Consider the following 56471-nt stretch of genomic DNA (forward strand, 5'->3'; position numbering starts at 1 on the left):
GGCGGCGCGGCCGCCCTGGCTGTTCGGGCCGCTGGTGGCGGGGCTGCGTCGGCTGGTGCACGAACGCGAGATCAACGATTTCCTGGCCCGCCACGGCGAGCTCGGCTGGTGCGAGTTCATCGACCGGGTGTTCGAGCATCTCGACGTCGGCTACACGCTGTCGACCAGGGATCGCGAGCAGATTCCCGAGACCGGGCGGGTGGTGGTGGTCGCCAATCACCCGCTCGGTGCCCTGGATGGCCTGGCGTTGCTACGCATGGTGGCCGAGGTACGCCCCGACGTCAGCATCCTGGCCAACGACCTGCTGCTGCAGCTGGCGCCGCTGTCGGACGTGATCGTGCCGGTGGACAACCTCTCGCGGCGGGGGCTGCGCCGTAGCCTCACGCGCCTGACCGAGGCCCTGGAGGCGGAGCGGGCGGTGATCGTCTTTCCCGCCGGGGAGGTCTCTCGGGCCGGGCCCCGCGGCGTGCGCGACGGCAAGTGGCATTCGGGCTTCCTGCACGCCGCGCGTCGCACCAACGCGCCGCTGCTGCCGGTCCATGTGCGCGGGCGCAACTCCTCGCGCTTCTATGCCCTGACGTCGCTGCGCAGCGATCTGGGTACGCTGCTGCTGCCCGACGAGATGTTCCGCCAGCGCGGCCGCCATATCGCCCTGCGGGTGGGCGGGCCGATTCCGCTGGCGCAGTTCGATCGCGATGACCTGACCACGCCGGTCAAGCTCAAGCTGCTGCGCAAGCATGTCTATCGGCTGGGGCGCGGCAAGCGCGGCGTGTTCGTCGGCGAGACCGGTATCGCCCGCCCCGAGCCGCGCCAGCGCCTGCGCGAAGAGCTGCGCGACGCCGAGACGCTCGGCGAGACCGCCGACGGCAAGCGCATCCTGCTGGTCGACAGCCGGCCGGATTCGTCGGTCATGCGCGAGATCGGTCGCCTGCGCGAGGTGGCCTTTCGTCGGGTAGGGGAGGGCACCGGCCGCAAGCGCGACCTGGACGCGTACGACGACTACTACCGTCATCTGGTGCTATGGGACGATCGCGACCTGGAGATCGCCGGCGCCTATCGACTCGGCGAGGTAGGGCGGATCCTCGATCGCCACGGCATCGAGGGGCTCTACGGCGCGACCATCTTTCATCTGGAGCAGGCGCCCTGGGAGGACTGGCGCCACGGCCTGGAGCTGGGGCGCAGCTTCGTTCAGCCGCGCTACTGGGGGCGGCGCAGCCTGGACTACCTGTGGGTCGGCCTCGGGGCCTACCTGCGTCGGCATCCCGAGGTGCGTTGGCTGTTCGGACCGGTGACCCTGCCCAATCACCTGCCGACCCTGGCCAAGGAGCTGCTGGTCAGCTACTACCGCCACTACTACGGCGATGGCGATAGCCAGGTGCGGCCCCGCGCCCCCTGGCGGCTCTCCCGGGCCGGGGAGCAGGAGGCGGAGCGGCTGTTTCGCGGCGACGATGCGAAGGCGGACTTCCAGCGCCTGCGTCACGGGCTGCAGGCGCTGGGGGCCAGCGTGCCGGCCCTCTACAAGCAGTACGCGGAGGTCACCGAACCCGGCGGCACGCGTTTCATGGCCTTCGGCGTGGATACGGCCTTCGGTTACTGCACCGACGGCCTGGTGGCGGTGGACCTGGCGCGCCTCAAGCCGGAGAAGCGGGCGCGCTATATCGGCGCGGCGGACGAGGGCGCGCGGGCCGTCTCCGGCGAGGCGGCCTCAGGCCGCGTCGGGGTCGAGGGTCTCGAGTCGTCCCTTGAGGCGGGACGTGAGGACTGAGAGGTCGCGTTCGGTGTCCCGGGGCCAGCCCAGCGTCAGCACCACGCCGTCGGCAGCGTAGTCGGCGGCGTCCACGGGGATGTCGCGCTCGGCGCACCAGGCCCGGGCCTGGGCCTCGCCGGCAAAGTCGATCTTCAGGCGCAGCGGGTCGCGCTCGGTGACCTCGCGGGTCGGCAGGGTCTCCAGCGCCTCGCTCACGGCCTGGCCGTAGGCGCGTGCCAGGCCGCCGGTGCCGAGCTTGGTGCCGCCGAAGTAGCGGGTCACCACGCAGCCGGTCTGGCCGATGCCGGCGCCTTCCAGCACCTGATACATCGGTCGCCCGGCAGTGCCGCCGGGCTCGCCGTCGTCGGAGAAGCCGATGGCGTTCTGCTCGCCGGGCGGGCCGGCGATGAAGGCGCTGCAGTGGTGGCTGGCATTGGGATGCGTGCGCCGAGCCTCGGCCAGCAGTGCCTCGAAGGCGGCGGCATCCGGGGCATGGCAGACCCAGGCGATGAAGCGGCTCTTCTCGACCTCGAGTTCGGTCTCGCGCCACTCGCCGGCAGGCAGGTCGGGAACGGGATAGCGCATCAGGCGGCCAGGTCCGTCTGGCGCACCACGCCCATCACCAGTCCCAGCACCTGGATGTCGCTGTTCTTGAGGTAGATGGGCGGCATGGCCTCGTTGGCCGGCTGAAGACGCACGCCGGACTTCTCGATGTAGAGCTTCTTCAGGGTGACCTCCTGATCGTTGATCATCACTACCGCGGTCTCGCCGTTCTCGGCGCTCTCGCGACGTTCGATGATGATCACATCCCCGTCGAAGATGTTGCAATCGATCATCGAGTCGCCGCGCACGCGCAGCGCATAGGTGTTGCGCTTGACCATGCGCTTCGGCACCTCGACGCTGCCGGCATCGATGCAGGCGTCGATGGGCACGCCGGCGGCGACGCTGCCCAGCAGGGGCACTTCGACCAGGTCGCGGTCATCGAGCGGCATCCAGGCCTCGGCGATGGGCAGGTTGGGCTGGCGGAGCAGGTACTGTGGGGCGAGTGACATGCGCGGCATCTCCCGTCGGCAGTGACTGTTGATACATACAGTACTTGGCCAGCATAGCAGGCGATCGGCATCTGGCAAGGGCGGCGTTTCCAGCCGGGGTCTGATGCAGGTCAGCCCCGGCGCTTCCGGGCCGGGCCCCGGCTGGCGATGAAAACCCTTTCCGTGTAGAGTGCCGAGCCATGTTATCCGCGCCTGGAGAGTGCCTTGAGCCTGCGTCTGCAAGCCCGGCGGCTGGCCTGTGAGCGAGACGACCGCTGGCTGTTCCGCGATCTCGATCTGGAGGTCCGGGCCGGCGAGATCCTGCGCGTCGAAGGCCCCAACGGCAGCGGCAAGACCACCCTGCTCAAGATCCTCTCCGGCCAGCTGATGGACCACGAAGGCGAGGTGCTGTGGAACGACGCCGCGCTGCGTCGGGTGCGGCGCGACTTCCTCGCCAGCCTGCTGTACCTGGGGCACGCCCCGGGGGTGAAGGCGACGCTGACGCCGCTGGAGAATCTGGCCTGGTATCAGGCGCTGGCCGGCGAGCACGGCGACGAGCCGACGCGCCTGGCGGCGCTCGAGCGGGTCGGGCTGGTCGGCTTCGAGGATCTGCCCGCCGCCCAGCTCTCCGCCGGGCAGCAGCGCCGCGTGGCCCTGGCACGGCTGGAGCTGACGCCGCGACCGCTGTGGGTGCTCGACGAGCCCTTCACGGCCATCGACCGGGACGGCGTGGCCGCCCTCGAGGCACGCCTCGAGGCCCATACCGCCCGCGGCGGTGCCGTGCTGGTCACCACCCATCACGAACTGCGTGCCTCGGCCGGCCTGCGCCGCCTGTCGCTGGGCGAGGGAGGCGACGATGTCGAACGCTGAGTCGCGGCCGGCCCCGCCGCTCGGGGCCGGGGAGCCGGCGGGCGGGCTCGCGGTCGCATGGCGGGCGACCCTGCACCGCGATCTGGTGCTGCGGCTGCGCCGCCCCGGCGAGGTGCTGAATCCGCTGGCGTTCTTCGCCCTGGTGATCACCCTGTTTCCGATCGGCATCTCGCCGGAGCCGGTGCTGCTGGCGACCATCGCCCCGGGCCTGCTGTGGGTGGCGGCGCTGCTGGCGGCGCTGCTGTCCCTGGACGGCGTGTTTCGCGACGACGCCGAGGATGGCAGCCTGGAGCAGCTGCTGCTGTCGCCCCAGCCGTTGCCGGTGCTGGCGCTGGCCAAGGTGGCGGCGCACTGGCTGCTGACCGGCCTGCCGCTGGCGCTGATGGCACCGCTGCTGGGCGTGATGCTGTCACTGCCGGCGGGCAGCTACGGCGTGCTGGCGCTGTCGCTGGCGCTGGGCAGCGCCAGCCTGAGCCTGATCGGCGCCATCGGCGCCGCGCTCACCGTGGGCGTGGCTCGCGGCGGGGTGCTGCTCTCGCTGCTGGTGCTGCCGCTCTACATTCCGGTGCTGATCTTCGGCGCCGGCGCCGTTCAGGCGGCGATCCAGGGCGGGGTCGTGGCGGCTCATCTGGCCATTCTCGGTGCGCTGCTGGCGGCGGCGCTGATCTTCGCGCCCTTCGCCATCGCGGCGGCGCTGCGCATCGCGCTCAACGGTTGAGGAATCGACGGTAATGTGGGCCTTCCTTCACAAGCTCGGCTCCCCCAAGGGGTTCTACGCCATCACCGCGCGATGGCTCACGCCGCTGTGGCTGGCGGCGGTGGCGCTGATCCTGATCGGCGGGCTCTGGGGGCTGGCCTTCGCGCCGGCCGACTACCAGCAGGGCAACAGCTTCCGCATCATCTACGTCCACGTGCCGGCGGCCTTCCTCGCCCAGTCGATCTTCGTCGCCATCGCCGCGGCCGGGCTGATCTTCATGGTCTGGAAGATCAAGCTGGCCGACATGGCGGCGGCGATGATGGCCCCGCTGGGCGCCGGCATGACCTTCGTGGCGCTGTTCTCCGGCGCCGTGTGGGGCGTGCCCACCTGGGGCACCTGGTGGCAGTGGGACGCCCGGCTGACCTCGATGCTGATCCTGCTGTTCCTCTATATCGGGGTGATCGCCCTGCGCGGCGCCTTCGTCAGCCGCGACGGCGGCGCCCGGGCGGCCTCGGTGCTGGCCATGGTGGGCGTGATCAACATCCCGATCATCAAGTTCTCGGTGGACTGGTGGTACACCCTGCACCAGCCGGCCAGCTTCTCGATCATCGAGAAGCCGGCCATGCCCGTCGAGATGTGGCTGCCGCTGCTGCTGATGGTGCTCGGCTTCTACGGCTTCTTCATCGCCGTGACCCTGACGCGCACCCGCAGCGAGATCCTGCGCCGCGAGTCGTCCAAGCGCTGGGTGCGCGCGCTGGTCGAGGAGGGGCGCTGATGGCCTTCGATTCGCTGTCCGAGTTCCTCGCCATGGGCGGCCACGCGCCCTATGTCTGGAGCGCCTATGGCGCCACCGCCGCGCTGCTGCTGGCCGTGGGCTGGCACGCCCGGGCCGAGCGCCGCCGGGTGCGGCGCGACCTCGAGCGCCGGGTCCGCCGCGAGCGACGCCAGGCCGAGGCCGCCGACGCTTCCACCGACGAGAGGCCTGCCCGATGAGAGCCAAACGCAAGCAGAAACTCTATGCGGTCCTGGGGCTGGTGACGCTGGCCGCCATCGCCGTGGGTCTGACGCTCTACGCCCTGCGCAGCAACATCAACCTGTTCTTCAGCCCGGTGCAGATCGCCGAGGGCCAGGCCCCGCTGGAGCGCGCGATCCGCGCCGGCGGCATGGTCAAGGCCGGCAGCGTGGCCCGGGACCCGGAGAGCCTGGCCGTCTCCTTCACGGTCACCGACTACGTCGAGGACCTCGAGGTGCGCTATCGCGGCATCCTGCCGGACCTGTTCCGCGAGGGGCAGGGCGTGGTGGTGCTCGGCCAGCTGCAGCCCGAGGGCTGGCTGCGGGCCGACAAGGTGCTGGCCAAGCACGACGAGAACTACATGCCGCCCGAGGTGGCCCAGGCCCTGGAAGAGGCCGGCTATGCGCCGGAGGACTACCAGGACAAGGCCGCCGAGGTGGCCAAGCGGCTCGAGGCCGAGGACTGACCCGGAGACGCCATGCTGACCCCGCTGATTCCCGAGATCGGTCACTTCGCGCTGATCATCGCGCTGGCGATGGCCGCCCTGCAGGCCATCGTGCCGCTGGCCGGGGCGGCGACCCGCCGCCCGCTGTGGATGGCCTATGCCCGGCCCATGGCCACCGGGCAGTTCCTGTTCCTGATCGTCGCCTACGCCTGCCTGACCGCGAGCTTCCTGCTCGACGACTTCAGCGTGTCCACCGTGGCCGACAACTCCAACTCGCTGCTGCCCTGGTACTACAAGGCCAGCGCGGTGTGGGGCAATCACGAGGGCTCGGTGCTGCTGTGGAGCCTGATCCTCGGCGCCTGGACCTTCGCCGTCAGCCGCTTTTCCCGCGAGCTGCCCCGCGACATGCTGGCCCGGGTACTGGGCGTGATGGGGCTGGTCTCCACCGGGTTCCTGACCTTCGTGCTGGTTACCTCCAATCCCTTCGCTCGGCTGCTGCCCAACCCGCCCGCCGATGGCGCCGATCTGAATCCGCTGCTGCAGGACATCGGCCTGATCATCCATCCACCGATGCTCTACATGGGCTACGTGGGGTTCTCGGTGGTGTTCGCCTTCGCCATCGCGGCGCTGCTCGGCGGCCGCCTGGACGCGGCCTGGACCCGCTGGGCGCGTCCCTGGACCAACGTGGCCTGGGCCTTTCTCTCGGTGGGCATCGCCCTGGGCAGCTGGTGGGCCTACTACGAGCTGGGCTGGGGCGGCTGGTGGTTCTGGGATCCGGTGGAGAACGCCTCGCTGCTGCCGTGGCTGGCCGGCACCGCGCTGATCCACTCGCTGGCGGTCACCGAGAAGCGCGGCGCCTTCAAGAGCTGGACGGTGCTGCTGGCGATCTCCACCTTCTCGCTGTCGCTGCTGGGCACCTTCCTGGTGCGCTCCGGGGTGCTGACCTCGGTGCATGCCTTCGCCAACGATCCTTCCCGGGGGCTGTTCATCCTGGTGCTGCTGGGCCTCACCGTGGGTGCCTCGCTGCTGCTGTTCGCACTGCGCGCCCCGCGGGTCAGCCAGCGCGCCGGCTTCACCTGGCTGTCCCGGGATGCCCTGCTGCTGGTCAACAACATCCTGCTGGTGGTGATGACGGTCACCGTGCTGCTCGGCACCGTCTATCCGCTGCTGCTCGATGCCCTGAACCTGGGCAAGATCAGCGTCGGCCCGCCCTACTTCAATGCGCTGTTCGTGCCGCTGACGGTGATCCTGTGCCTGTTCATGGGGCTCGGCCCGCTGGCCAACTGGAAGCGCACCCGGCCCCGTGAACTGTTCCGTCGGGTGTGGCTCTCCGGTGCCGTGGCGCTGGTCATTGGCCTGCTGGCGCCGCTGGCCTACGGCGGCGAGTGGAACCTCGCGGTCACGCTGGGGCTGGTGGCGGCGCTGTGGGTGGTGCTGCCGCTGGTGCGGGACCTGTGGACGAAGAGCCGCCACAGCGACGGGCGTCTGGCCGGGCTCAAGCGGCTGTCGCTGGCCCACTGGGGCATGGTGCTGGGCCACCTGGGCCTGGCGGTGACCATCGTCGGCGTGACCGTGGTCTCGAACTACGCCGTGGAGCGCAACGTGCGCATGGCGGTGGGCGACAGCGTCGAGGTGGCCGGCTACACCTTCGCCATGACCGACCTCGGCCATCGCCGCGGTCCCAACTTCGTCGCCGACGTCGCGCGCCTCGAGGTGAGCCGCGGCGACAGCCGCCGTCGCTTCACGATGGCGCCGGAGAAGCGCATCTATCTGGCCCGTGGCATGCCGATGACCGACGTGGCACTGCGCCCGGGGCTGCTGCGCGACCTCTACGTGGCCATGGGCGAGGACCTGGGCGACGGCAGCTGGGCGCTGCGCATCCAGTACAAGCCCTTCGTGCGCTGGCTGTGGCTGGGCGCGCTGCTGATGGCGCTGGGTGGCGTGCTGGCGGTGGTCGACCGCCGCTACCGGCGCGCCGCCACCGCGCCCGACCCCGAACGCCACGCCCGGGAGGTGAGCGCATGAAGCGTCGTCTGTTGCTGCTGCTGCCGCTGGCCGGTTTCCTGGTGCTGGCGGTGTTTCTCTACCGCGGGCTGTCGATCGATCCCGCCTCGCGCGACTCGGCGCTGATGGCCAGGCCCTTCCCGGCCTTCCGCCTCACGACCCTGGAGGACCCCGGGCGGACCCTCGACGAATCGCTCTTGAAGGGCCAGGTCACCCTGGTCAACGTCTGGGGCGAGTGGTGCCCGACCTGCAAGCAGGAGATGCCACAGCTGCTCGAGCTCGCCGACCGCGGCGTGCGCCTGGTCGGCGTCGACTACAAGGACACCCGGGAGAAGGGCCGCGAGTTCCTGGCCGAGTTCGGCAACCCCTTCGAGGTCAACCTGTTCGACCCCGAGGGCAGCCTGGGCTTCGACCTCGGCGTCTACGGCGCCCCCGAGACCTTCCTGGTCGATGCCGAAGGCGTGATCCGCTACCACCACACCGGGTACATCACGCCTCAGGACGTCGAGCGGGTGATCCTGCCGGAGGTGGCGAAATGGCAAGACTGATCCGTGCGCTGCTGATGCTGGCGCTGCTGGCACCGGCCCTGGCACAGGCCGCCATCGAGGTGCGCGAGTTCGACGACCCGGTGATGCGCGACCGTTTCGAGTCGCTGACCGCGACCCTGCGCTGCCCGAAGTGCCAGAACCAGGCGATCGGCGACTCGGACTCGCCGATCGCCGGCGACATGCGCAAGCGCGTCTACCAGCAGCTGCAGGCGGGGCGCTCCGACAAGGAGATCCTCGACTTCATGGTGAGCCGCTTCGGCGACTACGTGCTGTACAACCCGCGCCTGGAGGGCCGCACCCTGCTGCTGTGGGGCTTGCCCGCGGGCCTGATACTGGGCGGCGGGCTGCTGGTGGCATGGCTGGTGCGGGCCCGCCGGCGCGCCTCGGCCAGGACGCTCAGCGACGAGGAACGTGCCCGGCTGGACGCGCTGCTCGAACGGGAGGATGACCGATGATCGCGCTGTGGATCGCCTTCGCCCTGCTGCTGGTGCCGGCGCTGTGGCTGCTGGTGCTGCCGCTGCGCCGCGCCGGGCCGGTGGCGCGTGCCCTGGCCGATGATGAGGCCGGCGATCGCACCGCCCGCCAGAACGTCGCCGTCTACCGGCGGCGCCTGGCTTCGCTGGAGGCCGCCCGCGACCGCGGCGAGATCGATGCGGCGCGCTTCGACGAGGATCGCCTCGAGCTCGAGCGCAGCCTGCTCGACGACACCGCGGCCTCGACCCGCTCGCCGCTGAAGCCCGCCCGCGCCGGGCGCTGGCTGGTCCCCGTGACGATGGTCGCCCTGGTGGTGGCCAGCGCCAGCTGGTACCGCTGGGAGGGCGCCGAGGGCGACCTGGCGCTGTATCGTCTCCAGCAGCAGGTGATGGACGACCCCGAGGCCTCTTTGTCCCGGCTGATCGAGCGACTGGAGGCCGAGGCCGCACGTCAGCCCGACAACCCCAACGTCTGGCGCTCGCTGTTTCCGCTGTATCGCGACAGCGGCCGCCTGGAGCGCGCCGACCACGCCCTGACCCGGCTGCTCGCGCTCGAGGAGCGAAGCCCCTGGCTGTTGGCCGAGCTGGCCCAGTTGCGGTATTTTGCCGCCGGCCGCGAGCTGACCCCGAACGTGCAGGCGCTGGTCGACGAGGCCCTGACCGCCGATCCGACCCAGCCCACGGTGCTCGGGATGCTCGGCATCGAGGCCTTCGAGAGCGCCGACTACGAGACCGCCATCGACCGCTGGCGCCGGGCCATCGCCGGCATGAACGACGCCGAGTCCGCCGAGGCGCTGCGCCAGGGCATCCGCACCGCCCAGCGCCGCCTGGGCCAGACGCCCGAGGCCGTCGAGGGCCCGGGCCTGCGCGTGCGCGTGAGCCTGGCGTCCGAACTGGCCGGCCGCCTGGGCGCCGACACCGCCGTGTTCGTGGTGGCCCGGGACGCCGCCGGCGAGCTGCCGCCGCTGGCGGTGGCGCGCACCACGCTGGGCGCGCTGCCGGCGACCCTGACCCTCGACGACGGCGATGCCATGGCGCCCATGGCGCGGCTGTCCCAGGTCGACGAGGCGAGGCTGGTGGCGCGGGTCTCGGCCAGCGGCCAGGCCGATCCACAACCCGGCGACCTCTTCGGCCGCCACGCGGCGGTGGCGGTCGGCGAGCACGACGGCGACCCGGTAGAACTGATCATCGACAGGATCGTGGAATAACGCATGCGACTGAAGTCGATACGCCTGGTGGGCTTCAAGTCGTTCGTCGACCCCATCACCGTGCCCTTCGACGGCAACATGACCGCCGTCGTCGGGCCCAACGGCTGTGGCAAGTCCAACATCATCGACGCCGTGCGCTGGGTCATGGGGGAATCCTCCGCCAAGACCCTGCGCGGCGAGTCGATGACCGACGTCATCTTCAACGGCTCCACCGGTCGCAAGCCGGTGGGCCAGGCCTCCATCGAGCTGCTGTTCGACAATCGCGACGGCACCATGGGCGGCCCCTACGCCCAGTACGCGGAGATCTCGGTCAAGCGCCAGGTCACCCGAGAGGGGCAGTCCACCTACTTCTTCAACGGCCAGAAATGCCGCCGCCGGGACATCTCCGACCTGTTCCTCGGCACCGGCCTGGGGCCGCGCTCCTACGCCATCATCGGCCAGGGCATGATCTCGCGGCTGATCGAGTCGCGCCCCGAGGAGCTGCGCGCCACCCTCGAGGAAGCCGCCGGCATCTCCAAGTACAAGGAGCGCCGCCGCGAGACCGAGAACCGCATGCGCCGCACCCAGGAGAACCTGGAGCGCCTGGAGGACATCCGCGAGGAGCTCGACAAGCAGCTCGAACGCCTCAAGCGCCAGGCCGACGCGGCGCGCCGCTATCAGACCCTCAAGCAGGAGGAGTACCGGCTCAAGGGCGAGCTGGCGCTGCTGCGCGGCCGCGCCCTGCGCGCCAGCCAGGGCGAGGAGGAGCGCCGCGTGCGCGAGCTCGAGACCTCGGTGGAGCGCGAGGTGCTGGGTCTGCGCCAGTGCGAGACGCGCCTCGAGGAGGCCCGCGCCGAGCATGACCGCCTGGCCTCCGAGCTCGAGGGCTACCAGAACCGCTTCCACGAGACGACCACCGCCATCGCGCGGCTCGAGCAGGACCTGGAGCACACCCGCTCCCGGGACCAGCAGCTGGCCCAGGACCTCGAGGCCGCCCGCCGCGAGCTCGCCGACCTCGACCGCCTCGGCGAGGACGACGGCGAGCGCCTGATGCGCCTCGACGAGCGCCTGGAGACCCTGGGCCCCGAGCAGGAGGAGGTCGCCGAACGCCTGGCCGAGCTGGAGGCCGCCCTCGAGGAGGCCGAGCCCCTGGCCGAACAGGCCGACGCCGACTGGGAGGCCTTCGGCGAGACCTGGCAGGCCGACAGCCGGGAGGCCGAGCGCGCCCAGGACCGCCTGCGCGAGCAGGAGGCGACGCTGGAGCGCCTCGAGGGCGACGCCCGCAAGCGCCGCCAGCAGCGCGAGGAGCTGCCCGATATCGCCGGCCTTGAGGCCCAGCGCGCCGAGGTCGCCGAGCGCCTGGCCGAGCTCGAGGAACGCCTGGCCGGGCGCGAGGAGCAGCGCGAGCGGTGGCAGGCCGAGCGCGACACGGCCCGGGAGGCGGTGCGCGAGGCCGAGGTCGCCCGCGAGACCGACCGCCAGCGGCGCAGCACCCTGCAGGGCGAGCTGGCCTCGCTCGAGGCGCTGATCCAGGCCGCGCTGGCCGATCACGACGAGACCCTCGACGCGCACTTGCGCGGCCACGGGCTCGGCGAGGCCCCGCGCCTCGGCGAACGCCTCGAGGTCGAAAGCGGCTGGGAGGACGTCGTGTCCTGGGTGCTGGCGCCCTGGCTGCGCGCCCGGCTCGCCCCGCTGTCCGAGGGTGGCAGCGTGCTGTCCCCCGAGCTGGCCCCGGAGCTGGGGCTGCTCGAGGACGCCGAACGCGAGGCCCCGGCCGGCAGCCTGGCCGCGCGGGTCAGCGGTGCCGGGGCCGCGGCCCGCTGGCTCGCCGGGGTGCGCTGCGTGGACAGCCGCGAGCGGGCCTGGGCCGAGCGCGATGGCCTGGCCCCCGGCGAGAGCCTGATTACCGCCTGCGGGCTGTGGGTCGGTGACGGCTGGGCGCGCCACCGCGGCCGTGACGAGGGCCCGGATGCGCTGCTGGTCAGCCGCCGCCGCGAGGCCGAGGTGCGCGAGGCGCTCGCCGCCGTGGAAGAACGCCTCGAGGCCCAGGAAACACGCCTGGCCGAGGCCGGCGAGCGCGTGGAAAAGGCCGAGGAGAGCCTCGAGGCGGTGCGCCTCGAGGAGCGCGACCTCGAGCAGCAGCGTCAGCAGCTGGCGGTGCAGGACAGCGGCCTCGCCAGTCGGCTCGAGCATCTCCAGGGGCGGGCCGGCGAACTCGCCGAGGAGCTGGAGGGGCTGGCCGAGTCCGCCGAGGAGACGCGGCTGGCCATCGAGGAGACCCGCGAGCACTGGCAGGCGGCCATGGAGCGCCTGGAGCGCGGCGCCGAGACCCGCGAGCGTCTGGAGCGCGCCCGCCATGAGGCCCGTGAGCGATTGACCCAGCTGCGCAGCCAGCGCCAGCCGCTGGCCGAACAGTCCCAGCGGCTGGCGCTGGAGCACCAGCGACTGACCACCGAGCGCGCCGGCCTGGCCGAGCAGCAGGGGCGTGCCGGCGAGGCCCGACAGCGCCTGGAGCTGCGCTGTGCCGAACTCGAGGAGGCCCGCGAGGGGCTCCACGAGCCCGACGAAGAGCGTCGCGAGCGCCTCGAGGAGCTGCTGCATCGCCGCGAGCGCGAGGAGCGCGAGCTCAACGCGGCGCGCTCACGGGCCGCCGAGCTGGTGGAGCGGCTGCGCGAGGACGAGCAGGCCCGCCAGGGCCATGAGCGCCAGCTCGAAGGCATCCGCGAGCGGCTGCAGGAAGCGCGCATGCAGGTCCAGGCGCTGGCGCTCAAGGCCGACACCCAGGACGAGCAGCTCAAGGAGCTGGGCCACGACGCCGACAGCCTGGCCGAGGGGCTCGACCCCAACGCCACCGAATCGGCCTGGCAGACCCGCCTCGAAGAGGTCGGCGAGCGCATCCGCCGGCTGGGCGCCATCAACCTGGCGGCCATCGAGGAGTACGACCAGCAGGCCGAGCGGCGCGACTACCTGGAGGCGCAGCATCGCGAACTCAGCGAGGCGCTGGAGACCCTCGACCGGGCGATCCGTCGCATCGACCAGGAAACCCGCACCCGCTTCCGCGACACCTTCGAGCGGGTCAACGCCGGCCTGCAGACGCTTTTCCCCAAGGTCTTCGGTGGCGGGACCGCATGGTTGACGCTGACCGGCGACGATTTGCTGGAGACCGGGGTGGCCATCATGGCGCGCCCCCCCGGCAAGAAGAACAGCACCATTCATCTGCTCTCCGGGGGAGAAAAGGCGCTGACCGCGTTGTCCATGGTATTCGCGATCTTCCAGCTCAACCCGGCACCTTTCTGCATGCTCGACGAGGTCGATGCCCCGCTCGATGATGCCAATGTCGGGCGCTATGCCAAGCTGGTGAAGGAGATGTCGGACTCGGTGCAGTTCATCTACATCACCCACAACAAGATCGCGATGGAAGCCTCCGAACGATTGATGGGGGTGACCATGCAGGAACCCGGGGTGTCACGTCTGGTGGCGGTGGGGGTCGATGAGGCAGCGGCCCTGGCCGAGGCGTGATGGACTTGAACGCCATGGGCAAACGGGTTAACAAGGAACAAAAGCGAGATAGCACCACATGGTGACGAAGGGATTCTTGAAGGGCGATTGCACAGGACCGATGCAAGTGCGGCCACAAAAAGGCCAGCTTGACAATCAAAATTATTGGTCCTTTTTTGGGCAATCGCGCTATGCTGTTCACGGAAACCATCAGGCATGGCGCCTTAGCAAAAAGGCATGACGACCCATGGAACTTAGAGAGTGGCTGATCATACTGGGACTGGCACTGGTGACGCTGATCGTCATCGATGGCGTGCGTCGCCTGCAGCGCCAGCGCAGCGTGCCGCGCCTTGACCAGGCCGGACACGACGCCCCGAGCCCCGCGGGGGTCGATGAACAAGACCCCGACGAGGCGGCCCGCGAGGCGGAACTCAACTGGGAATTGCCCAACGGAGGGGCGCGCGTCGTCAGGCCTGCGGAAGAGCAGGGCGTGAAGGCCAAGCCCAAGCTCGAGCGACAGGACCACCCCGGCCCGTCCCGGGTGTTGTCGGAATTCCGCCGTCAGCAGGGCGAGGCGCCTCAGACCGGGTCGACGGAGGCGGTGTCCGCTTCGCGCCGGCCCGAGCCGGCCGAACGGGCCGCGCCGGCGGCGAGTGCCGAGGCCGAGCGTCTCGAGCCCTCCCAGGAGGACGCCGGTCGGCAGCCGCCGGCCACCGAGCCGCTGGTCGCCGATCCGGCCGATCACGACGGCTACGACGAGGAGCACTACCGTCTGGTCGACCTGGAAGGCATGGGCGATTCGCTGAAGAACGGCTCCAGGCGTGTCGGTTCCTCGGTCCAGCGCTTCGGTGCCTCGCTGCAGAAGGGCATCGCCGAGCGTCGCGACCAGAAGAAGGCGCGTCGCGAGCAGGAGAAGGCGGAAAAGGCCGAGAAAGCCGAAAAGGCCGAGCAGGCGCGTCGCGAACAGGCCGCTCGCCAGCAGCAGGAAGCCGATGAGGCGGCCCGCCGCCAGCGCGAGGCGGAGGCCCTGGAGGCCGAGCGTCGCCAGGCCGCGGCCGACGACAACGACCCGCTGTTCGCCCCCCGCCACGAAGCGGCCGAGCCGCAACGGGCCGAGCGTGTCGCCGAGGAGACGCCCCGGGACGACGTGGTGCGCTCGCATCCGGTGCTCGAGAAGGCGCTGCGTCACGGCGTTCAGGACGAGCATGCCCGCGACGCCCTCGGCGGGGCCGAGGAGCTGATCGTGATCAGCGTGATGGCCCGCGACGAGGCAGGCTTCGCCGGCAGCACCCTGCTCGAGCTGATGATGGCCTGCGGCCTGCGCTACGGCCGCGACATGAACATCTTCCACCGCTTCGAGACCGAGGACCCGGGCAGCGCGCTGCAGTTCTCGATGGTCAACGTGGTCAAGCCGGGCACCTTCCCCCTCGAGGCCATGGACGAGTTCTCCACGCCGGGCGTCACCCTGCTGATGCCGCTGCCGAGCGCCACCGATACCTCGGCGGCCTTCGAGGCCATGGTCGAGACCGCCATGGTCATCGTCCGCCACCTCGGCGGCGAGCTGAAGGACGAGAACCTGAGCGTGATGACCGCCCAGACCGTCGAGTTCGCCCGTCAGCGGGTGCAGGAGTTCGAGCGGCGCCATCGCCTGCATCGTCAGGTCAACTGACGCTCGCCTGCCATACGGCGTCCAGACGCCCCCCGACGGTATCCCGTCGGGGGGCGTTGCTTTGGTAAGCTAGCGCCACCCGGCCTCGCGCGACGAGGCCCTCGCTATCGATCGAGAACCAGACATTCCCATGACCCAGCCCGACCCCGCGATTCAGGACGAGGCGGCGCGTCTGCGCGCCGAGCTCGAGGACGCCAACTACCGCTACTACGTGCTCGACGAGCCGCGCATGACCGACGCCGACTACGATCGTCGGCTGCGTCGCCTGCAGGAGATCGAGGCCGAGCATCCCGCGCTGGTGACGCCCGACTCGCCGACCCAACGGGTCGGTGCCGCGCCCGCGGAAGGCTTTCCCGAGATCCAGCACGCGGTGCCGATGCTGTCGCTGGACAACGCCTTCGACGAGGACGAGCTTTCGGCCTTCGCCAAGCGGGTCGCCGATCGCCTGGAGACCGACCCCGACAGTCTGGCCTTCTGCTGCGAGCCCAAGCTCGACGGCGCCGCCGTGTCGCTGGTCTACGAGAACGGCGAGCTTTCCGCCGGCGTGACCCGGGGCGACGGCCGCACCGGCGAGGGCATCACCTCCAACCTGCGGACCCTGAAGTCGATCCCGCTGAAGCTGCGCGGCGAGGGCGGGCCCGAGCTGCTCGAGGTGCGCGGCGAGGTCACCATGCGCCACGCCGAGTTCGAGGCCATGAACGAGAAGGCGCGGGCCGAGGACACCAAGGTGTTCGCCAACCCGCGCAACGCCGCCGCCGGCAGCCTGCGCCAGCTCGATCCGCGCGTCACCGCCACCCGCCCGCTGGAGTTCAGCGCCTATCAGGTGGCGCGCATCGAGCCGGACGCCGGCGATGCCAGCCACAGCCAGCTGATGGCACGCCTCGCCGGGCTCGGTTTCCGCACCAGCGCCGAGCTCGAGGTGGTGGAAGGCGCGGCGGGCATCGTCGACTACTGCCGCCGCCTCGGCGAGAAGCGTGACGGCCTCGGTTACGACATCGACGGTGCGGTGATCAAGGTCGACGACCTGCGCCTGCAGCGCGAGCTGGGCTTCGTGGCCCGGGCGCCGCGCTGGGCGATCGCCTTCAAGTTTCCCGCCCAGGAGCAGATCACGCGGCTCAACGACGTCGAGTTCCAGGTCGGCCGCACCGGTGCCATCACCCCGGTGGCGCGCCTCGAGCCGGTCTCGGTGGCCGGCGTCACGGTGTCCAACGCGACCCTGCACAACGCCGACGAGATCGCGCGCCTCGGGGTGATGATCGGCGACACCGTGGCCGTGCGCCGGGCCGGCGACGTCATTCCCCAGGTGGTGCGCGTCCAGCTCGACGAGCGCCCCGAGGACGCCCGCGAGATCGTCTTCCCCGAGCGCTGCCCGGTGTGCGACTCGCAGATCGAGCGCCTCGAGGACGAGGCCGTGGCACGCTGCTCGGGCGGGCTCTACTGCGCCGCCCAGCGCAAGGAGGCGCTCAAGCACTTCGCCAGCCGCCGGGCGTTGGACATCGAAGGCCTCGGCGAGAAGCTGATCGACGGGCTGGTCGAGCGCGACTGGGTGAAGACGCCGGCGGACCTGTTCGCCCTCGAGGCCGAGCGCCTCGCCACGCTGCCGCGCATGGGCGAGAAATCCGCGAACAATCTGGTCGCGGCGCTGGAGAAGGCCAAGGCGACCACGCTTTCGCGCTTCATCTACGCGCTCGGCATCCGCGAGGTGGGCGAGGCCACCGCCGCCAACCTGGCGCGCCACTTCGGCACCCTCGAGGCGCTGATGGCGGCCGGGCGCGAGGCGCTCGAAGCGGTCGACGACGTTGGCCCCATCGTCGCCGCCCATGTGCACACCTTCTTCCAGCAGCCGCACAACCGCGAGACGATCCAGGCGCTGCTGGACGCCGGGCTGCGCTGGGAAGAGGCCGAGGTCGAGGCCGGCCCCACGCCGCTGGAGGGCCAGACCTGGGTGCTCACCGGCACCATGGAGGCCATGACCCGCGACCAGGGCAAGGCGCGACTGCAGGCGCTGGGGGCCAAGGTCTCCGGCAGCGTGTCGAAGAAGACCGCCTGCCTGGTGGCCGGCGAGGCCGCCGGCAGCAAGCTGACCAAGGCCGAGCAGCTCGGCGTCGAGGTGATCGACGAGGCGACCTTCATCGAGCGCCTGTCGAGCTGGGAAAGCGGCCAGACACCACAGGACATGCAGGAGAACGACGCATGAGCGGAGACCGTTTCGTCGAAGTGCCCTATCGCATGCTGCCGGGGGAGACCCTAGACGGCCTGCTGGAAGCCTTCGTCACGCGCCAGGGCTACGACACCACCGACACCGGCGAGGGCATGAGCGGCTGGGTCGTCGAGCTGCGCCGCCAGCTGGAGCGCGGCGAGCTGATCATCGCCCACGACCTGCGCACCGAGACCACCGAGGTGATGACCCTGGCCCAGTGGCGGGCCTTCGGGCGGGATCTGGCCGACGACGAAGAGGAAGGTTGATCCCGCGAGTCGAGTGCTCGAAACGCAAACGGCGCCCCGAAGGGCGCCGTTTGCGTCGCTGGCAGGCTCGCCTCAGGCGAACAGCAGCGGCACGACCACGCTGGAGATCAGCAGGATCAGGGCGCCGCCCAGCCGCGAGGAGATCTGCGCGAAGGGCATCAGCGACATGCGGCGCGCCGCGGACAGCACCGCCACGTCGCCGGTGCCGCCCATGTTGGCCATGCACAGGCCGGCGGTGATCGCCGACTCGATGGGGTAGAAGCCCACCAGCTTGCCGACCAGGCCGGCGCCGAAGGCCGCCCCGGCGACCACGGCGAACACGATCAGCACGTAGGTCAGCGAAATGGCGTCGATCACCTGGCCGAGGTCGGTGTAGGCGATGCCGATGCCGAACAGCAGGGCGAAGGTCCAATTGCGGGCGACGAACTGGAACCACTGGGCGGCGGACTCGGTGACCGATGCCGGCAGCACGTCGAGCACCTTGAGGGCCGCGACCAGCACGATCATCAGCGCGTAGGGGTGCAGCGGGACGAGGGTGCCGAGGATCTGGCCGGCGGTGAACAGCATCAGGGCGGCGACGACGCCCACGCCCAGCTTGCCCAGGTCCAGGGTATGTTCGGGCTCCTCGACGTCGACGCCGGGCATCATCTGGCCGTCGCCGGTCAGCCCCGGGAAGCGCTTGCCCAGGCCGTTGAGCAGGCCGGCGATGATGATCGCGAAGACGTTGCCCAGCGCCAGGGCCGGCACCAGGATCGAGATGTAGTAGCTGGCCGGCTGGCCCAGCAGCTGCTCGTAGATCTGGCTCATCGGCACCGCGCCGGCGCCCATGCCACCGCCGAGGATCGGCATGGCGATGACGACCACCGCGTCCTGGGCGGAGAAGCCGAGCAGCGCGCCCATGGCCACGGCGAACAGCGAGGCGCCGAGCACCGCGCAGCACAGCGGCAGCGCGTAGCGCGAGCCGACCTTGATCAGCACCTTGGCGTCCATGCCGAGGATGCTGCCGGTGATCAGCGCGGCGATGTAGAAGTTGAGGAAGCCGCCGCCCTTCATGAAGTCGGTGACGTTGTCGACCACCGGGGCGGGCAGCCACTCCAGATAGACCATGGCGGCGGCGCCGAAGATCGCCAGGATGGCGCCGCCGCCGAGGTAGGTCTTGACCACCGGCAGGCGGTCGCCGATGAAGCCCATCAGCTCGCCGAGCAGCATCATCACCAGCAGGGCGCCGATCATGCCGGTGGGCAGGGTGTCGGTGGCGATCGCTACCACCATCACCGCCAGGGCGAGGGCGAAGAACGGCAGCGGCATGCCGAAGATACGCTGGGCGAGCCAGGCGCGGGGGGCCGCGGACGGCGTCGCGACGGTATCCGTCAGAGATCGACTCATGGGAGCGCTCCTTGGGGATCGGCCTCGCGCGAGTCGCGCGGGACATCGTTGTTCGAAACTCGCCCTGGCGGCTTGGCCGCCAGGGCGCAGGGCTGGCGACGAGCATAGGCCCGCCATCTCTGGCGCCAAGATTGCGCAAGTTGTTAAAGCGTTCTGAAACTATTGAAAATATCGGCGTTCTTGACGGCACACCGTCACCATGTGGGGAATGCCACCAAGGTCGAATTCCGGCCGACAATCCCCTACGATCGCACCCACCGGAGTCTCCCCATGTCCCGTCCTCGCCTGCGTCTGAACACCTGGATCTCGCTGCTGGTCGCGGTGATGGTGGTGCTCTCGCTGGGTCTGGCGCTGTGGCTGTTCACCGCCCAGCTGCGCGCGACCCTGGAGGAGGATCAGGCCACGCGGGTCACCGATCTGGCGCAGACGCTCGCCGCCGATCCGGAGGTGCAGGCGGCCCTCCAGGGACGCATCGAGGCGCCCGTCGACGATGGCGCCCTCCAGGCACGCATCGACGGCCTGAGGCGCGCGCTCGGCGTCGACTTCATCGTGGTGATGGATGCCGGTGCGATCCGCCTGACCCATCCGGACCCCGAGCGCATCGGCCGGCACTTCCAGGGCGGCGACGAGGGCCGTGCGCTGGCCGGCGAGACCTATCACTCCCGGGCCGAGGGCACTCTGGGGACCAGCATCCGCGGCTTCGCCCCGGTGACGGCCGGCGACGGCGAGGTGGTCGGCGCGGTCTCGGTGGGCGTCACCCTGTCATCGCTGGCCCCGCTGCTGGCCGACAACCGGCGTGACGTGATGCTCGGCGTGCTGGTGCTGATGATCGTCGGCGGGCTGGGCGCCCGGGGGCTGGCCCAGGCCATCAAGCGGGTGCTGCTGGGCCTCGAGCCGCACCAGATCGCGCGGCTGGTCGAGGAGCGCCAGGCGATGCTGGCCTCGGTCCACGAGGGCATCCTGGCGGTGGATCGCCAGGCGCGTGTCACCCTGGTCAATCCGGCTGCCCGCCGGATGCTGGCCGAGGCCGGGCTGGGGGAGCCGGCGGTGGGAACGGCGGTGGCCGACTGTCTGCCGCACAGCGGCCTCCCCGAGCTGCTGAGCGGCGGCGAAGGCGGTGAGGGGGGGCGCGAGCTCGATCGCGAGATCGATCTCAACCTCGACGGCCGGGTGGTGCTCGCCAATAGGCGGCCGATCCGCCATCGCGGGCGGACGATCGGTGCCATCGCCACCTTCCGCGACAAGAGCGAGGTCAACGCCCTGGCCGAGCAGCTCACCGGGGTCAGCCGCTACGCCGAGGCGCTGCGCGCCGCCACTCACGAGTTCAAGAACCAGCGCCACGTCATGTCGGGCTTGGCGCAGATGGGCGATCTCGATAGCCTGCGCGGCTACCTGGACGAGCTGGCCGACCATCGCCTGGCGCCGGGCATGGCCGTGGTGGAAGGCGTGGCCGATCCGGTGCTGGCCGGCTTCCTGCTCGGCAAGCGCAGCGAGGCCCGGGAGCGCGGGGTGGAATTCGAGGTGCGTCTCGAGACGCCGATGCCCGAGCTCGGCGAGGCGACGCTGGTCCATGTCCTGGTCACGGTGCTCGGCAACCTGCTGGAGAACGCCTTCGATGCGGTCGAGGGATGCGACGAGCGGCGGGTGATGTTGACCGTGGAGGCGGACGCGGCGCTGCTGCTGCTGCAGGTGCAGGACACCGGCGGGGGCATCGACCCGAGCATCCGCGAGCGGCTGTTCGAGGCCGGCGTGTCCACCAAGGGCGAGCGGCGCGGCCTGGGGCTCGCCGCGGTGCGCGAGCGGGTCGACGCCTGCGGCGGCCGCGTGGCGGTCTACAGCGAGGCGGGCAGGGGCACCCTGTTCGAGGTCGAGCTGCCCCGCGCGCCGGATACCGACGATGACGTTTGAGAACCCTGCCCGAGGGCGACGAGGAGAAACATGATGCGCGTACTGATCGTCGAGGATGACCCCATGGTCATGCGCCTCAACGTCGAGTATCTCAATCGGCTGGACGACATGCGGCTGGTCGCCCAGTGCGAAAGCGTGCCGGCGGCGCTGGAGGTGCTCGAGCGCGAAGACGTCGACCTGGTGCTGCTCGACGTCTATCTGCGCAACCGCAGCGGGCTGGAGGTGGCGCGCTACCTCCAGCGCAGCGGTCGTGACGTGGGCGTGGTGCTGATCACCGCCGCCTCGGAGCTCGACACGGTGCGCGAGGCGTGGCGGCTGGGCGTCAGCGACTACCTGGTCAAGCCGTTCGCCTTCGAGCGCTTCCGCGACGCCGTGCTGGCCTGCCGCCGGGCCCGCGACGCCCTGGACGAGCTGCCGGGCGACGTGGCCCAGCGCGACATCGACCGGCTGTTCCAGCCCACCGCGCCGGCCAGCCCGCGCCGCCCGGGCGATCTGCCCAAGGGCCTGACCCTGCCGACCCTGGCCCGGGTGGCCGCGGCGATCCTGGCCCTGGACGACGAGGCCTTCGGCACCGAGGCGCTGCTGCCCGCCACCGCCATGTCGCGGGTCTCGGTGCGCAAGTACCTGAAGTATCTGGCCGAGGTCGAGCTGCTCGACGAGTCCTTCCACTACGGCCAGGTGGGCCGCCCCTCCTTTACCTATCGCTGCCTCGACCGGGGCGCGCTGCAGGCGCTGGCCGCCTCGGCCTGACGGCTCAGGCCGAGGTCCCGCTCAGGAAGACCTCCGTGCAGCGGCGCGCGCGGGCCTCGCACTGCGCCGCGTCCCATTCCATCGGCCGGCCGAGCAGGGCGTCGAAGTGCCACTCGCCGAGCAGCATGCCCATGAACAGGCCGGCCGCCTCGCGCGGGTCCTCGAGGGTCAGCCGGCCGCGCGCGGCCTGGTCGGCGAGATAGTCGGCCAGCGCCGCGCGGGTGCGGTCGGGGCCGCGGGTCAGGAACAGCTCGCCGAGCTCGGGCACCCGTTCGGCCTCGAAGGCCAGCCCCCGCACCAGGCGGATCACGCCCGGCTGCAGCACCAGCGCCAGCATGCGTCGTCCGAGCTCGAACAGCACCTCTTCCGGGGCCTGACGGTCGCGCTGACCGGCCTCCAGCACCTCCCAGGCGGTGGCGATGTGGCGCTCCATGGCCGCGGTGAACAGTCCCTCCTTGTTGCCGAACTGCTTGTACAGCGTGGCCAGCGAGCCGCCGGCCCGCGCCACCACCTCGTTGACGCTGGCCGCCGCATAGCCCTGCTCGAGGAAAACGTCGCGGGCGGCGTCGAGCAGCCGTTCGCGGCGGGCCACGCCGCGTGGCGTGAGGGGGGGGTCGGCGCTGTCGGGAGCGTGGCGGGACATCGTGACTCCTGGGACGAGTGGCGGAGAGACGGGCGCATTGTATCGCAGCCGTGATGCGCGGCGCTGGTGGTCATGTAGTGTAGCATTCATTACACTTGTGATTTGCCCACCGATCAGGAGACGTCATGGCAGCCGAGGACAAGCCGGTCGCGAACGCCGGCGAGACAGTCAGCGAGGGCGGCAGCGAGGGCGGTGGCGCGCGCCGCTCGCGGGGGCGGGTCGTGGCCGGGCTGGTGACGCTCGTCGCGCTGGCGGCGCTGATCTGGTGGGCGATCGGCTGGTGGCAGGTCGGGCGCTTCGTCGAGGAGACCGACAACGCCTACGTGCGCACCGACAGCGTGGCGGTGCGTGCCGAGCTCTCGGCGCGGGTCGCCGAGGTGCTGGTGGACGACAACCAGCACGTCGAGCGGGGCGAGCTGCTGGTGCGCCTGGACGACGAGAGCTATCGGGATCGGGTGCAGCAGGCCGAGGCCCAGCAGGCCGTGGCGGTGGCCTCGCTGACCCAGGCGCGCCGTCGGGTGGCACTGCAGCAGGCCGCCATCGACCAGGCCCGGGCGCAGCGCGACGCGGCCCAGGCCGACGTCGACCAAGCGCGTCAGCACCTCGAGCGCTCCTCGTCGCTGGCGGCCAGCCAGTACGGCTCCCGCCAGCAGCGCGAGGACGACCAGGCCGCGCTGCGCGTCGCCCGGGCCAATCTCGCCGAGAGCGAAGCGGCGCTGGTGTCGGCGCGTCGCCAGCTGGCGGTGGCGGAATCCGAGGTCGGCCAGGCCGAGGCCAACCGCGACGCCGCGGCCGCGGATCTCGCCTATGCCCGCCATCAGCTCGACAAGACCCGCCTGCGCGCGCCCCGTGCCGGCGTGGTCGGCAACCTCACCGTGGAGGCCGGCACCCTGGCGCAGCCATCGCTGACGCTGATGCAGCTGGTGCCGATCGAGTCGGCCTACGTGATCGCCAACTTCAAGGAGACCCAGCTCGAGCGGATGCGCGTCGGCCAGCCGGTCGAGGTGAGCCTCGACGCCTATCCCGACGTGACCTTCGAGGGCGTGGTCGATAGCCTGGCGCCGGCCACCGGCACCGAGTTCAGCCTGCTGCCCCAGGACAACGCCACCGGCAACTTCAACAAGATCGTTCAGCGGGTGCCGGTGAAGATTCGCGTCACCGGCCCCGAGGACGCGCTGCCGCGGCTGCGCGCCGGCCTCTCGGCGGTGCCCGGCGTCGATACCCGCGACCTCGATCCCGATCCTGCCCGGGGGGCTGAACGCGAGCCGCGCGTCGCCGATGCCAGCGAGGTGGCCGAGGCCGGGAGCGGCTCGTGAGCGAGGTGGCGGCCGGCGCCGAAGCGCGCCCCGATGACATGCCGCCCTGGCCGCAGCGGATCGGCTTCATCGCTGCGGTGTTCGGCATGTTCATGGCGATCCTCGACATCCAGATCGTCGCCAGCTCGCTCAACGAGATCCAGTCGGGGCTCTCGGCCAGCGAGGACCAGATCTCCTGGGTGCAGACGTCCTACCTGATCGCCGAGATCGTGATGATCCCGCTGTCGGGCCTGCTGATGCGCATTCTCTCGACCCGGGTCGCCTTCACGCTCTCCTGCGCCGGCTTCACCCTGGCGAGCCTCGGCTGCGCGCTGGCCGGCTCCATCGAGCAGCTGATCGTGCTGCGCGCCATCCAGGGCTTCGCCGGCGGGGCGATGATCCCGATCACCCAGGCGGTGAGCTTCTCGATCTTCCCGCGCCGGGTGATGGGCAGCGTGCAGGCGGTGATCGGCATGGTGGTGACCATGGCGCCCTCGGTCGGACCCACGGTGGGCGGCTTCGTCACCGAGTCGCTGAGCTGGCACTGGCTGTTTTTGGCCAACGTGGTGCCCGGCGTGCTGGTGTGCTGGGCGGCCTGGACCTTCCTCGACATCGACCGCGCCAACCACGCCCTGGCCAAGCGCCTGGACCTGATCGGCCTGGTGCTGATCGCGGTGTTTCTGGGCTCGCTGGAGTTCGTGCTCGAGGAGGGGCCGGGCGACGACTGGTGGGCCAGCGACCTGATCCTGGCCATGTCGCTGATCTGCGCCGCGGCCGGGGTGTGGTTCTTCGCCCGCACGCTGCGCCACGACCATCCGATCGTCGACCTGCGTGCCTTCGCCAACCGCAACTTCGCCATCGGCGCCGGCATGGGCTTCATCCTCGGCATCGCGCTCTACGGGCTGGTCTATCTGATGCCGCTGTTCTTCGGCTACGTGCGCCACTTCTCGAGCCTGCAGATCGGCCAGGTGATGTTCGTCACCGGGCTGACGATGTTCCTGTGCGCGCCGGTGGCCGGCCAGCTCTCCAACCACCTCGACCTGCGCGGGCTGCTGTTCCTCGGCCTGCTGCTGGTCGGCATCGGCACCATGATGAACGCCAACCTGACCGTGGAGTCGGGCTTCTGGCAGTTCTTCCTGCCCCAGGTGGTGCGCGGCATGGGGCTGATCCTGTGCATCATCCCGGCCTCTCGCATCGCGCTCGGCACCCTGCCGCCCGCCGAAGTGGGCAACGCCAGCGGGCTGTTCAACGTGATGCGCAACCTCGGCGGCGCCATCGGGCTGGCGCTGATCGACACCGTACGCGACGTGCGTGAGGACTTTCACTGGAACCAGCTGATCCCGGCCATCGACACCGGTCGCGAGGTGGTGGTCGCCGAGATCGCCCGCTACGAGGCGATGCTCGCCGGTTCGGTGCCCGACGCCCACCAGGCGGCCCTCGGCATGCTGTCGCGGCGGGTGATGGAGCAGGCCCAGGTGCTGGCCTTCAACGACATCTTCCTGTGGATGGGGGCGATCTACCTGCTCAGCGTGCCGCTGGTGTTCCTGCTGCGGCGGATCGAGGCGTGAGGGAGAGAGCGGAAAATTCTGGCCCGCCAAGCCTCGATGCTGATGGGCTCACAGGCGGTGTTCTAATAAATCGCACACGACCCGTCTTTCATTAGTTCATAAGTCTTCTCAATACTCGGATGGGCAATCTGGCATAGCACACAAATACAACCCACTCCGTAAAAGGACGACTTATGCCACTCTCCCGACTGCTGGACTGGCGCCTGCACGCGCTGGTTATCGTGATCGCTCTCGTCTCCGAATTCGTCGGCATCCAGAAGGTCCCGCTGGGGCCGGGAACGCTGCTGCTGCTTCCGCTTTTCTATGCCTTCATCCTCGGCGTGCTGTTCAACCACAACGTGACGCGAACGGCTCGCCGTTTCATTCCGGAACGGATCAGTGAGGCTGCGGGACCGCTGATCCTGCTGTCGATCATGCCGTTCATTGCCCGTTTCGGGTCAACCATAGGCCCGGCCATCGAGGACCTCGTCCAGGCCGGCCCCGCTCTGATCCTTCAGGAGTTCGGCAACCTCGGCACCATGCTGATCGCCATGCCGCTGGCCGTGGTGGTGCTCAAGATGGGGCGCGAGGCCATCGGCGCGACCTACTCCATCGCCCGTGAGCCCAACATTGCGGTCATCTCCGACAAGTATGGCCTGAAGGGTCCCGAGGGTATCGGCGTCATGGGGATCTACGTGGTGGGCACCATGTTCGGCACCCTGTGGTTTGCGCTGATGGCGGGCTACCTGACCTCATTGGATATCTTTGACCCGCGTGCACTGGCCATGGCCTGTGGGGTTGGCAGTGGCAGCATGGTGGCGGCCTGTTCCGCGGCGATTGCTGGCACCCTGCCGGAGCTGAAAGATGAGCTGCTGGCCTTCTCCGGTGCCAGCAACCTGATGACCTATGCCACCGGTCTTTACCTGTCATTGTTCATCGCTCTTCCGGCAGCCGAGAAGCTCTACTCGCTGCTGAAGGGGCAGCGGGAGGCGAAGCCCGCCGGCGCCCAGGTGGCACCTTCCCTCAACTCTGAAGAAATGAGCCAAGAAGAGCGTCCGGAGAGCAATCTTCCGAAGACGGCCCTGGCCATGGCCGCGGCCTGTGCTGTCGCCTGGGTAGCCAATACCGTCAACGGTGCGGGTCTGATCGCGGCGCTCCCCGGCATGCTGATTCTCTATGGCATGACGATGACTGGCCTGATCATCACCCGGTTCTCGCCTTTCTACCTGCCAGGTGTCGCTTGGGTTTCGCTGGTCAGCATCGTGATGACGCTGCCTTTCTTCCCGGGTAATGCCTGGCTGACCGAACAGCTCAGCGCGGTCAATTTTCTGGCCATCGTGACGCCGGTGCTGGCATATGCGGGGCTGGCATTGACCAAACGTGAGCTGGCGATGTTCCGGGAAGCCGGCTGGAAGCTCGTCGTCATCGCGCTTCTGGTATTCACCGGCACCTTCCTCTCTTCCGCCTTGATTGCCGACCTCTTCCTGTGAGACGAACGCTCATGACCCAGAATACTTCCTCGATTCCCGACGCCGACACACTGCGCGCCTGGCGCCACGATCTTCACCGGCATCCCGAGACGGCCTTCGATGAGCATCGCACCAGCCGCCGTATCGCGGAGATCCTCTCGCAGGCGGGCCTCGACTTCGTCGAAGGGCTGGGCGGCGGCACCGGCATCGTCGCCACGCTCGAGGGCAGGCGTGGGCCGGGACGCAGCATCGGGCTGCGTGCCGACATCGATGCCCTGGATGTCTGCGAAGCCAGCGGTGTGGCTCATGCTTCCCAGACGCCCGGCAAGATGCATGCCTGCGGTCACGACGGCCATACCACCATGCTGCTCGGTGCGGCCTGTCAGCTGGCGCGAGATCCCGACTTCGCCGGACGCGTCCACTTCATCTTCCAGCCGGCGGAGGAAAGCGAAGGCGGCGGCCGGGTGATGGTCGAGGAAGGCCTGTTCGAGCGTTTTCCCATGGAGGCCGTCTATGGCCTCCACAACTGGCCGGGGCTCGCGCTGGGAGAGGCCGCGGTTCACGACACCGCGGTCATGGCGGCGTTCGACGTCTTTACCCTGACCCTCGAGGGCAAGGGATGCCATGCCGCCATGCCGCATCTGGGTACCGATGTCATCCTCGCTGCCTGTCAGCTGGTGAATCAGCTCCAGGGGCTGGTCAGTCGTGAGACACCGGCCCACCAGACCGCGGTGCTGAGCGTCACGCAGTTCCACGCCGGGGATGCCTTCAATGTCATCCCCGAGTCCGTCGAGCTGCGGGGTACGCTACGCTGCTTCGACGAACCGCTGCGCCAGCATCTCCAGCGGCGCTTCCACGAGGCCGTCGACGCGCTGGCCGGCTTCCATGGCCTGAGCGTCACGTTCGACTATCAGCCCCGATATCCGGCGACCATCAACGCCCCTGAGCATGCCGGCCATTGCGCCGCGGCTCTCGACGAAGTGCCGGACATCACCCATGTGCATCGCGACCTGCCTCCGAGCATGGCCTCGGAGGACTTCGCCTTCATGCTCGGCGCCTGTCCCGGCGCCTACATCTGGCTCGGCAACGGGGAAGACAGCGCCGCGCTGCACAACCCGCACTACGACTTCGACGATCGATTGACGCCCATCGGCATGAGCTATTGGGTGCGGCTGGTCAAGCGACTGCTGGATCAGCTGCCTGCCGCCTGATCGTTCGGCTCTCACGATTCGGTCGCCGTCGCCGGCGGTGACCTCAGTGTCATGACTTTCACCGTTTATGCCCGGAGTCTTGCCGGGCACGGGGACGTCATGCCTGTGCTCCTCCAAATGCCTTACAACAAGAGGGACTACACCTTGGATACCACTATTACTGTCATCGGGCTCGGCAACATGGGCCGAGGCATGGCCCTGACCCTGCACCGCGCCGGTTACACGGTCGTCGGCAGCGACATCGATGCCGGGACTCGCCAGCGTCTGAGCGACGAAGGCGTGACGACCGTGTCCCCCGAGGAGATCGGGGCAAGCGACGTCTACCTCTTCTCGCTGCCGACCTCGAAGCACGTCGAGCAGGTCCTCAAGGTATCGCCGGGGCTGCTTCACCGTGCGCCGGCCGGCAGCGTCATCATGGATGCCTCCACCAGCGACCCGATGGTGACGCGCCGTCTGGCGGCCGAGGTCGCGGACGCCGGGCTGGAATGGCTCGATGCGCCGGTGAGCGGAGGGCCGGCCGGGGCAATCAACGGCCAGCTCGGCATGCTGCTGGGCGGGCATGAGGACACCGTGGCGCGGCTGCGGCCGCTGCTCGACGCCATGTCGTCCAAGGCTACCCATGTTGGCGGGCCCGGCAGCGGTCACGTGGTCAAGCTGGCCAATAACTATCTGTGCGCTGCCAACCTTCTGACTACCGCGGAGGCCGTGGCCATGGCACAGCGTGCCGGCGTGGATCCGGAGGCCTGCCTGAACGGTCTGAACAGCGGCTCCGGGCGCAGCGCCGTCAGCGAGGTCAACTTCCCGCGCTGGATCCTCTCCGACAGCTTCGATTCGGGCTTCACCATGGGACTGATGCGCAAGGACCTGCGCCTGGCCCAGCAGACCGCCGGCGACCTGGAGATGCCAGACGGGCTGCTGCGCTCGGTGGTCGAGGCCTGGCACGCCGACGCCGAGACACTGCTTGACGGCGACGACTTCAACGCCGTGACACGCCGGTGGCTCGACGCCGCCGCCCCCGATGCCGCCCCTTCCCCGCAGGAGACCGAACAATGAGCAATGTCCTGAACCAGCGCGCTCGTACCAGCATCGCCGACTGCCTGGAGGCCTTCGGCATCGATGCCGACGCCCCCGCGTCCAACTGGATCAACGGAACACTGACCCCGGGGGAGGGAGAGGCCATCACGCTGCTCGATCCCGCCACGGGATTGCCGCTGCTGGCGTATCAGGATGCCACGGCGTCCCTCGTCGACGCCGCCGTCGAGGCTGCCACGGCGGCGCAGGCCGAGTGGGCGGCGCTGACCGCCAGTGAACGGGGACGGCGCATGTATGCGGCGGCGCAAGGCCTGGCCGGCCACGAAGAGAATCTGGCCCGGATCGAGAGCCTGATCGCCGGCAAGCCCGTGGGTGACTGCCGCGGAGAAGTGGGAAAGGTACGTGAGATGTTCGAGTACTACGCCGGCTGGTGCGACAAGCAGCACGGCGAGGTCATCGACGTTCCCACCTCGCACCTGAACTATGTGCAGCGCATCCCCTATGGCGTGGTGGGGCAGATCACGCCCTGGAATGCGCCGATGTTCACCTGCGGCTGGCAGCTCGCGCCGGCGCTGGCGGCCGGCAATGCCGCCGTGCTCAAGCCGTCGGAGCTGACACCGCTGACCTCGGTGCTGCTCGGCATGCTGCTCGAGCGTGGCGGCCAGCTTCCGGCCGGCCTGATCGGTATCGTCAACGGATTGGGGCACACCACCGGGCAGGCCCTGACGTCGCATCCGCAGATTGCCAAACTGGTGTTCGTGGGCTCGCCCGAGACCGGGCGCCGCATCGCCGAGGCGGGAGCGCAGCGCCTGGTGCCGAGCGTGCTGGAGCTGGGCGGGAAGTCCGCCAATATCGTGTTCGACGACGCCTCGCTCGAGGATGCCATCGGCGGCGCGCAGGCCGCTATCTTCGCCGGCGCCGGGCAGAGCTGCGTGGCAGGCTCGCGTCTGCTGCTTCAGGAAAGCCTGCTGCCCGAGTTCACCGAGCGCCTGGCGAGTGCCGCCTCTTCCATCGCCGTGGGGCTGCCCGCCGAGGACACCACCCGGATGGGGCCGCTGCAGAACGCCGCCCAGTATCAGCGGGTGCTTCAGCTCATCGACGAGGCGGTGGCTCAGGGAGCCAGACTGCTGACCGGCGGCAAGCCGCCGGCCCACCTCCCGGAAGATACTGCCAACGGCTATTTCCTGGCGCCGACCATCCTCACCGATGTCACGCCGGACATGACCATCGCCAACGAGGAGGTCTTTGGCCCGGTGTTGGTCGTCATGACCTTTGCGAATGAGCGGCAGGCGGTGGAGATGGCCAACGACAGTCGCTATGGCCTGGCCGGGGCGGTATGGAGTCGCGACACCGCCAAGGCGCTGCGCGTCGCCCATCAACTGCGTGCCGGCACCGTCTGGGTCAACAGCTACAAGACCATCAACGTGATGTCGCCCTTCGGCGGCCTGGGAGAAAGCGGCTATGGCCGCTCCAGCGGTCTCGACGGCCTGCATGAGTACACGCTACCGCGCAGCGTGTGGGTGGAAACGGCGGCCAAGGCCAGCGCCGCCATGGGCTATGGTGACGCCTAGTCCCTGGCGGGCCCGTCGCTTCGAAACGCGCTCATCCAGCGCTGGAGATGGCGCAACAGCTGCAATCCTGCCCGTGGCATCCGCCGGCCGACGCGCGTGACCATATGCGCGTTGGCCTGCGTGAAGTGTCTGCCGACCACGTTGCGTGCCACCAGGGTCCCTTCCTCGAGCTCTCTTGCCGCGGCAAAGCGCGGCAAGAGAGTCACACAGAGTTGCGCTCTCGCCGAGTGCTTGAGCACCTCCAGCGATCCCGTCTGAATGCCCACCAAGGGTGAATGGTTGGCTTCGCGAAACGCCAGGTCGACCAGCTCGCGCACGCCATGGCCCGGATGCCAGAGCGCCAGGGGGTAGTCGGCCAGCATCGCCAGTGTGATCGGGTCGTCGTCGGTTGAGGCCAGGGGATGATCCGGGGCGATCAGCGCCACCAGTGGCTGGCGCGTCGACTGCCAGAAGCGCAGGTGGGGATGCACCTGTTCGTGATACATCAGGCCAATATGGGCCTCATCATTGACCACGGCTTCGATGATATTGCGGGTGCTGCCCGTGTCGATGTTCAGGCGAACGCCGCGATGCGCCTCGGTGAATTCGCGCAGCGGATGATCGATCAGGTCGCCGACGAATCCTTCGCCCACGTACAGCGTGATCTGCCCCGTCTCCAGCCGCTGATAGGCATCCAGGGCATCGCTGAAATGCCGATCCAGTCGGGTGCGGCGCTGGCAGTAGTCCAGCAGCAGCTCTCCTTCCGGGGTGGGGGATACCCCGTCTCGTCGTCGCTCGATCAGCGTCGCATCGAGCGCCGTTTCCAGCAGCGAGATCTGACGGCTCACCGCCGAGGGAGCGATGTTGAGCCTCGCCGACGCCGCGCGGATGGAGCCGGTCTCGAGAGTCAGCTGGAAGTAAATCAGACGCTGATGGGGGATTTCCATGGGCCCGACGTACCCGTCGATCATCAAGGGACGTCAGCCTATCAGGCCGTCCGGGGAAGCGATAGAACGCCGGGCAAGGCGCAGGCCTAATCCAGCCTTTTGTGCATCCGGGAGACGGCCACGCCGAGCATCAGCACGGTGAAGACCGCCAAGGCGGCCCGCGCCGGCTCCCCTGATGACAGCTTATCAGCAAGCCGTCATTTGAGCCCGGCGCCAGATCAAGCCGGTGGGTGGTGGGCTACTGCCCCCGGATCAGATCGCGGATCACGCGCCGCCCGGGATGCAGATGGTCGGCCAGCGGCGCCTCCAGCGGCAGCGGCTCGTCGCAGATCCGCGAGGCGATCAGCTCGGCGCACAGCGGCGCGCTTGCGAGCCCGCGGGAGCCGTGGGCGGCGCTGATCCACAGCCCCGGGTGATGGCGGCCGGGCGTCGCCGGGATCAGGGTGGCGTCCTTGGCCATGGCGGCATAGTCGCGGCGCCAGGCCTCGGCGTCGGGCACCGGGCCGGCGTAGGGCGACTTGTCGGGGCTGGCGGCGCGCACCGCGGCGCGCCCGTCCAGCGCTTCCGGCGAGAGATCGGCGCCGGCCTCGGCCAGTGCGGCGGCGTAGCCGGGCAGGGTGCGCTCGAGCTCCGCGAGGTTGAAGGCGTGATCGGCCTCGCGGGTCGTCGCGTCGGCGTCGTTGGGGGCGAAGCTGGCGCCGAAGGTCAGGGTGCCGTCGATCGGCGGCATGACGTAGCCGCCGGCGCACACCACCCGCGCCGGTGCGGGGGCGCCTTGCGGCAGCGTCAGCCGCGAGATCTGCCCGCGCACCGGCTGCAGGGGCAGGGCGGCGGTCTGGGCGAAGCCGCTGGAGGCGCTGGCCGCGGCGATCACCACCTGATCGACCTCAATAGTGTCGGTGCCACCCTCGCCGGCCAGCGTCAGCCGCCAGCCGCCGTTCTCGTCGTCTTCCGCGATGGGCGAGAGCTCGCGCACCTCGCCCCGGTAAGCGCTTACTCCGTCGCTCGCCGCCAGCCGGCGGCACAGCGCATCCGGACGCACCCAGCCGGCCAGTGGGTAGTCGAGCCCGCCGTGGGACAAGCCGAGCCCGCCGTGGAGCAGGTCGAGTCCGACGAGCCGGGTGGCTTCCTCGGCGTCGACGCCGCGCACCACGCTCGCCGGCAGCGGATGGTTGGCGAGGAAGCGGGCCTGGCGGCGCGTCTCGCGCTCGCCGGTGGCCAGCTGCAGCACGCCGCCGGGCGACCACAGTGCGTGATCGGGGTCGAGAGCCTCGAGCCAGCGCCGACTGTGCAGCAGCCCGCTCAGGTAGGTGCGGCTCTGCAGGTTGGTGTCGGCGGCGAGCTTCACGTAGAGCGCGCCCTGGGCGTTGCCGGAGGCCCCGGCGCCGGGGGCTTCGCGGTCGATCAGCGTCACCGCCACGCCGCGACGGGCCAGGGCGGCGGCCACGGTGGTGCCGGCGAGCCCGGCGCCGATCACCGCCACGCGGCGGGCTGTTTGTACCGCGGGAGGTGTGAGCCAGGGCGTGGAGCCTCGGCGTTCGTCCGCCGGGGGCGTCTCGATCTCGCCGGCCAGCATCTCGCGCTTGCGGCCGAAGCCCGGCACCTTGCGCCAGGCGAAGCCGGCGGCCCTGAGGCCGCGCTTGACCACGCCGGCGCAGGTGAAGGTGGCGAAGGTGGCGCCCGGGCGCGAGCGTGAGGCCATGGCGGCGAACAGCGCGTCGTGCCACATCTCGGGATTCTTGGAGGGCGCGAAGCCGTCGAGGAACCAGGCGTCCACGGCGCCGTCGAGCAGCGCCAGGCGCTCGGTGGTGTCGCCGAAGTGCAGGTCCAGGGTCACGCGCTCGTCGAGCCACAGGCGATGCACGCCGGCCACCGGCTCCGGCCATTGGGCCACCAGCGCGGCGGCACGCTCGGCCAGGTCCGGCCAGGCCGCCAGCGCCCGGGCCAGGTCGTCGCGGGCGAGCGGAAACTTCTCGGTGGAGACCAGGTGCAGTCGGGCGCCGGCCGGGGCGTGAGCGTCGAAGCAGGCCCAGGCGCAGAGCATGTTGAGCCCGGTGCCGAAGCCGGTCTCGCCGATGACGAAGGGGCGCGGCGCCTGCCAGTCGCGGAAGCGCTCGGGCAGGCGGTTGGCGGCCAGGAACACGTGTTCGGTCTCGGCACGGCCGTCGTGGCGCGAGAAATAGACGTCGTCGAAGGCGCTGGAGTGGGGGGCGCTTTCGCCGCTGTCGTCCTGGCGCCAGTCGAGGCGGGCGCTCTCCAGGCCGGCCAGCGGCGGCAGATGATCGGGGGCGGCGGTCAAGATCGGCTCCGGACGTGAATCGGCTGGTCAAAAAATGATCGATTTCGCCGCGGCGCCTTTGCGACCGGGCTGGCGGCAGGACTCCGCGGCGTTTCAACAATGTTATCCACAGGAACTGTGGGGAAAACCCTTGTTGACAAGTGGCTTCGCGGCCGTTTTCGAGGGACGCAAAAAGCGAGCCGGCGACAGCTGCCGCCGGCTCGCTTCGTGGAGAAGGCGGTTCGGCCTAGGGCAGGGCTTTCTTGAAGGGCTTCACCGTCACCTGGGCGTAGACGCCGGCGATGATGTAGGGATCGGCGTCGGCCCAGGCCTGGGCGCTTTCCAGGTCGTCGAACTCGGCGACCACCAGGCTGCCGCTGAAGCCGGCCTCGCCCGGGTCTTCGCTGTCCACGGCGGGATGGGGGCCGGCCAGCACCAGGCGGCCCTCGTCGCGCAGCTGCTCGAGGCGAGCCAGATGATCGGGGCGGGCGGCCAGGCGCCGTTCCAGGCTGTCGTTCACATCTTCACTGATGATGGCGTAGAGCATCTCGGAATATCCTCGGCTGAGCGGCTCGCGCCGCGGGAGCGAGTGGCTCGGTTGACCGGGGTGGGTCGGGCGAGCACCATGGGTGTCTATTCTGTCAAAGACACCTGCCCGCGTCATGCTGAACCCCGCACTTCCCGCGCGCTTCGAGGGAAGCGATGCCCTCACCATCGATCTGCACATGCATTCCACCGCCTCGGACGGCGCCCTGTCGCCCACCGATCTGGTGGCGCTGTGCGTCGAGCGCGGGCTCACCCATATCGCCCTGAGCGACCACGATACCGTGGCCGGCGTGGAGGAGGCGGTGAGTGCCGGCGCGGACGCGGGGCTGGCCGTGCTGCCGGCCACCGAGCTCTCGATCCAGTGGCGCGGCATCAACCTGCACGTGGTGGGGCTGCTGCCCGAGGGCGCCAGCGGCGCGCTGGCCGACGGGCTCGTCGCCCAGGCCGAGGCCCGGGAGCGGCGGGCGGTGACCATCGCCGAGCGCATGGAGAAGATCGGCCTCGACGACGCCCTGGCCCGGGCCCGCGAGCAGGCCGGCTCCGACCGCCCACTGGGCCGGCCGGACTTCGCCAAGGCCCTGGTCGCGGCGGGCCTGGTGCCGGACATGTCCACCGCGTTTTCCAAGCACCTGGGCAACGGCAAGGCCGGCGACATCAAGGCGCTGTGGCCGCATCTGGCCGAGGGCGTGCGCTGGATTCTGGAATCCGGCGGGGTGGCGGTGCTGGCGCATCCACTGCGCCACAAGCTGACCCGGCGCAAGCGCGGCCTGTTGCTGGACGATTTCCGCGAGGCCGGCGGCCGCGCCGCCGAGCTGATCAGCGGCTTCCAGAACGCCGACGTCACCCGCGACCTGGCCCGCCAGCTTCACGAGCGCGACCTGATGGCCTCGCTGGGCAGCGACTTCCACTTTCCCGGCGGCCACCTGGCCCCGGGCAGCATGAGCCCGACGCCGCGCACCTCGGTGGCGCCGGTCTGGACCCATCCTCGGCTGGCGGCCTGGATCGACCGAGCGGCGACCGCCGCCTGATCCGCCGTTTCATTCGTCCGACGTTCACAAGAACAGGGAGCGCCCATGAGCCAGTTCTTTCAGGTCCACCCGGACAACCCGCAGAAGCGCCTCATCGACCAGGCGGTCGAGATCATCCGCAAGGGCGGCGTGATCGCCTACCCGACCGATTCCGGCTACGCCCTGGGCTGCCACCTGGGCGACAAGAAGGCCGTCGAGCGCATCAAGTGGCTGCGTTCGCTGGACGACAAGCACAACTTCACCCTGGTGTGCTCCGACCTCTCGGAGATCGGCACCTATGCCAAGGTCGACAACGCCGTCTTCCGCCTGCTCAAGGCCCACACGCCGGGACCCTATACCTTCATCCTGAATGCCACCACCGAGGTGCCGCGACTGCTGCTGCATCCCAAGCGGCGTTCGATCGGTGTGCGGGTTCCCGACCACGACATCACCCGGGCGTTGCTCGACACCCTCGGCGAGCCGCTGATGAGCGTGACCCTGATCCCCGAGGGCGAGGAGCTGCCGATGACGGATGCCGAGGAAATTCGTGATCGCTTCGGGTCGCATCTGTCGCTGGTGATCGACGGCGGCGCCTGCCACCTGGAGCCGACCAGCGTGATCGACCTGCGCGAGCTGCCGCCCACCGTGGTACGCGAGGGTCGAGGCGACGTCGCTCCCTTCCAGGACTGACCTTCCAGGACAGAGCAAGCCTCTCTTCCGCTTTCGTACCGGCTCGGCCTTCTGGTCGAGCCGGTTTTTTTATGGCTGCCGGCGCTCGGGCCGGGGCGGCAGTGGCGCCTTCCAGTGTTATTTGAACAGTCGATTAAAATAAAATATGATCGAATCGATTTTCTTCAATAACAAGGCGTAATCAGGTGCGAGTCGATGTCGTATCCGAGCGCGCCGATCACAAGGAGAACACCATGCCGATGTCCGCTTACCGCCGTGCCGGCGGTGTCGCCGCCCTGGCCGGCCTCATGGCCCTGCCGCTGGCCGCGCCGGCCGTCGCCGACGATTCCATGGTCTGTGCCCAGGCCGCCTATGCGATGGGCCTGCGTTACCAGCAGCAGTCGGCCGAGGTCGCCGCGCTGCAGCGCCAGGGCTTCGCGCTCGCCCGCTATCGGCTGGAGGATCGGCTCGAGGCGCTGGGTGAGGGTGTCGCACCGGCCATCATCACCGACCTCGACGAGACGGTGCTGGACAACAGCGCCCTGCTGACTCGTGACATGGCCGAATGCCACGACTACACCACCTGGGACACCTGGAAGCACTGGGAGCGGGAAGGCGAGCCGCGCCTGATCCCCGGCGCCAAGGCCTTCCTGGACTACGCCGACGAGCACGGCGTGGCCATCTACTACGTCTCCGACCGCTACCAGGAGAACGAGGCCGACACCATCGCCACCCTGGAGACCCTGGACCTGCCGCAGGTCTCCGAGGACAGCGTCATGCTGCTGGGCCCGCCCAAGGCCGAGCGCCGCGCCAAGGTGGAAGAGGGGCACACCCTGGTGATGCAGCTCGGGGACTCGCTGCACGACTTCTCCGGCGCGTTCGCCGATGCCGATCTCGCCGGTCAGCACGCTCTCGTCGAGCAGAACGCCGAGCGTTTCGGCCAGGACTGGATCGTGTTCCCCAACGCCGGTTATGGCGACTGGAGCGAGGCCGAGCTGGACGCCTGGGACGCGCCCCTAGAGACCGAGTGAGTCGACCGCTTCGAGAACGCGCCCGCGAGACGCCTCGGGATCACTCCCGGGGCGTTTTTTCGTCCGTGGGCGTGTCGTCTGAAGGTTCGTTGCTCGAGGATCGGTCATTCGAGGCTTCGCGCGGGTCGGGCGTCTCCTCGTCCAGCCAGGTGCCGCACTTGAGACAGTAGCGGGCGTTCTTCTCGTGGCGGTCATGGCCGCAGCCGGGGCAGGCCTCTTCCGAGTAGCGGTCGGCGCGGATCGAGCGGATCACCTCGGCGGAGAACACCCCGGTAGGCACGGCGATGATCGAGTAGCCGATCAGCATCACCATCACCGAGATCGCCTGGCCCAGCGGCGTCACCGGGGTGATGTCGCCGTAGCCCACCGTGGTCAGGGTCACCACGGCCCAGTAGATGGCAGTCGGAATGCTGGTGAAACCGGCCTCGGCGGGCTCGATCAGATACATCAGTGAGGCGAAGATGGTCACCAGCATGAACACGGTGAACAGGAACAGGAAGATCTGGTGGCTGCTGCGCACCAGGGCGCCGATCAGCAGCCGCCCCTCGCCGACGAACTCCATCAGCCTCAGCACCCGGAAGATGCGCAGGGTGCGCAGCAGGCGGACCACCACCAGCGACTGGGCGCCGGGCACCACCAGCGCCAGCCAGGTGGGCAGGATGGCGATCAGGTCGATGACGCCGTAGAAGCTCTTGAGGTAGTGCCAGGGGCGCTCCAGGCAGTAGAGCCGGATCGCCAGCTCGGCGGTGAACAGCAGGGTGAAGCCCCATTCGAACAGCCGGAATCCCTCGCCATGGGCGGCTTCCAGTTGGGGCACGCTCTCCAGCATCACCACCAGCACGCTGGCCAGGATGGCACCGATCAGCGCGATGTCGAAGCCCTTGGCCAGCGGCGTGTCGGACTCGAAGATGATCTGGAAGACCCGGGTGCGCAGGTCGCCCGCGGCGGGTTTGAAGCGATCGTGATTCACGGCGTTCCCTCGTGCTGTTCACCCGTGACGGGCGGCGTCCCTGCCCGGGCGTTCAGCCCAGCGCGACCGCGTCGGGCAGGTGGCGTGACAGGGCGAGCAGCGTCCGGCCGGTGTCGGCGTTCAGCCAGTCGTCGTGCCTCAGGGCCTCGGCCAGCCGGCGGGCCATCGGCTCGACGTCGGCGTGCCGTTCGGCCAGCTGCAGGAAGGCCTCGCGGGCAGCCTCACGGAAGGCGGCGTCGCCGGTGTCGGCGTGGGCGTCGAGGGCCACCACGGCGCGATGCAGCCAGGCGGGGGCCGAGCCGCCGTCGGGCAGCGTCCAGCGTCCGGCGAGCAGGGCGGCGCCTCGGGCGGCCTTGCTGGTGTCCGAGGGGCGCAGCGGCACGCGCTCGGCCAGGGCTTCGGCCAGTTCGATCAGGGCGGCGGGATCGCCGTCCTTGAGTTCGAGCTCCAGCTCGCGGATCGGGACGCTGTGCGCGTCGCTTTCGATCTCGCCGAGGTCCAGGGCGATCTCGATGGCGGTGCCGTCCTGTTCCCACCACCAGATCTCGCGGGCGAAGTCGGTGGCGAAGCGCGGCCTGAGCTCGCCCAGCACGCCTTCACCGAGGGCTTCGATCGGCGGGAGGTCGGCCAGCCGGCCGAGGTCGAGGCCCGGGCCCATCACTTCCCACTCCCACTCGCCGCGGGTGGAAAGGCCGCCGCTGCCCTGGCCGCTGGTCTTCAGCGTCTGCAGCAGCCGGCCATCGGCGTGACGCAGGCGCAGCGCCATGCGTTCGCTCTCCAGCCGACCGTCAGGAGTGTCGAAGTAGGTGTTGCCCAGCTGGGTGGTGCGCGGTTCGAGGCCGGCGAGCCGGGGATGCCGGCGCAGCGCTTCCGGGCCCGCGGGGGCCAGGGCGAGCTTGAATTCGATCTCTTTTGCCATGGGAAAGGCCGCCTTGTTTCATGTTCGTGAAGATTAGATGATTTTCTCATGACGACAGCCCGGGCAGTCACTATACTGACGCCGCCATTTCCAAGTGCCCAGATGCCCCCATGGTGACATCCAATCCCTTCTCCGCGATGTTCGGTCGCTCGCCATTCCAGCCGCTGCTGGCTCATATCGTCAAGGTCAGCGACTGCGCGGAAGCCCTGCCGCCGTTCTTCGAGGCAACACTCACGGGAGACTGGCAGGAAGCCGCCCGACAGCGTGAGTCGATCACTCGACTCGAGCACGAGGCCGACGAGCTCAAGACCGAGCTGCGCCTCAATCTGCCCAACACCATGTTCCTGCCGGTGTCGCGCTCCGATCTGCTGGACCTGATCAGCGTCCAGGACCAGATCGCCAACAAGGCGCGCGACATCACCGGGATCATGCTCGGTCGCAGCATGCAGGTGCCCGACGAGCTCGCCCAACCGATGCGCGACTACATCCGCACCTCGGTGTCCTGTGTCGCTCAGGCCCGCGTCGCCCTGGAAGAGCTCAAGGACCTGCTCGAATCCGGGTTCGGTCGCAACGTGTCCGACGTGATGCAGACGCTGATCCGCGAGCTGCACACCCTGGAACAGAAGACCGACGAACAGCAGGTCGCCATCCGTCGCCAGCTGTTCGCCCTCGAGAGCGAGATGCCCCCGGTGGACGTGATGTTCCTCTACAAGATCATCGACTGGGTCGGTGAGCTGTCCGATCGCGCCGAACGCGTCGGCAGCCGCCTTCAGATCATGACGGCCAACTGAGCGGGACTCTCCCGCAGCGATAACCGCCACCTTCTGACCCGATACAAGGTTTCCGTCCTATGTCGATCATCGCGCAATACGGCGACATCTTCATCCTCCTCGCCTGTGCCTTCGGTTTCTTCATGGCCTGGGGTGTCGGTGCCAACGACGTGGCCAATGCCATGGGCACCTCCGTCGGCTCCAAGGCCGTCACCATCAAGCAGGCGATCATCATCGCCGTGATCTTCGAGTTCCTCGGCGCCTGGCTGGCCGGGGGCGAGGTCACCAACACCATCCGCAAGGGCATCATCGATCCGACCCTGCTCGCGGATGAGCCGCAGCTGCTGGTCTACGGCATGCTGGCCTCGCTGCTGGCCGCCGCGACCTGGCTGCTGATCGCCTCGATGCGGGGCTGGCCGGTCTCCACCACCCACTCCATCGTCGGCGCCATCGTGGGCTTCGGCGCCGCCGGCCTGGGCGTCTCCACCGTGGACTGGGGCGGCGTCGGCAAGATCGCCGCCAGCTGGGTGGTCTCGCCGCTGATGTCCGGCACCATCGCCTTCATGCTGTTCAAGTCGGTCCAGCACCTGATCTTCGAGAACCGCGATCCCTTCGCGGCGGCCAAGCGCTACGTGCCGATGTACGTCTTCCTGGTCGGCTTCATCGTCGCCATGGTCACCTTCACCAAGGGGCTGAAGCACGTCGGCCTCGAGGTCGGCTTCGGTGAGAGCCTGCTCTATTCGATCGTGATCGGCATCGGCGTGATGCTGCTCGGTGGCCTGCTCGAGCGCCGCGTGGGCGGCGAGAAGCGCCAGGGCGACGCCTTCGGCTACGACGGCGTGGAGCGCGTGTTCGGCGTGCTGATGCTGTTCACCGCCTGTGCCATGGCCTTCGCCCACGGCTCCAACGACGTGGCCAATGCCGTCGGTCCGCTGGCCGCGGTGATGACCGTCGTGCAGAGCGGCGGTCAGGTCGGCGGGGAAGCGCTGGTGCCGTGGTGGGTGCTGGTGCTCGGCGGCGGCGGCATTGTCGTCGGCCTGGTGACCTACGGCCACAAGGTGATCGTCACCGTCGGCACCGGCATCACCGAGCTGACCCCGAGCCGCGGTTTCGCTGCCACGCTCGCGGCCGCCACCACCGTGGTGCTGGCCTCCGGCACCGGCCTGCCGATCTCCACCACCCAGACCCTGGTGGGCGCGGTGCTGGGCGTGGGCCTGGCCCGCGGCATGGCGGCGCTCAACTTGCGCGTGATCGGCACCATCGTGATGTCCTGGCTGATCACCCTGCCGGCCGGCGCCATCCTGGCGATCATGTTCTTCTTCATGTTCAAGGGCATGTTCGGCTAAGCGCCGAGCGACAAGCGCCGAGGGACAAGAAACCCCGAAGGTCAGGCCTTCGGGGTTTCTTTTGCTCCTGGCGATCTCACGCTGCAGCTTGCAGCTTGCAGCTTGCAGCTTGCAGCTTGCCGGTGCCGCCGTTTTTTTGCGTCTGGTATAGTCAAGGCTCTCATTTCCCTTCATCTGCTGCCGGAGCGCGGCCCTTGGACACTCGTTTTCCCTTCGTCGACTGGTTCCGCAATTCCTCGCCGTATATCAACGCGCACCGAGGATGTACCTTCGTCATCCTGATCGAGGGCGAGGCCGTGGCACAGGGTCGAGGCGAGCAGCTGATCCAGGACCTGGCGCTGCTGCATACCCTGGGCGTGCGTCTGGTGGTGGTGCTGGGCATCCGCCCCCAGGTGGAGCGGGCCCTGAACGAGGACGGCATCACGCCCCGCCGCCACGGCGGACGCTGGGTGGCCGACGAGGCGATCATGGCCCGGGTCGAGCGGGTGGCGGCCGAGCAGCGACTGTGGCTGGAGTCGCGGCTGTCGCTGGGGCTGCCCAACACGCCGCTGCACGGCGTCGAGATGACGGTGGTCTCGGGCAACCTGGTGATGGCCAAGCCGCTGGGTGTGCGCGACGGCATCGATTTCGACCGCAGCGGCGAGGTGCGCGGCGTCCGCGACGAGGCGATCCGCGGCCTGCTGGATCGGCGTTCGCTGGTGCTGCTGCCGCCGCTGGGCTACTCCAGCACCGGCGAGGTCTTCGACCTGGACGCCGCCGAGGTCGCGCGCCATACCGCCACGGCCTTGTCCGCCGACAAGCTGATCCTGCTCGGCGAGGCCTGCGGCCTGTGCGACGACAGCGGCCAGCTGCGTCGGCAGCTGGCGCCGCTGGAGGCCGAGCCGCAGTTGGCCGCCGCCGACCCCGGCAGCGAGATGGCCCGCCACCTGGGCGCCGCCGTCGGTGCCGCTCGCCACGGGGTGGCCCGCACCCACCTGCTATCGTGGCAGGACCACGACGCCCTGCTCGGCGAGCTGTTCACCCGCGATGGCGTGGGCACCATGATTACCCAGCATCGCTACGAGCAGCTGCGTCGCGCCGGGATCGACGACATCGGCGGCCTGCTGGAGCTGCTCGAGCCGCTGGAGCGTCGTGGGATGCTGGTGCCGCGTTCCCGGGAGCGCCTGGAGTATGAAATCGACGACTATGTCGTCATCGAACGCGACGGCATGGTCATCGGCTGCGCCGCGCTGCATGCCTTTCCCGACGCCCGGATGGGCGAGCTGGCCTGTGTCGCCGTGCACGGCGACTATCGCGGCGGCGCCCGTGGCGACCTGCTGCTCGGCGAGGTGGAGCGTCAGGCCCGGTCGCGCGGGCTCGATGCGCTGTTCGCGCTGACCACCCATACCGCCCACTGGTTCTTCGAGCACGGTTTCGGCCTGGCCGACGTCGACGATCTTCCTCCCCTCAAGCGGGAGGCCTACAACCAGGCCCGGCGCTCCAAGATCCTGATAAAGGCCCTTGAATGAGCGCTTATCTCGCCTTGGTGTCGCTTCTCGCCATCACGCCGATGACGCGATGTCGCCGATTGGAGACTCTGTAAAGCCCTGTTTAAACAGGGCTTTTTATTTTTCCGGAGAAAGGTGTCTCCAATAGGCAACGAAAATGGCGAGCTGAAGCCCGTTTATCAGGAGGCGTTGGCGCGTGCCAACGTTTTTGTTCTTTTAAGCTATTGATTTTATAGTGTTGTTTTTGTTTCTGGCACGAGGATCGCAATACTCATGGGGAGCAAGCGGGAAGCGGTTCAAACGGCTCGAACCGCTTCCCGGTCGCCAAGAGGCAGCTGACGACACTGCCCTGTGCCCCTGGCCTCTCGGCGACCAACGTCTGCTCCAGCGATGTGTGACTTTAGGTTGCGATGAGACGGTACCGACGACCTCGTCATGGACGGGTACCGAGAGGGCAAGGATGCCCTGGCAAGGATGCCTCTCCCCCGCGAGGGGGACGAATTGCACGGCCACGCCCCGGCGGGGCCGTCAGAGGAAGCGAGACGCTGAGCCGTCTCAGGAATCCCACCCTGACTGAAAGGGGATTCCGCCGCTTCATGGGCCCTCGGGCCCCGGGTAAACGATCGAGCGGCGCCAGCGGCGTCATCGAACGCTTTCCCACCCCTTCAGTTCCCTGCGTATTGGGCCGGCTATGCCGGCCTTTTTTTTGCCTGCTCGGCCGCGATGCGGCGCGGGTGACGGGCCGAACTCTGGTATCCTCGGGTAGACAATAGTGGTTGCCGACTCACTCCTTTTCCGAACGCTGGCCATGACATCTGCCGTTTCCCGCCGCTGGCGGCCGCGCTCGCTGTTGCAGCTGGTGCTGCTGGCCTTCCTGATGGTGATGCTGCCCCTGGCCGTGCTGATGTTCCAGGCCGGGCAGGCGCTGTCAGAACTCTCGCGCCTCGCCGACCAGAGCGCCCGCCAGGCGGTCGAGGAGACCCGGCGTGCCCGCACGCTCGGCGCCCTGGCGCTGGAGATGGAACGTGGCGCGCGTCAGTACGCGGTGGTCGAGCAGGAGAGCCTGCTCGAGATCTATGACGAGCGCCTGGCGGAGTACCGCCGCCTGCTGGCCAAGCAGCGCGAGCTGCTGCCCGACGACCCGGACGTCGAGGCGCTGTCCGGGCAGCTCGACCGGCTCGCCGAGCTGCCGGAGCTGCCGCTGGAGGCGTTCAAGCAGCGACTGACCGACTTCCTGCCCTTCGCCGAGCACACCGAGGCCATGCGTCACGCCACCAACCGGCGCATCGACGATCGCCTGGACCTGATTCGCCAGCGTGCCGAGACCGTGCAGCATCGTCTGTGGTGGCAGACCGCGGCGCTGGTGTCGGCCAGCCTGATCCTGATGCTGTTGTTCACCCGGCTGATCGTGCGGCCGGTGCGCCAGCTCGAGCGGCGGATCCTGGGCATCGGCAGCACCGGCAGGAGCGCCCAGCCGTCGCCGGTGCAGGGGCCCGCCGAACTGGTCAGCCTCGACGAGCGGCTCGACTGGCTGTCGTCGCGGCTCGACGAGCTGGAGGAACAGAAGCAGCAGTTCCTGCGCCACATGTCCCACGAGCTCAAGACGCCGCTGGCCAGCGTCCGCGAGGGCTCCGCGCTGCTGGCCGACGGGGTGGCCGGTGATCTGACCGACCACCAGCGCGAGATCCTCGAGTTGATCGATGCCAGCGGCGGCGAGCTGCAGCAGCTGATCGAGCAGCTGCTCGACTACAACCTGCTGCAGCACAACCAGCGCCTCGAGATCGAGCGTCTGGACGTGGCCACCGTGGTCAAGGAGGTGCTGGCCAAGCATCACCTGGGCCTGCAGCAGAAGGGCATGTCGGTGCACTGCTTCGACGGCCCGCTGATCTGGCGGCTCGACCGCACGGCCACGGCTCGCCTGCTCGACAATCTGGTGTCCAACGCCGTCGCCTACGGCGAGGACGGCGGCGAGCTGGAGATTCGCGCCCGTGCCACCCACGGCTGTCTGGTCGTCGAGGTGGCCAACAGCGGCGAACCGATCCCCGAAGAAGATCGGGCGCGGCTGTTCGAGGCGTTCTATCAAGGGCGCATTCGCCGCAAGGGAGCGCTCAAGGGGTCCGGCATCGGGCTGTCGGTGGCCGCCGACTGCGCTCGCCTGCAGCACGGCAGCCTGGTGCTGGCGGAGGACGACCGCCTGGCGGTGTGTTTCCGCCTGACGCTGCCCGCGCCGGACGCCGACCATCAAGAATCGCTGACCGCTCCGGCGGTAGCCGACGCAAGGAACGACCCATGAAGATCCCACGCCCCCTGCTGCTGTGCCTGCTATCGGCTGGCCTGACCGGCTGCCAGTGGCTGCCACAGAACCTCTCCGGCGAGCCTCGCGAGCCGGTGGTCGAGGAAAGTGCCGGCTGCTATGCCGAGCTCCCCGACTTCGGCGATCGCGAGTGCCTGCTGGAGGAGTGGACGGCCTTCGGCCTCGCTTCCCAGCGGGGCGACCGTGACTGGCGCGACGTCACGCTCACGCGCCTTTCCGGTGAGTCGCACGATCAGCGCCTGGCCCGGGCGGTCGTGCTGGCCTGGGGCAACGAGCGCGAGTGGGATCAAGCCTCCGAACTGTACAAGGCCGACCTCCATGCGGCCCCGGCACGCCTGCAGCCGCTGCTGCGTTACTGGCTCAACGAGCTGGAAGGGCGGCGTGCACTGGGGCAGCGCCTGGCCGAGAGCCGCCGCGCCCAGCGGGCGCTGGAGGAAGAGAAGGCCGCGCTGGACGAGAAGCTGGACGCGCTCACCGATATCGAGCGCAACATCAACTCGCGACAGCAGACCGAGTAAGCGGGAGATACGAACATGATGCCAAGCGGAAGCCCTCAAGCCCCGAATCAGGGGGCCAACATCCTCCTGGTGGACGACGACCCCAGCCTGCTCAAGCTGCTGGGCATGCGCCTGGAAAGCCGTGGCTATCGGGTGACCACCGCCGAGAGCGGACGCGCGGCCCTCAAGCACCTGGATGCCGGCAATCCGGACCTGGTGCTGTCCGACATGCGCATGGACGAGATGGACGGCCTGGCGCTGTTCCAGGAGATCCAGCGCCGCCTGCCGGGCCTGCCGGTGATCATCCTCACCGCCCACGGCTCGATTCCCGACGCCGTGAGCGCCACCCGTCAGGGCGTGTTCGGCTTTCTGACCAAGCCGGTGGACCGCGAGGAGCTGTTCACCACCATCGACGAGGCCCTGAGCCAGACCAGCGCCGCCGGCGGCAACGACGGCGACGACCGCTGGCGCGAGGCGATCATCACCCGCAGCCCGGAGATGGAGCGTCTCCTCGAGCAGGCGCGGATGGTGGCCACCTCCGACGTCAGCGTGCTGGTCACCGGCCCCTCCGGCTCGGGCAAGGAGCTGATGGCCGAAGCGATCCACAAGGCCAGCCCGCGCGCCGACAAGCCGTTCGTCGCCATCAACTGTGGCGCGCTGCCCGAGCAGCTGCTGGAGAGCGAGCTGTTCGGCCACGCCAAGGGCGCCTTCACCGGGGCGATCAGCGAGCACAAGGGCCTGTTCCAGGCGGCCGACGGCGGCACCCTGTTCCTCGACGAGATCGGCGACATGCCGCTGCCGCTGCAGGTCAAGCTGCTGCGGGCCCTGCAGGAGCGCCAGATCCGCCCGCTGGGCTCCACCACCTCGGTGCCGATCGACGTGCGGCTGATCTCGGCCACCCATCGCGACCTGGGCCAGGCGATGCACGACGGCGAGTTCCGCGAGGACCTCTTCTATCGCCTCAACGTGGTCAACCTCAAGCTGCCGCCGCTCAAGGAGCGCGCCGAGGACGTGCCGCTGCTGGCCAAGCACCTGGTGGCCCAGGCCGCCGAGCGTCACAAGCCGTTCGTGAAGGGCTTCTCGCGCGAGGCGCTCAACCTGCTGGCGGGCTGCGCCTGGCCGGGCAACGTGCGCCAGCTGGTCAACGTGGTCGAGCAGTGCGTGGCCCTGACCAGCGCGCCGATGATCCCCGAGGCGCTGGTGGCCCAGGCGCTGGCGGCCGAGGAGAACGCGCTGCCGACCTTCAGCGACGCCCGCGCCGGCTTCGAGCGCAGCTACCTGATCAAGGTGCTGAAGATCACCGAGGGCAACGTGACCCAGGCCGCACGCATCGCCGGGCGCAACCGCACCGACTTCTACAAGCTGCTGGCGCGCCACGAGCTGGAGCCCTCGACCTTCAAGCCGGGCACCGCCCACAGCGAGGCGTCCTGAGGCGGGAGCGTCAGTCGGCGTCTTCGCCGGGCAGCACTTCCAGGGCCAGCCGGCCCTCGCCGAGCCGCGCCGTCAGGCGCTCCCCGGGCCGGGTATCCGTCGCATGGCGGATCACCCGGCCTTCGTCGTTCTCGAGGATGGCATAGCCGCGGCCCAGCACCGCCAGCGGGCTGACCGCCTGCAGCTCGCGGGCGACGGCGGCCAGCCGCTCGCGCTGATGGGCCAGCGTGCGGGGCATGGCCTGGTGCAGGCGCTGGCGGGCCAGCGTCAGGCGCCGGGTCTCCTGCTCGAGGCGCCGCTCCGGGGAGCGCAGCGCCAGGCGACGCTCGAGGTCCGCCTCGTGGCGACGGGCGGTCTCCAGCCGCGCCCGAATGGCCCGCCGCAGTCGCCCCTCCAGCTGCTCCAGCTGGCGGCGCCGGAAGGCCAGCACCTCGCCGGGATGGCGGAGCCGCGCGCCCAGGTGATCGAGCCGCTGGGCCTCGACGTCGAGCCGGGCGCGCTGGGCGCGGCTCAGCCGATGCTCCAGGGCCGTCAGGCGCTGCAGCAGCTCTCGGCGGTCCGGCACCAGCTGCTCCGCCGCGGCCGAGGGTGTGGGCGCGCGGCGGTCGGCGGCGAAGTCGGCCAGCGTCACGTCTACCTCGTGGCCCACCGCCGACATCACCGGCAGCCGCGAATGGAAGATCGCCCGGGCCAGGTGCTCGTCGTTGAAGGCCCACAGGTCTTCCAGGCTGCCGCCGCCGCGGGTGAGCAGGATGGCATCGCGCGCCGGGTCCAGCGCCGACTGGCGGTTGAGCAGGCCCAGCGCGGCGATCATCGCCGGCGCCGCCTCGCGGCCCTGTACCGGCACCGGGATCAGCGTCACCTGGGCCAGCGGCCAGCGCGCCGCCAGCACCGCCAGCACGTCGCGGATCGCCGCGCCGGTGGGCGAGGAGAGCACCAGCAGGTGGCGCGGCGGATAGGGCAGGGTGCGGCCATTGGCGAACACCCCCTCGGCGTCGAGCTTGGCCTTGAGCCGCTCATAGGCCGCCAGCAGCTCGCCTTCACCCGCCGCCTGTACCGCCTCGGCGATCAGCTGGTAGTCGCCCCGCGGCTCGAACAGCGACACCCGGCCGCGCACCTTGACGCGGTCGCCGTCACGCATCGGCGCGGCGACGAAACGCGCGCGGGTGCGGAACAGCGCGCAGCGCAGCTGGGCGCGCTCGTCCTTGAGGGTGAAATAGACGTGGCCCGACGACGGCCGCGAGACGCCGGACAGCTCGCCCTCGACCCAGACGTCACCGACGTCCTGCTCCAGCGCCTGGCGGGCGCGTCGGTTGAGTTCGGTGACCGAGAGGGCGGTGTCGTCGTTAGGGGGCATGGGCATCCTGGGTTGGGAGAGTCGGTGGCAGAGTGCCGGCGCCCCGTACTGTAGCGGATGCCCGAGAGTCGCCGCTAGGCGCCAGGCGGCGCCAGGCGCTTGAGGAGCGCCGGCAGGATCAGCACCAGCACGCTGATGCGCAGCAGGTGGTGAGTGGTGACGAAGGCCGGGTCGATGCCCAGCGTCAGCGCCACCAGGCTCAGCTCCGGGGCGCCGCCGGGCATGTAGGCGAGCAGCGCGGCGGCGGGGGAAACACCGGTCAGCAGGTGGCCGGCCCAGGCGGCCAGCACGGCGATCGCCAGCAGCACCAGCGCCTGGCCGACGGCCATCACCAGGGCGTGGCCGACCCGGGCCAGCGAGGTGCCGGCGAAGCGCACGCCCACCGACACGCCGATCAGCACCTGGGCCAGGGCCAGCAGCGTCGGCGGCACCGCGGCGTGGGTGACGCCGGAGAGATGCAGCGCCGCCGACACCAGCGCCGGTCCGAACAGCAGCGCGTTGGGCAGGCGCAGCAGGCGCCCGAGGGCGAGCCCGCCGAGGCCTGCCGCCGTCAGCCAGGCCGCATCCGCGAGGCCGGGCAGCCACAGCCACTGCGAGAGGTCCGGCGTGGCGCCGGCCAGGTCGACGTGGCCGATCGCCTGCAGCACCGGGGGAATCGCCACCAGCAGCACCAGGATGCGTACCGCGTGGGTCATGCCCACCACCCGCAGGTCGGCGCCGGAGGCCATGGCCATCACCGTGACCGTGGAGACCCCGCCCGGCACGCCGGCGTACAGCGAGGTCTCCCGCGTGTGGCCGGCCACGCGCTGCGAGAACCACACCGAGAAGGCCATCATCGCCGCCGTGGCCACCAGCATCACCGCCAGGCTCAGGCTCCACAGGCCCAGGTCGCCGGACAGCTGCGGCGTGAAGGCCGAGCCCAGCATCACCCCGATCACCACCAGCACGCCCTTGCGCCCGCGGCCCGGCGAGCGCAGCCGCACGCCTGAGAGGCTCGCCACGGTGGTGGCGATCATGGCGCCCAGCAGCCACGGCAGCGGCAGGTTGACGGCGAAGGCCAGCGCGCCGCCGGCGATGCCGAGGAGCAGGGTGGGCAGGAAGCGCAGCAGGGCGGCAAGGGCAGGGGGCAGGGCGGAAGGCAAGTCGAGGGGTCTCCGTGTCAAACGCATCGGGCCCGCTTGAGCGGGCCCGAGTCGAGGATCAGCCGGCGTGCCGGCGGCTGCGGCCGGCGAGCAGCTTCGGCACCAGCCAGGGCAGCACCAGCAGTGCGGCCGCGGCGATCCACAGCCCCAGCGAGATGCCGGACTGCCACAGGATACCCACGTCGCCGCCGCTGATCGACAGCGCCCGGCGCAGGTTCTGCTCCATCAGCCCGCCCAGCACGTAGCCGAGGATCACCGGCGCCAGCGAGAAGCCGAGCTTGCGCAGCAGGTAGCCGAACACGCCGATGATCAGCATCAGGTAGATGGCGGTCAGGTCGGAGTGCAGCTGGTAGACGCCGACGAAGGCCAGGATGGCGATGGCCGGCACCAGCACCCAGCGCGGGATGGTCAGCACCCGGGCGAACACCCCGGCCAGCGGCAGGTTCAGCGCCAGCAGCACGATGTTGCCGATGTACAGCGAGGCGATCAGGCCGCCGGCCACCTCGGGGCGTTCGGTGAACATCATCGGGCCCGGGGTGATGTTGTAGAGCATCAGCGCGCCGAGCAGCACGGCGGTGGTGCCGGAGCCGGGGATGCCCAGCGTCAGCATCGGCACGAAGGAACCCGCCGCCGAGGCGTTGTTGGCCGCCTCCGGGGCCGCCAGGCCGCGCATGTCGCCCTTGCCGAAGGTGCCGTCCTTGTCAGAGAGGCGCTTCTCGGTGGTGTAGGACACCGCGCCCGCCACCGAGGCGCCGGTGCCCGGCAGCACGCCGATGATGAAGCCGAGCAGGCCCGAGCGGCCCATGGCGCCCTTGCAGTGGAGTACTTCCTTGAGGCTGACGAAGACCCGGCCCAGCGGCGGCATCTCGTCGTCGGCGTCGCGGCGGTGGGCGTGCTCGAGCATCAGCAGGATCTCGCTGATGGCGAACAGGCCGATGATCATCACCACGAAGTCGACGCCGTCATAGAGCTCCGGCATGCCGAAGGTGAAGCGCATCACGCCGGTGCCGCCGTCGACGCCCACGGTGGCGATCAGCACGCCCAGCACCGCGCCGATGGCGGTCTTGACCGGATCCTTGCCCATCATCACCGCCATCGACGAGAAGGCGAAGATCATCAGCGCGAAGAACTCGGCCGGGCCGAACATCACCGCCACTTCGGCCAGCAGCGGGGCGAACAGCGTCAGGCCGATGATGGCGATGGTGGCGCCGACGAAGGAGCTCACCGCCGACAGGCCCAGCGCCGGTCCGGCCATGCCCTGCTTAGCCAGCGGATGGCCGTCCAGGGTGGTCATCACCGCGCCGGCGTCGCCGGGCACGTTGAGCAGGATGCTGGACATGCGGCCGCCGTACTCGGCGCCGGTATAGATGCCGGCCAGCAGGATCAGCGCCGACTCGGCGGGCAGGCCCAGGGTGTAGGCCAGCGGCATCAGGATGGCGATGCCGTTGATCGGGCCGATGCCCGGCAGCGCGCCGAACAGGGTGCCCAGCAGGGCGCCGAGGAAGGCCAGCCCAAGGTTCAGGGGGCTCAGCGCGACGCCGAACCCCTCGATCAGGAAATCGAACATCTCGCAGCTCCGTTAGAGGATGTCGGCCAGCCAGGTGCCGTCGGGCAGGCCGATGCCGAGCCCCTCGGTGAACAGGAAGTAGCTGCCCGCGGCCATCAGCAGGCCGGTCACGAGGGCCTTGGTCCAGCTGGCATCGAACAGCCGGGCCAGGGTCGCCACCACCAGGAAGGAGGCGGGAATGAAGCCCAGGCGGGTGAACAGCAGGGCGTAGACCAGCAGCAGGCCGAGCACGCCCAGCAGCCGCAGCGCCAGGGCAGGATTCGGCCACTCGCCGTCTTCGCCGGGCTTGAAGATCAGCACCAGCGACAGGACGGCGAGCAGGGCCGCCAGTCCCAGCGGGAAGGCTTTCGGCCCCACGGGCTCGTAGCTGAAGGGAACCTGCAGCTGAAGGGACTGGACGGCGATGAACGCCGCCAGACCGATCAGGGCGAGGCCCAGCAGTCGGTCGGCGGCGATTCTCATTTCAGACCCACTTCTTCGGCCAGTGACTGGAAGTCGGCGACCTGGTCCTTCACGTAGGCGTCGAAGTTGTCACCGAAGCGAGCCATCGGGAACAGGCCGCGCTCCTCGCGCATCTCGGCGAAGCCGGGGTTGTCGGCCAGCTCCTCGAAGCGCTCGATCCAGGCCTGGTAGGCCTCGTCGCTGACGTCCGGGCCCATGTAGTAGCCGCGCCAGATCGGCCACTCGACGTCGTAGCCCTGCTCGGCGGCGGTGGGGATGTCGGCGTAGGGGCCGCCCATGCGCTCCTCGGAGAGCGAGGCCAGCACGCGCACCTTGCCGCTCTCGAGCTGGGACTGCAGCTCGGACAGGTCGCCGGTGAACACCTGGATGTGGTCGCCCAGCAGTGCGGCCAGCGCCTCGCCGCCGCCCTCGAACGCCACGTAGCGCAGCTCGCGCGGGTCGACGTCGCCGGCCTTGGCGGTCAGCGCGGCTTTCATCCAGTCCTGGCTACCCACGGTGCCGCCGGCGCCGAAGGCCACCGAGCTCGGATTCTCCTGCAGGTCGGCCATCAGCTCGTCGAGGGTCTGCCAGGGGGCATCGGCATTGACCACGATGGCGCCATAGTCGACGCCCAGGGCGCCGAGCCAGCGCACTTCGCCGGCGTCGTACTGACCGAACTTGCCCAACGCCAGGTTGACAGCGGCGCCGGTGCTGGCGGCGACGATCAGGTTGTCGTCATCGCTGCGCACGCCGTTGACGTGGTTGTAGGCCACCGCCCCGATGCCGCCGGGCATGTAGGTCACCATCATCGGTTCGTCGATGAGGTCGGCGGCCAGCAGGCCGTTGGCCGCCAGGCGGCAGGTCAGATCGTAGCCACCGCCGGGCTTGGCGGGGGCGATGCACTCGGTGCCGTCGGCGGCCTGGGCCTGGCCGGCGAGCAGGGCGCTGCCCAGCAGGGCGACGCCGGAAGCGTGGCGGATGGCCGTGTTGATCTTCATGGCGAACTCCTGTTCTCTTGTTATGCGGCGCGAGGCGCTGCCTCGAGAGCCATCTCTGTGATGGCCCGAGCGATGCTAGGCCCGCCACCTTTCATCAACCTGTCATCCCGCCCGTTACCGTCTGAGACATTGGTCGAATGCGCCTGCTGGTCATCGAGGACGATCCGCTGATCGCCCGCTCCCTGGAACACGCCCTGGCCCCGCTGGGCAACACCATCGACGTCTTCGCCACCTGCGCCGAGGCACGGGCCGCGCTCAGTCACGATCGCTTCGACCTGATCCTGCTCGACCTCGGCCTGCCCGACGGCGACGGCCTCGAGCTGCTGGGCGAGCTGCGCGGCCGCGGCGACACCACGCCGGTGCTGATCCTCACCGCCCGCGACGCCGTCGACGACCGCGTTTCCGGCCTCGACCTGGGTGCCGACGACTACCTGGCCAAGCCGTTCTCGCTGGCCGAGCTGGAGGCCCGGGTGCGCGCGCTGCTGCGTCGCAGCCAGCAGCGCAGCGACAATCGCCTGCGCCTTGGCCGGTTGGCCTTCGATCCCGAGACCGGCAGCGCCAGCCTCGACGAGGCCCCGCTGGAGCTGCCGCGCCGCGAGCTGCTTCTGCTGGAGGGGCTGCTGCTGCACGCCGGCAGCATCACCCCGCGGGAGACCCTGGAACGGCGACTGTTCGGCTTCGACGAGGTGGGCACCAATGCGCTTGAGGTCTACGTCAGCCGACTGCGCAAGCGGCTCAAGGACAGCGGCCTGCGCATCCGCACCTTCCGCGGGCTGGGCTACCGGCTGGAGGACGACGCCGGGTGATCGAGGTCGCGGGCTCGCTCAAGCGCCGCCTGGCGGTATGGCTGCTGGTCACCGTGACCGGGCTCGGGGCGCTGCTGATGGTCGAGGCCTGGTGGAGCAGCCGGCGCGCCGCCGAGCGCGCCTTCGACAGCCAGCTCGAGGCCGCCGCCCTGACCATCGCCGAGGCCGTGCAGTGGCAGCACGGCGAGCCGGTGGTGACGATTCCCGCCGCGGCGCTGCAGATTCTGGCCACCCGCCATCAGGAGCGGGTGTTCTACGCCGTGCTCGACGCCGAGGGTGAGGCGGTCTCGACCAACATGCCCCTTGCCATCGCCCCGGGCTGGCGCGAGCGCGTCGATCGCGCGCCTTGGGCGCTGACCACCGGTTTCGACGGCGTCTCCTGGCGGCTCTACGGACGCGAGTATGATTCGGCCGGCTGGGTCTCCCAGGAGCCGGTGCAGATCTGGGTCGGCCACACCCGCGAGGGGCGGGTGGCGCTGGCCGACGAGCTGTTCGAGCGCGCCGTCAGCCGCTTCGTGGCCATGGTGCTGCTGGCCGGCGCCCTGATGGCCATGGCGCTGCGCGTCGCACTCGGCCCCATGCGCCGGCTGCGCCGCCAGCTACGCCTGCGCGAGGCCGACGACACCCGGCCGCTCGACGCCCGGGTGCCCGAGGAGATGCGCGAGCTGGCCCAGACCCTCGACCACCTGTTCGCCCGCCAGCGCGAGAGCCGCGAGGCGCTGCTGCGCTTCACCGCCGACGCCAGCCACCAGCTCAAGACACCGCTGGCCGGGCTGCAGAGCGTAAGCGAGCTGGCGCTGAAGAGCCCCGAGCCCGCCGACTGGCACGCGGCCCTCGGCGCGGTGCACGACGGCGCCGCCCGCACCAGCCGGCTGGCCGGCCAGCTGTTGAGCCTGGCGCGGCTGCGCCACGTGGCCGAGGTGGGGGAGGTCGCCCCGCTGGACCTGGCCGCGCTGCTGCGCGAGACGCTGCTCGACTGGGCCGGGCGCGAGGCGGCCCGCGATCACGACCTGGGGCTCGACGAGCTGCCGGCCGGCCCCTGCTGGGTGCGCGCCGAAGCCTGGGTCCTGCGCGAGCTGCTCGGCAACCTGATCGACAACGCCCTGCGCTATACGCCGCCTGGCAGCACCATCACCCTCGGGCTCGCGCGTGAGCCCGAGGCGGTAGAGCTCTACGTGGAGGACGACGGCCCCGGCGTGCCGGCCGAGGCTCGCGAGCGGCTGCTGCAGCCCTTCGAGCGCGGCGGGCGCCAGGACACAGACGGCTCCGGGCTGGGGCTCGCCATCGTCGATTCCATCGCCCGGCGCCTCGGCGGCCGGCTGAGCCTCGCCGAGCGTGCGCCCCACGGCCTGATCGTGCGCCTGCGGCTGCCGCGCTGCGGCGACGACAAAACGGAGGAGAGCGCATGAGAGCAGGGCGCATGAGGCTCGTCATGAAGCGGCGGCTGGCACCGGGTCTGGCCTTGAGCCTGATCTTGAGCCTTGGCTTGGCCGGCGCCGCCTCGGCGCAGCCCGCCACGCCGCTGGTGGTGGAGGCGGCGTTGGACCGAGAAGTGGTGACGCCGCTGCTCGACGCCTTCCGCGATGCCCATCCCGAGATCGCGCTGGATTTCCGCGATCGCTCGACGCTGGAGGTCGATGATCTGGTGGAATCGGCCGATCCGCCGCCGGACGTGGTGATCAGCTCGGCGATGCCGTGGCAGATGGCGCGGGTCAACGAGGGCCGGGCGCGGCGGCTGGACTCCGCCGAGGTTCGCCACTGGCCGGATTGGGCCAAGTGGCGCGATGAGGTGTTCGGCTTCACCTTCGAGCCGATCGTCATGGCCTACCGGCTCGATCTCTCGCGGCGCATGCTGCCGCCGCTGACCCACGCCGACCTGCACACCCTGCTGACCACCGAGCGCGAGTCGCTCACCGGCAAGGTGACCAGCTACTCGCCGCTGGGCAGTGGCGTCGGCTACACGCTGTTCCAGCAGGACGCCCGCTACACGCCGCGCTTCTGGGACCTGGTGGCCGGCATGGGCGGCGTCGAGGCGCAGCTCGAGAACAGCACCCGGGCCATGCTCGAGGGTCTGAGCGACGGGCGCTACTGGCTTGGCTACAACCTGCTCGGCTCCTACGCCATGGTCTGGGCCCAGGATCACCCCGAGGTCATCGTCCAGGTGCCCCAGGACTACGCCTTGGTGCTGATGCGCATGGCCTTCGTTCATCGCGATGCCCCGCATCCCGCCGCCGCCGAGACCTTCGTCGACTTCCTGCTCAGCCACGCCGGGCAGCGTGTGCTGGGCGGCGAAACGCCGCTGTTCAGCGTGCGCCCCGACGTGATCGGCCCCTACACCGCCCAGCGCCTGCGCGACCAGGTCGGCGAGCGGCTCTACCCGATCCCGCTCAACGCCTCGCTGCTGGCCTTCGTCGATCCCCAGCGCCGCGATGCCTTCCTGGCCCGCTGGCGGCGCGAGTTCACCCCTGACGACTGAGGCGTTTGCGACATCCCCTGGATTGCTGTAAGGCGGGGCCAGGCGTTATAATGGTCGATTAACTTCACCTCCCTCCTTCCCACCAGCGCACTGGGTGTTGCCGACTATGCTACGTATGGCCCAAGAAGCTCTTACGTTCGATGACGTATTACTCGTTCCCGGCTATTCGGAGGTCCTGCCCAAGGACGTCAGCCTCCGGACACGCCTGACCCGCGACCTATACCTCAACATCCCGCTCCTCTCCGCCGCCATGGACACCGTGACCGAGGCCCGCCTGGCCATCGCGATGGCGCAGGAAGGGGGCATCGGCATCATCCACAAGAGCATGACCATCGCCCAGCAGGCCGCCGAGGTGCGCAAGGTCAAGAAGCACGAGAGCGTGATCGTGAAGGACCCGGTCACCGTCGGCGCCAAGGCCAAGCTGGCCGACCTGCTGGCCATGGCCCGCGAGCACGGCTTCTCCGGCTTCCCGGTGGTGGAAGGCGAGACCCTGGTGGGCATCGTCACCGAGCGTGACATGCGCTTCCAGCCGAACCACGGCGACAGCGTCTCCGACATCATGACCCCGCGCGAGAAGCTGGTCACCGTGGCCGAGGGCACCGGCCTCGACGTCATCAAGGGCAAGATGCAGGAGCACCGCGTCGAGAAGATGCTGGTGGTGGACGACGAGTTCCGCCTGCGCGGCCTGGTCACCTTCCAGGACATCGAGAAGGCCCGCACCTTCCCGCACGCCGCCAAGGACGAGGACGGGCGCCTGCTGGTCGGCGCCGCCGTGGGCACCGGCCCCGAGACGCCTGACCGCATCGCCGCCCTGGCCGAAGCCGGCGTCGACGCCATCATCGTCGACACCGCCCACGGCCACTCCCGTGGCGTGATCGAGCGCGTGGCCTGGGTCAAGGAGCACTTCCCGCAGATCCAGGTGATCGGCGGCAATATCGCCACCGCCGAGGCCGCCAAGGCGCTGGCCGAGGCCGGCGCCGACGGCGTCAAGGTCGGCATCGGCCCCGGCTCCATCTGCACCACCCGCGTCGTCG

Annotated in this window: 49 protein-coding genes (2 of these 49 only partly in view); 35 read left to right on the plus strand and 14 right to left on the minus strand. The window is 69.7% G+C overall.

What is annotated here, in order from left to right:
• Nucleotides 1-1765, plus strand: partial view of a lysophospholipid acyltransferase family protein gene (locus tag CVH10_RS03655; RefSeq protein WP_106487842.1) — the 3' portion only. Its footprint begins 44 nt before the window's first position; the window shows 1765 of its 1809 coding nt (coding positions 45-1809); its start codon lies beyond the left edge, outside the window; its stop codon occupies nt 1763-1765.
• Here the strand turns inward: CVH10_RS03655 and CVH10_RS03660 are convergent.
• Both CVH10_RS03660 and lexA read right to left on the minus strand, forming a co-directional pair.
• Nucleotides 1706-2332 (minus strand): YigZ family protein, encoded by a 627-nt coding sequence (locus CVH10_RS03660; RefSeq protein ID WP_106487843.1) that lies wholly within the window; start codon nt 2330-2332, stop codon nt 1706-1708. The genes CVH10_RS03655 and CVH10_RS03660 overlap by 60 nt on opposite strands.
• Nucleotides 2332-2799, minus strand: coding sequence for a transcriptional repressor LexA (gene lexA / locus CVH10_RS03665; protein WP_035592588.1), 468 nt, complete (start codon nt 2797-2799; stop codon nt 2332-2334). The genes CVH10_RS03660 and lexA overlap by 1 nt, the downstream gene beginning before the upstream one ends.
• A gap of 204 nt (nt 2800-3003) precedes the next feature.
• Here lexA and ccmA point away from each other — a divergent pair, with 204 nt between their 5' ends.
• The 13 genes from ccmA (at nt 3004) to CVH10_RS03730 (ending at nt 17647) form a co-directional block, all read left to right on the plus strand.
• The gene (gene ccmA / locus CVH10_RS03670) at nt 3004-3648 is read left to right on the plus strand and encodes a cytochrome c biogenesis heme-transporting ATPase CcmA (protein WP_106487844.1); all 645 of its coding nucleotides are present in this window, start codon (nt 3004-3006) and stop codon (nt 3646-3648) included.
• Nucleotides 3635-4366: a heme exporter protein CcmB gene (ccmB, locus tag CVH10_RS03675; RefSeq protein ID WP_106487845.1), complete on the plus strand. Its 732-nt coding sequence runs from the start codon at nt 3635-3637 to the stop codon at nt 4364-4366. Before ccmA ends, ccmB begins: the two co-directional genes overlap by 14 nt.
• A gap of 13 nt (nt 4367-4379) precedes the next feature.
• On the plus strand, nt 4380-5120 hold the full coding sequence (locus CVH10_RS03680) for a heme ABC transporter permease (protein WP_106487846.1): 741 nt from the start codon (nt 4380-4382) through the stop codon (nt 5118-5120).
• Nucleotides 5120-5338, plus strand: a complete 219-nt coding sequence (gene ccmD, locus CVH10_RS03685) for a heme exporter protein CcmD (RefSeq protein ID WP_106487847.1) — start codon at nt 5120-5122, stop codon at nt 5336-5338. The genes CVH10_RS03680 and ccmD overlap by 1 nt, the downstream gene beginning before the upstream one ends.
• Complete coding sequence (gene ccmE / locus CVH10_RS03690; RefSeq protein WP_035592572.1) at nt 5335-5823, plus strand: cytochrome c maturation protein CcmE; 489 nt, start codon at nt 5335-5337, stop codon at nt 5821-5823. Before ccmD ends, ccmE begins: the two co-directional genes overlap by 4 nt.
• Before the next feature lie 12 nt (nt 5824-5835).
• Complete coding sequence (locus CVH10_RS03695) at nt 5836-7827, plus strand: heme lyase CcmF/NrfE family subunit (protein WP_035592569.1); 1992 nt, start codon at nt 5836-5838, stop codon at nt 7825-7827.
• Entirely contained in the window at nt 7824-8354 is a 531-nt protein-coding gene (locus CVH10_RS03700) for a DsbE family thiol:disulfide interchange protein (protein WP_106487848.1), read from the plus strand. Before CVH10_RS03695 ends, CVH10_RS03700 begins: the two co-directional genes overlap by 4 nt.
• A complete protein-coding gene (locus CVH10_RS03705) occupies nt 8342-8809 on the plus strand; it encodes a cytochrome c-type biogenesis protein (RefSeq protein WP_106487849.1) in 468 nt (155 codons plus the stop codon). The genes CVH10_RS03700 and CVH10_RS03705 overlap by 13 nt, the downstream gene beginning before the upstream one ends.
• Complete coding sequence (ccmI, locus tag CVH10_RS03710; RefSeq protein WP_106487850.1) at nt 8806-10035, plus strand: c-type cytochrome biogenesis protein CcmI; 1230 nt, start codon at nt 8806-8808, stop codon at nt 10033-10035. Before CVH10_RS03705 ends, ccmI begins: the two co-directional genes overlap by 4 nt.
• A 3-nt stretch (nt 10036-10038) precedes the next feature.
• The gene (smc, locus tag CVH10_RS03715; RefSeq protein WP_035598296.1) at nt 10039-13533 is read left to right on the plus strand and encodes a chromosome segregation protein SMC; all 3495 of its coding nucleotides are present in this window, start codon (nt 10039-10041) and stop codon (nt 13531-13533) included.
• Between the two features lie 226 nt (nt 13534-13759).
• A complete protein-coding gene (gene zipA, locus CVH10_RS03720) occupies nt 13760-15181 on the plus strand; it encodes a cell division protein ZipA (protein ID WP_106487851.1) in 1422 nt (473 codons plus the stop codon).
• A 130-nt stretch (nt 15182-15311) separates the two neighbouring features.
• Complete coding sequence (gene ligA, locus CVH10_RS03725; RefSeq protein WP_106487852.1) at nt 15312-17378, plus strand: NAD-dependent DNA ligase LigA; 2067 nt, start codon at nt 15312-15314, stop codon at nt 17376-17378.
• Nucleotides 17375-17647, plus strand: coding sequence for a YheU family protein (locus CVH10_RS03730; protein WP_035598306.1), 273 nt, complete (start codon nt 17375-17377; stop codon nt 17645-17647). The genes ligA and CVH10_RS03730 overlap by 4 nt, the downstream gene beginning before the upstream one ends.
• A gap of 72 nt (nt 17648-17719) precedes the next feature.
• On the opposite strand, the gene CVH10_RS03735 is transcribed toward CVH10_RS03730, so the two are convergent.
• On the minus strand, nt 17720-19033 hold the full coding sequence (locus CVH10_RS03735; protein WP_106487853.1) for a 2-hydroxycarboxylate transporter family protein: 1314 nt from the start codon (nt 19031-19033) through the stop codon (nt 17720-17722).
• A gap of 270 nt (nt 19034-19303) precedes the next feature.
• Here CVH10_RS03735 and CVH10_RS03740 point away from each other — a divergent pair, with 270 nt between their 5' ends.
• The gene (locus CVH10_RS03740) at nt 19304-20941 is read left to right on the plus strand and encodes an ATP-binding protein (RefSeq protein WP_106487854.1); all 1638 of its coding nucleotides are present in this window, start codon (nt 19304-19306) and stop codon (nt 20939-20941) included.
• Nucleotides 20942-20971: 30 nt separating this feature from the next.
• Nucleotides 20972-21691 carry a response regulator gene (locus tag CVH10_RS03745; RefSeq protein WP_106487855.1) on the plus strand — a complete coding sequence of 240 codons (720 nt, stop codon included), beginning with the start codon at nt 20972-20974 and terminating at the stop codon, nt 21689-21691.
• A gap of 4 nt (nt 21692-21695) precedes the next feature.
• On the opposite strand, the gene CVH10_RS03750 is transcribed toward CVH10_RS03745, so the two are convergent.
• Nucleotides 21696-22334 (minus strand): TetR/AcrR family transcriptional regulator, encoded by a 639-nt coding sequence (locus CVH10_RS03750; RefSeq protein ID WP_106487856.1) that lies wholly within the window; start codon nt 22332-22334, stop codon nt 21696-21698.
• A 125-nt stretch (nt 22335-22459) separates the two neighbouring features.
• Between CVH10_RS03750 and CVH10_RS03755 the strand changes: the two genes are divergently transcribed.
• From CVH10_RS03755 to CVH10_RS03780, 6 genes are all read left to right on the plus strand, one after another.
• On the plus strand, nt 22460-23650 hold the full coding sequence (locus CVH10_RS03755; protein WP_106487857.1) for an HlyD family secretion protein: 1191 nt from the start codon (nt 22460-22462) through the stop codon (nt 23648-23650).
• Complete coding sequence (locus tag CVH10_RS03760; protein ID WP_200880101.1) at nt 23647-25197, plus strand: DHA2 family efflux MFS transporter permease subunit; 1551 nt, start codon at nt 23647-23649, stop codon at nt 25195-25197. The genes CVH10_RS03755 and CVH10_RS03760 overlap by 4 nt, the downstream gene beginning before the upstream one ends.
• A 173-nt stretch (nt 25198-25370) precedes the next feature.
• Complete coding sequence (locus CVH10_RS03765) at nt 25371-26666, plus strand: DUF3100 domain-containing protein (RefSeq protein ID WP_035598321.1); 1296 nt, start codon at nt 25371-25373, stop codon at nt 26664-26666.
• An 11-nt stretch (nt 26667-26677) separates the two neighbouring features.
• Nucleotides 26678-27856, plus strand: a complete 1179-nt coding sequence (locus CVH10_RS03770; protein ID WP_106487858.1) for a M20 aminoacylase family protein — start codon at nt 26678-26680, stop codon at nt 27854-27856.
• Nucleotides 27857-28000: 144 nt separating this feature from the next.
• Nucleotides 28001-28909, plus strand: a complete 909-nt coding sequence (locus CVH10_RS03775) for an NAD(P)-dependent oxidoreductase (RefSeq protein WP_235207476.1) — start codon at nt 28001-28003, stop codon at nt 28907-28909.
• The gene (locus CVH10_RS03780) at nt 28906-30459 is read left to right on the plus strand and encodes an aldehyde dehydrogenase family protein (protein ID WP_106487859.1); all 1554 of its coding nucleotides are present in this window, start codon (nt 28906-28908) and stop codon (nt 30457-30459) included. Before CVH10_RS03775 ends, CVH10_RS03780 begins: the two co-directional genes overlap by 4 nt.
• Here the strand turns inward: CVH10_RS03780 and CVH10_RS03785 are convergent.
• The 3 genes from CVH10_RS03785 to CVH10_RS03795 all read right to left on the minus strand — a co-directional run bounded on the left by CVH10_RS03785 (nt 30456) and on the right by CVH10_RS03795 (nt 34210).
• Nucleotides 30456-31385, minus strand: coding sequence for a LysR family transcriptional regulator (locus CVH10_RS03785; protein WP_035598387.1), 930 nt, complete (start codon nt 31383-31385; stop codon nt 30456-30458). The genes CVH10_RS03780 and CVH10_RS03785 overlap by 4 nt on opposite strands.
• Nucleotides 31386-31623: 238 nt before the next feature.
• Nucleotides 31624-33684, minus strand: a complete 2061-nt coding sequence (gene mnmC / locus CVH10_RS03790; RefSeq protein ID WP_106487860.1) for a bifunctional tRNA (5-methylaminomethyl-2-thiouridine)(34)-methyltransferase MnmD/FAD-dependent 5-carboxymethylaminomethyl-2-thiouridine(34) oxidoreductase MnmC — start codon at nt 33682-33684, stop codon at nt 31624-31626.
• A gap of 226 nt (nt 33685-33910) precedes the next feature.
• Nucleotides 33911-34210 (minus strand): YciI family protein, encoded by a 300-nt coding sequence (locus CVH10_RS03795; RefSeq protein ID WP_035598333.1) that lies wholly within the window; start codon nt 34208-34210, stop codon nt 33911-33913.
• A gap of 115 nt (nt 34211-34325) precedes the next feature.
• Here CVH10_RS03795 and CVH10_RS03800 point away from each other — a divergent pair, with 115 nt between their 5' ends.
• From CVH10_RS03800 to CVH10_RS03810, 3 genes are all read left to right on the plus strand, one after another.
• Nucleotides 34326-35237, plus strand: a complete 912-nt coding sequence (locus tag CVH10_RS03800; RefSeq protein WP_106487861.1) for a PHP domain-containing protein — start codon at nt 34326-34328, stop codon at nt 35235-35237.
• A 45-nt stretch (nt 35238-35282) separates the two neighbouring features.
• Nucleotides 35283-35906, plus strand: coding sequence for an L-threonylcarbamoyladenylate synthase (locus CVH10_RS03805; protein WP_035598338.1), 624 nt, complete (start codon nt 35283-35285; stop codon nt 35904-35906).
• 233 nt (nt 35907-36139) lie between these two features.
• Nucleotides 36140-36916 (plus strand): 5'-nucleotidase, lipoprotein e(P4) family, encoded by a 777-nt coding sequence (locus tag CVH10_RS03810; RefSeq protein ID WP_106487862.1) that lies wholly within the window; start codon nt 36140-36142, stop codon nt 36914-36916.
• 40 nt (nt 36917-36956) lie between these two features.
• Here CVH10_RS03810 and CVH10_RS03815 read toward each other — a convergent pair whose 3' ends face one another.
• Both CVH10_RS03815 and CVH10_RS03820 read right to left on the minus strand, forming a co-directional pair.
• Entirely contained in the window at nt 36957-37886 is a 930-nt protein-coding gene (locus CVH10_RS03815; protein WP_106487863.1) for an ion transporter, read from the minus strand.
• Nucleotides 37887-37938: 52 nt separating this feature from the next.
• Nucleotides 37939-38805 carry a CYTH domain-containing protein gene (locus tag CVH10_RS03820; RefSeq protein ID WP_106487864.1) on the minus strand — a complete coding sequence of 289 codons (867 nt, stop codon included), beginning with the start codon at nt 38803-38805 and terminating at the stop codon, nt 37939-37941.
• Between the two features lie 110 nt (nt 38806-38915).
• On the opposite strand from CVH10_RS03820, the gene CVH10_RS03825 reads away from it, so the two are divergent.
• The 6 genes from CVH10_RS03825 (at nt 38916) to glrR (ending at nt 46650) form a co-directional block, all read left to right on the plus strand.
• On the plus strand, nt 38916-39596 hold the full coding sequence (locus CVH10_RS03825) for a TIGR00153 family protein (protein ID WP_035598343.1): 681 nt from the start codon (nt 38916-38918) through the stop codon (nt 39594-39596).
• Nucleotides 39597-39655: 59 nt separating this feature from the next.
• Complete coding sequence (locus tag CVH10_RS03830) at nt 39656-40921, plus strand: inorganic phosphate transporter (protein WP_035598346.1); 1266 nt, start codon at nt 39656-39658, stop codon at nt 40919-40921.
• Nucleotides 40922-41115: 194 nt separating this feature from the next.
• On the plus strand, nt 41116-42429 hold the full coding sequence (argA, locus tag CVH10_RS03835) for an amino-acid N-acetyltransferase (protein WP_035598349.1): 1314 nt from the start codon (nt 41116-41118) through the stop codon (nt 42427-42429).
• Nucleotides 42430-43216: 787 nt separating this feature from the next.
• Nucleotides 43217-44701 (plus strand): ATP-binding protein, encoded by a 1485-nt coding sequence (locus CVH10_RS03840; RefSeq protein WP_035598351.1) that lies wholly within the window; start codon nt 43217-43219, stop codon nt 44699-44701.
• The gene (locus CVH10_RS03845) at nt 44698-45240 is read left to right on the plus strand and encodes a hypothetical protein (RefSeq protein ID WP_035598354.1); all 543 of its coding nucleotides are present in this window, start codon (nt 44698-44700) and stop codon (nt 45238-45240) included. The genes CVH10_RS03840 and CVH10_RS03845 overlap by 4 nt, the downstream gene beginning before the upstream one ends.
• A 15-nt stretch (nt 45241-45255) precedes the next feature.
• The gene (glrR, locus tag CVH10_RS03850; protein ID WP_052052560.1) at nt 45256-46650 is read left to right on the plus strand and encodes a two-component system response regulator GlrR; all 1395 of its coding nucleotides are present in this window, start codon (nt 45256-45258) and stop codon (nt 46648-46650) included.
• Between the two features lie 10 nt (nt 46651-46660).
• Here the strand turns inward: glrR and xseA are convergent, their stop codons facing one another.
• The 5 genes from xseA to CVH10_RS03875 all read right to left on the minus strand — a co-directional run bounded on the left by xseA (nt 46661) and on the right by CVH10_RS03875 (nt 52155).
• Nucleotides 46661-48007: an exodeoxyribonuclease VII large subunit gene (gene xseA, locus CVH10_RS03855; RefSeq protein ID WP_106487865.1), complete on the minus strand. Its 1347-nt coding sequence runs from the start codon at nt 48005-48007 to the stop codon at nt 46661-46663.
• A gap of 74 nt (nt 48008-48081) precedes the next feature.
• Nucleotides 48082-49149, minus strand: a complete 1068-nt coding sequence (locus tag CVH10_RS03860; RefSeq protein ID WP_369335718.1) for an AbrB family transcriptional regulator — start codon at nt 49147-49149, stop codon at nt 48082-48084.
• A 58-nt stretch (nt 49150-49207) separates the two neighbouring features.
• Complete coding sequence (locus CVH10_RS03865; protein ID WP_035598359.1) at nt 49208-50716, minus strand: tripartite tricarboxylate transporter permease; 1509 nt, start codon at nt 50714-50716, stop codon at nt 49208-49210.
• 12 nt (nt 50717-50728) lie between these two features.
• Nucleotides 50729-51178: a tripartite tricarboxylate transporter TctB family protein gene (locus CVH10_RS03870; protein ID WP_035598361.1), complete on the minus strand. Its 450-nt coding sequence runs from the start codon at nt 51176-51178 to the stop codon at nt 50729-50731.
• Nucleotides 51175-52155 (minus strand): tripartite tricarboxylate transporter substrate binding protein, encoded by a 981-nt coding sequence (locus CVH10_RS03875; RefSeq protein ID WP_106487866.1) that lies wholly within the window; start codon nt 52153-52155, stop codon nt 51175-51177. Before CVH10_RS03875 ends, CVH10_RS03870 begins: the two co-directional genes overlap by 4 nt.
• Before the next feature lie 137 nt (nt 52156-52292).
• Between CVH10_RS03875 and CVH10_RS03880 the strand changes: the two genes are divergently transcribed.
• The 4 genes from CVH10_RS03880 to guaB all read left to right on the plus strand — a co-directional run.
• Nucleotides 52293-52961, plus strand: coding sequence for a response regulator (locus CVH10_RS03880; protein WP_106487867.1), 669 nt, complete (start codon nt 52293-52295; stop codon nt 52959-52961).
• Nucleotides 52958-54370, plus strand: coding sequence for a sensor histidine kinase (locus CVH10_RS03885; RefSeq protein ID WP_035598370.1), 1413 nt, complete (start codon nt 52958-52960; stop codon nt 54368-54370). Before CVH10_RS03880 ends, CVH10_RS03885 begins: the two co-directional genes overlap by 4 nt.
• Before the next feature lie 11 nt (nt 54371-54381).
• Entirely contained in the window at nt 54382-55437 is a 1056-nt protein-coding gene (locus CVH10_RS03890; RefSeq protein WP_235207478.1) for an ABC transporter substrate-binding protein, read from the plus strand.
• A gap of 106 nt (nt 55438-55543) precedes the next feature.
• Nucleotides 55544-56471, plus strand: the 5' portion of a protein-coding gene (gene guaB / locus CVH10_RS03895; RefSeq protein WP_035598376.1) for an IMP dehydrogenase. 542 nt of this gene lie beyond the right edge of the window; 928 of the gene's 1470 nt are visible here — the first part of the coding sequence; it begins with the start codon at nt 55544-55546; the stop codon falls past the right edge of the window.

The organism is Halomonas sp. ND22Bw (assembly GCF_003011945.1).
Classification (GTDB): domain Bacteria; phylum Pseudomonadota; class Gammaproteobacteria; order Pseudomonadales; family Halomonadaceae; genus Halomonas; species Halomonas halophila.

What these genes read in the sequence shown, in the direction of transcription:
- CVH10_RS03660 (WP_106487843.1), bottom strand. Translation starts at nt 2,332, where the DNA reads ATGCGCTATCCCGTTCCCGACCTGCCTGCCGGCGAGTGGCGCGAGACC.
- lexA (WP_035592588.1), bottom strand. Translation starts at nt 2,799, where the DNA reads ATGTCACTCGCCCCACAGTACCTGCTCCGCCAGCCCAACCTGCCCATC.
- ccmB (WP_106487845.1), top strand. Translation starts at nt 3,635, where the DNA reads ATGTCGAACGCTGAGTCGCGGCCGGCCCCGCCGCTCGGGGCCGGGGAG.
- CVH10_RS03680 (WP_106487846.1), top strand. Translation starts at nt 4,380, where the DNA reads ATGTGGGCCTTCCTTCACAAGCTCGGCTCCCCCAAGGGGTTCTACGCC.
- ccmD (WP_106487847.1), top strand. Translation starts at nt 5,120, where the DNA reads ATGGCCTTCGATTCGCTGTCCGAGTTCCTCGCCATGGGCGGCCACGCG.
- ccmE (WP_035592572.1), top strand. Translation starts at nt 5,335, where the DNA reads ATGAGAGCCAAACGCAAGCAGAAACTCTATGCGGTCCTGGGGCTGGTG.
- CVH10_RS03695 (WP_035592569.1), top strand. Translation starts at nt 5,836, where the DNA reads ATGCTGACCCCGCTGATTCCCGAGATCGGTCACTTCGCGCTGATCATC.
- CVH10_RS03700 (WP_106487848.1), top strand. Translation starts at nt 7,824, where the DNA reads ATGAAGCGTCGTCTGTTGCTGCTGCTGCCGCTGGCCGGTTTCCTGGTG.
- CVH10_RS03705 (WP_106487849.1), top strand. Translation starts at nt 8,342, where the DNA reads ATGGCAAGACTGATCCGTGCGCTGCTGATGCTGGCGCTGCTGGCACCG.
- ccmI (WP_106487850.1), top strand. Translation starts at nt 8,806, where the DNA reads ATGATCGCGCTGTGGATCGCCTTCGCCCTGCTGCTGGTGCCGGCGCTG.
- smc (WP_035598296.1), top strand. Translation starts at nt 10,039, where the DNA reads ATGCGACTGAAGTCGATACGCCTGGTGGGCTTCAAGTCGTTCGTCGAC.
- zipA (WP_106487851.1), top strand. Translation starts at nt 13,760, where the DNA reads ATGGAACTTAGAGAGTGGCTGATCATACTGGGACTGGCACTGGTGACG.
- ligA (WP_106487852.1), top strand. Translation starts at nt 15,312, where the DNA reads ATGACCCAGCCCGACCCCGCGATTCAGGACGAGGCGGCGCGTCTGCGC.
- CVH10_RS03730 (WP_035598306.1), top strand. Translation starts at nt 17,375, where the DNA reads ATGAGCGGAGACCGTTTCGTCGAAGTGCCCTATCGCATGCTGCCGGGG.
- CVH10_RS03735 (WP_106487853.1), bottom strand. Translation starts at nt 19,033, where the DNA reads ATGAGTCGATCTCTGACGGATACCGTCGCGACGCCGTCCGCGGCCCCC.
- CVH10_RS03740 (WP_106487854.1), top strand. Translation starts at nt 19,304, where the DNA reads ATGTCCCGTCCTCGCCTGCGTCTGAACACCTGGATCTCGCTGCTGGTC.
- CVH10_RS03745 (WP_106487855.1), top strand. Translation starts at nt 20,972, where the DNA reads ATGATGCGCGTACTGATCGTCGAGGATGACCCCATGGTCATGCGCCTC.
- CVH10_RS03750 (WP_106487856.1), bottom strand. Translation starts at nt 22,334, where the DNA reads ATGTCCCGCCACGCTCCCGACAGCGCCGACCCCCCCCTCACGCCACGC.
- CVH10_RS03755 (WP_106487857.1), top strand. Translation starts at nt 22,460, where the DNA reads ATGGCAGCCGAGGACAAGCCGGTCGCGAACGCCGGCGAGACAGTCAGC.
- CVH10_RS03765 (WP_035598321.1), top strand. Translation starts at nt 25,371, where the DNA reads ATGCCACTCTCCCGACTGCTGGACTGGCGCCTGCACGCGCTGGTTATC.
- CVH10_RS03770 (WP_106487858.1), top strand. Translation starts at nt 26,678, where the DNA reads ATGACCCAGAATACTTCCTCGATTCCCGACGCCGACACACTGCGCGCC.
- CVH10_RS03780 (WP_106487859.1), top strand. Translation starts at nt 28,906, where the DNA reads ATGAGCAATGTCCTGAACCAGCGCGCTCGTACCAGCATCGCCGACTGC.
- CVH10_RS03785 (WP_035598387.1), bottom strand. Translation starts at nt 31,385, where the DNA reads ATGGAAATCCCCCATCAGCGTCTGATTTACTTCCAGCTGACTCTCGAG.
- CVH10_RS03795 (WP_035598333.1), bottom strand. Translation starts at nt 34,210, where the DNA reads ATGCTCTACGCCATCATCAGTGAAGATGTGAACGACAGCCTGGAACGG.
- CVH10_RS03800 (WP_106487861.1), top strand. Translation starts at nt 34,326, where the DNA reads ATGCTGAACCCCGCACTTCCCGCGCGCTTCGAGGGAAGCGATGCCCTC.
- CVH10_RS03805 (WP_035598338.1), top strand. Translation starts at nt 35,283, where the DNA reads ATGAGCCAGTTCTTTCAGGTCCACCCGGACAACCCGCAGAAGCGCCTC.
- CVH10_RS03810 (WP_106487862.1), top strand. Translation starts at nt 36,140, where the DNA reads ATGCCGATGTCCGCTTACCGCCGTGCCGGCGGTGTCGCCGCCCTGGCC.
- CVH10_RS03820 (WP_106487864.1), bottom strand. Translation starts at nt 38,805, where the DNA reads ATGGCAAAAGAGATCGAATTCAAGCTCGCCCTGGCCCCCGCGGGCCCG.
- CVH10_RS03825 (WP_035598343.1), top strand. Translation starts at nt 38,916, where the DNA reads ATGGTGACATCCAATCCCTTCTCCGCGATGTTCGGTCGCTCGCCATTC.
- CVH10_RS03830 (WP_035598346.1), top strand. Translation starts at nt 39,656, where the DNA reads ATGTCGATCATCGCGCAATACGGCGACATCTTCATCCTCCTCGCCTGT.
- CVH10_RS03840 (WP_035598351.1), top strand. Translation starts at nt 43,217, where the DNA reads ATGACATCTGCCGTTTCCCGCCGCTGGCGGCCGCGCTCGCTGTTGCAG.
- CVH10_RS03845 (WP_035598354.1), top strand. Translation starts at nt 44,698, where the DNA reads ATGAAGATCCCACGCCCCCTGCTGCTGTGCCTGCTATCGGCTGGCCTG.
- glrR (WP_052052560.1), top strand. Translation starts at nt 45,256, where the DNA reads ATGATGCCAAGCGGAAGCCCTCAAGCCCCGAATCAGGGGGCCAACATC.
- xseA (WP_106487865.1), bottom strand. Translation starts at nt 48,007, where the DNA reads ATGCCCCCTAACGACGACACCGCCCTCTCGGTCACCGAACTCAACCGA.
- CVH10_RS03865 (WP_035598359.1), bottom strand. Translation starts at nt 50,716, where the DNA reads ATGTTCGATTTCCTGATCGAGGGGTTCGGCGTCGCGCTGAGCCCCCTG.
- CVH10_RS03870 (WP_035598361.1), bottom strand. Translation starts at nt 51,178, where the DNA reads ATGAGAATCGCCGCCGACCGACTGCTGGGCCTCGCCCTGATCGGTCTG.
- CVH10_RS03875 (WP_106487866.1), bottom strand. Translation starts at nt 52,155, where the DNA reads ATGAAGATCAACACGGCCATCCGCCACGCTTCCGGCGTCGCCCTGCTG.
- CVH10_RS03880 (WP_106487867.1), top strand. Translation starts at nt 52,293, where the DNA reads ATGCGCCTGCTGGTCATCGAGGACGATCCGCTGATCGCCCGCTCCCTG.
- CVH10_RS03890 (WP_235207478.1), top strand. Translation starts at nt 54,382, where the DNA reads ATGAGGCTCGTCATGAAGCGGCGGCTGGCACCGGGTCTGGCCTTGAGC.